The organism is Methylobacterium crusticola (assembly GCF_003574465.1).
Taxonomy (GTDB): domain Bacteria; phylum Pseudomonadota; class Alphaproteobacteria; order Rhizobiales; family Beijerinckiaceae; genus Methylobacterium; species Methylobacterium crusticola.
In genome coordinates this window covers 19,904-74,549 of record NZ_KZ984610.1, presented here as the reverse complement: position 1 = coordinate 74,549, position 54,646 = coordinate 19,904, and the positions used below count along the sequence as shown (strand labels likewise).

Sequence of the window (54,646 nt, the reverse complement as noted above, 5' to 3'; positions counted from 1 at the left end):
CGACGTCATGGCGAGGAGCTTCGCCCCCGTCGCCTGGGCGATGCGGGCGGCGATCCGCCGGCCCTCCCCGCGCACCGCGCGGTCGCCGAGGTGGAGCAGCACCGGCTCGCCGCTGCGCAGGGCCGCGAGCGCGTGGGTGACGGCCTCGTCGCTCGCGCGGGCCCGCTCGGGCGGCGGCGGCACGGCCGCGATGCCGGTGCCCTCCTCCCAGGCGGTGTCGGCCGGCAGGATCAGCGTGGCGACCCCGCCCGGCGCCGTGCGGGCGGCCGTCACGGCGGCGGCCCCGTCCGCCGCCACCGCGGCGGCGCTGAGGCCCGTGCGCACCCAGGCCGAGACCGGCCCGGCCAGCCCCTCGATGTCGGAGGTCAGCGGCGCGTCGAAGACGCGGTGGTAGGTGGCGTGCTCGCCCACGATGTTGACCACCGGGGAGCGGGCCCGCCGAGCGTTGTGCAGGTTGGCGATGCCGTTGCCGAGCCCGGGGCCGAGATGCAGCAGGGTCGAGGCCGGCTTGTCGGCCATGCGGGCGTAGCCGTCCGCCGCGCCGGTGGCGGCGCCCTCGAACAGGCACAGCACGGCGCGCATCCCGTCCACGCGGTCGAGGGCCGCCACGAAGTGCATCTCGGACGTGCCCGGATTGGTGAAGCACACCTCGACGCCGCCCGCGACGAGCGTGCGCACCAGGCTCTCGGCACCGTTCATGGCCATGCGTGTCTCCGTCCCCTGAGCATCCTCCGCCGGCCTGGTCCGCGAGCCGGGCGCGACGAAAGATGCGAAATCGAGCCGATGGAAGCGGGACAGGGCGGCGCGGCCGCCCCGACCTCTTGAGGGTGCCGCGGGCGCGTCCGAGGACGCGCCCGCGCGCTGTCAGTACCATGGCGGCGTCCGAGGACGCGCCCGCGCGCTGTCGCAGAACGCCCGCGAAATACAAGGGCCCCGGGGGCCGAGCCCCCCGGGGGGCGGGCGCCGGCCGCCCGGGCCGCGCACCAGCCATACCGCATCGCGCCCGGCGGCGCGCGCGGCACCCGGGTGCCTCCGGCGCATGGCACCGCCGCGCCGCCCGCCGGCCCCTCGGGCTCCCGGCGCGAGGAAATCGCGCGAGCGGGCTGAACCGGGTCGTCGGTTGCACGTTCGATGCATCGCGCGGGCCGCCCCGTGGAGAACCCCGATGAAGCTCTTCCAATGCCAGTCCTGCGGCAACATCCTGTACTTCGAGAACCGCACCTGCCAGCGCTGCGGGCACCGGCTGGCCTACCTGCCCGAGACCGCCACCCTGTCGGCGCTCCAGCCCGCGGGCGGTGACGACTGGACGCCCCTCGCGGTGCGCGACCGGCCGAGCCGCTTCTGCGCGAATGCCGTGCACGATGCCTGCAACTGGCTCGTGCCGCCGGGCTCGGGCGACGCCTTCTGCCTCGCCTGCCGGCACAACGGCATCATCCCGGACGTGTCGAACCCGGCCTACCTGGCGGCCTGGCGCGAGATGGAGTTCGCCAAGCACCGGCTGTTCTACACCCTGCTGCGCTGGAACCTGCCGCGGAAGACCCGGGCCGAGGACCCCGAGCACGGCCTGATCTTCAACTTCCTGGCCGACCCGCCGGCGGAGGGCCCGAAGGTGATGACGGGGCACGACAACGGCGTCGTCACGATCGCCCTCGTGGAGGCCGACGACGCCGAGCGCGAGACGCGCCGCCGGGCCATGGGCGAGCCCTACCGCACCCTGCTCGGGCATTTCCGGCACGAGGTCGGGCACCATTACTGGGACATCCTGGTGCGCGACGCCGGCCGGCTCGACGCCTGCCGGGCGATGTTCGGTGACGACTCGCTGAACTACGAGGAGGCCCTGAAGCGGCACTACGCCGAGGGAACGCCGCCGAACTGGCAGGAGAGCTACGTCTCGGCCTACGCGACGACGCATCCCTGGGAGGACTTCGCCGAGACCTGGGCGCACTACCTGCACATCGTCGACACCCTCGAGATGGCGAGCGCCTTCGGCATGCAGGTCAACCCGCTCCTCGACGCGGGCGGCGAGCTCGCGGCCCGGATCGACTTCGACCCCTACGAGGCGGCGGACATCCAGCAGATCGTCAACGCCTGGCTGCCCTTCGTGTTCGCCCTGAACAGCGTCAACCGGGCCATGGGCCAGGGCGACCTCTACCCCTTCGTGCTGGCGCCGCCGGTCATCGCCAAGCTCGGCTTCATCCACGGCCTCGTCCACGGCACGATCTGAGGCGGGGCGCCGCCCCGGCCGTGGCGTCCGCGCCCGGGGCGGTCCATGATGCGGGCCAGGAACGAGCCCGCGACCTCGCCGAGGCGGGCCAGGGAGTGACGCCATGAAGCTCGCCAGCCTCAAGCACGGCCGCGACGGCCGCCTCGTCGTGGTCTCGCGCGACCTGACCCGCGCCACCGACGCCTTCATCGTCGTCCCCACCCTGCAGCAGGCCCTCGACGACTGGCCGCGCTACGCCCCCGCCCTCGCGCTCCTCGCCGAGCAGCTCGAGATCGGCTCCGTGCCGTCGTTCCGCTTCCACGAGCACGCCTGCGCGGCGCCCCTGCCGCGGGCCTACGCCCGGCTGCACGCGTCGGCCTGGCCGGGCCACCGGGCGCTGCTGCGGCAGGCCGAGGGCGCGGAGGCGCCGGCCACCTCCGACCCGGGACCCCTGCGCCACGCCGTCTCGGACGGGTTCCTGGGGCCGCGCGACCCGATCCCGGCGGCCGACCCGGCGGCCTCGCTCGACCTCGCGGCCGGCCTCGCGGCGATCACCCGCGACGTCGGGCAGGGCGCCGACGCCGCCGAGGCGGAGCGCGCCGTCTGCCTCGTGACCCTCGTGGCCGAGGTGATCCGCCGCGACCGCCTGCCCGCGGACGGCCTCGACCTCGCCGGCGCCCTGGCGCCGGGCCTGGCGGCGAGCTTCGCGCCGGTGGCGGTGACGCCGGACGAGCTCGCGCCCTCCTGGCGCGACGGGATGATGCAGCGCCCCCTCCTCGTCACGCGCAACGGCCAGAAGCTCGGCTGCCCCGAGGCCGGCTCGGATCTCGGCCACGGCCTCGTCGACCTCGTGGCGCGGGCCGCCCGCCACCACCCCCTCGGGGCCGGGACCCTGGTGAGCGCCGGGCCGGTCTCGAACCGGGGCATCGACGGCGGCCCCGGCCGCCCGGCCGCGGAGGGCGGCGTCGGCTACGCCTGCCTCGCCGAGGCTCGCGCCGCCGAGGTGCTGCGCACCGGCTGGGCCAAGACCCCCTACCTGACGGCGGGCGACCGGATCCGCATCGAGGCGAAGGACGCGGCCGGGCACTCGCTCTTCGGGGCGATCGAGCACGACGTCGCGGGCTGAGAGGCCGCTGCCCCGGCCGGGCCGGAGCCCCCGCCGGGTCGCGGATTCCGCGACGAAGCGGTTTCCGCTTCGTCGCAAACGGCTCTATCACCAGTGGCGATGCGGGCGCGCCGGCGCCGGGAGGGTTCAGCCGATGCCCGAGACCGAGACCCTCCCAGACCTCGCGGCCGAGGGGCCGGGCGCGGACCTGCGCCCGGCGATCCACCTCGACCACTGCGTCATCCACGTCTCCGACTGGGAGCGCTCCACCGCCTTCTACCGCGACGTGCTCGGGGCCGAGCCCGTCCCGGTCGGCCGGGGCTACGCGTACCGGTTCGGCGGCGTGCAGCTGAACTGCCACGGGCCCGGCCAGATCGGCGAGCCCCGCGCCGGCCTGCCGGTGATGCCGGGCGGCAGCGACCTCTGCTTCCGCTGGCCCGGCCCGATCGAGGAGGCGATGGCGCATCTCGAGCGCCACGGCGTGCCGGTCGAGCTCGGCCCCGTGACCCGCCAGGGCGCCGTGGGCGAGGGCGTCAGCGTGTATTTCCGGGATCCGGACGGGTCCCTGATGGAGTTCATCACCTACCCGACGCCCTGAAGGCCCGCCCGCGAGCCCTCGCGGCTTCCGGCCGGACGGTCGTCGCCCGGATCGACCGGCCGGGAAGCCGCGTCCGTCGCCGTTCGCGTTTACGCATCTCACATGACTCTGCGTCACCCTGGCGGCACGCAACGGGTGACGCGGACGATGACCAGGCTACGATTACGGGTGACCTTGCGGCGGCTCGCGGGGGCGGGGCGCGGGTGGCCGGCCCATGTGGGCGGCGGCGTCGGCGTGCTGTTTGCACTCACGGCGAGCGTGATCCTGGGGCTCATCGGCACGGCGGTCGATTTCGGGCGCTCGCGCAACGACCACAGCACGCTCAGCGCCGCCCTCGACGCGGCGGTCCTGGCCGCCGCGCAGGCCGTGAAGGCGGCCGACGCCCGGGGCGCGAGCGACGTCCAGGCGAGGCAGGCCGGCCTCGACGCCGGCACGAAGATGTTCAACGCCTTTCCGCTCTCCGCGGCCTCGCCCCGGCTCCAGCTCGAGGTGACGATCAACGGGCGCGCCGTCGGGGTCGTGGGCAGCTTCCAGGCCGCGACGAAGACCACGCTCCTCGGCCTCGCCAGCATCCCGCAGGTGCCGATCAGCGGGCGCGCGAGCGCGAGCCTCGATCTCTCCCCTTTCGTCGACATCTACCTCCTGATCGACGTCTCGGGCTCGATGGCGATCGGGGCGACGAAGGCCGACATCGACGCCTTGAACGCGAATCTCGGATGCGCCTTCGCGTGTCACGACGGCAGTCCCGTGAAGGGGACGAGCCTGGACAGCTACCAATGGGCGAAGGCCAACGGCATCACGCTCAGGTTGCAGGAGGTGAACAAGGGCATCACCGACTTCGTGACCTGGCTCCAAGCCCAGGCGGCGACCTCCAAGCGCGTGCGGGTCTCGATCTACGCCTTCAGCACGAACCTGACCCGGGTGCTGGAGATGACCAGCAACCTCGCGCAGGTGCGCACCAACCTGCCGCAGACGCCGAGCGCGTCGGGGGAGACCGACGGCGCGACGCTGTGGGGCCAGACCATGAACCAGTTCATCCCGCTGGTCGGCGCCGGCGGCGACGGCGTGACGGCGCCCAGGAAGCTGGTGATCATCGCGACCGACGGCGCGGCCGATCCGGGCCGGTCCTGGACGCGGCAATCCTGGATGCGCTGGTGGGTCGCGCCGTTCGACCCGTCCTACTGCGCCACCCTCAAGGCCGTGAACCCGACCACGAAGCAGGGGGTCTCGGTCGGCGTGCTCCACACGCCCTACCTGCCGCTGCCCTCGGACTGGGGCTACAACGCCACGCTCGGCCAGCCGAGCCAGATCGGCGGCCCGGGCACGCGGGCCGACGACATCCCGGGGCAGCTCACCGCCTGCGCCAGCGCCGGCCTCTACATCAACGCCTCGAAGAGCCGGTCCTTCGGCGAGGCGATGCAGAGGATCTTCACCACCTTCTCGCAGGTGCGACTGACCAACTGAAGGGCGGGGCGCCGTCCGTCAGAGGCTCGAGACGAGGTGGCCCCCGTCGACCGGGATGGTGGCCCCGGTCATCCAGCCGGAGGCGTCCCCGGCCAGGAGCAGGAAGGCCCCGTCGAGGTCCTCGGGCCGGCCGAGGCGCCGCATCGGGATGCGCTTGAGCATGGCGCGGCCGGGCTCGGTCTCGAAGAAGCCGCGGTTGATGTCGGTGCCGATGTAGCCGGGCGCGAGGGCGTTGACCCGGATGCCGTAGCGCGCCCATTCGAGGCCGAGCGCCTGCGTCATCTGCACCACGGCCGCCTTGGAGATCGTGTAGGGCCCGACGCCGCCGGCGACGCGCAGGCCGAGGATCGACGCGACGTTGACGATGACGCCGCCCCGGCCCGCGTCGCGCCAGGCGCGGGCGGCCTGCGTCGACATCGCCCAGACGCCGCGCAGGTTCGTGTAGATGACCCGGTCGAAGCGGTCGAGGGGAAGGTCGATGGCCGCGCCGCCCTCGGCGATGCCGGCGTTGTTCACGACGACGTCGGGCAGCGCGTCGAGGGCCGCGAAGGCGGCCTCGACGGACGCCGGGTCGGCGACGTCGAGGGCGACGGCCCGCGCCCGGGGCGAGCCCGCCGCGGAGAGGTCCGCCACGAGGCTGTCGAGCCGCTCCTTGCGCCGCGCCGCCACCGTCACGGCGGCGCCGCAGGCGGCGCAGAGCCGCGCGAAGTGCTCGCCGAGCCCGCCGGAGGCCCCGGTGACGAGAACGTGGCGGTGCTTCAGCCCGGCGCCGAGATCCATGGCGTTTCCCCTCATCTTGTCGAGCGACGTGTCGCCGGCCGCGCCCTCCGGCGCACCCGTTCCCGCTAGCGCGCCCGGGCGCGCTAGCGGGCCTGCACCTGGGCGAGCTGCTGGTTGGTGAGCTCCAGCCGGTGGGCCAGCTCGCGCATCACCGCGATGGCGATCTGCGGGAACTGGCTCAGCAGCTCGAGGAAGACCCGCCGGTCGATGCGCAGGGCCGTGGTCGGCACCACCGCCGTGACGGTGGCGGAGCGCGGCTGGTCGGCCAGGATGCCCATCTCGCCGACGAGCGCGTTGGCCCCGAGCACGGCGAGCCGGATCGGCCCCTGCGCGCCCTCCAGGGTGACGGCCGCCTGCCCCTCCAGGATCAGGTAGGCGGCGTCGGCGGCGTCGCCCCGGTCGAAGAACCTCTGGTCGGCCGAGAAGTGCACCCGCTCGCTCGTGAAGGCGAGCAGCTTCAGGCGGGCCGAGTCGACCTCGCGGAACATCGGGACTTGGCGCAGCGACTGCACCTCGGTCTCAAGCGTCATGCCTCACACCCCGATCGGCGGTCGCCGACGCGCCCTCCGCGTCCTCCTCGGCGGGTGCCGAGACTGCCGCAGCCGCGGGCGCGGCGCCAGCCCCCGGCGGCGTCTCTCCCGTCCCCATCCCGGGCCCGGGCTCGATCCGCGTGCCCGAGGCGCGCAGCACGTCGTCGAACCTGGGGGCGAGCCGGTCGTTCGGCAGCACCACCACGAGGCTGTTCTGCTGCCCGAACCGCTCCAGCAGCAGCGTCAGCACGGTGCGGGCCCGGTTCTCGCCGAGGGGCGTCAGCGCCCCGTCGAGCACGAGGAGGTCCGGGCGCCGCACCAGGGCCCGCACCAGGCTCACGGCCGCGCGCTGGCCGCCGGAGAGGAAGCGCCCGGCGGGCCCGACCTGGTGGTCGAGGCCGACCCGCATGATGGCCGGCACGAGGTGGAGCTCCTCCACGAGGGCGGTGCCGGTGGCCGTCACCGCCCCGACGGCGTCGGCCACCGACTGGTTGATGCGCCCGAACAGCAGGTTGTCGCGCAGCGGCGCGGCGGCGCAGACCTGATCGGGGTCGTAGAAGTCGACGCCCCCCTCCTCGGCCGCGTCGAGCGCCGCGTGCAGCTGGGCGCGCGCCGTGACGGCGCGCTCGCGGAAATCGTCGTCGATGAGGCCGAGGCGGTGGCGCGGCTCGATGTAGGCGAGGGGCAGGGCGATGAGCCGGGTCTCGTCGGCGCGGCCGTAGCGGCCGAGCCCGATCCAGCGCCGGCGCGCGCGGTTCAGCCACGAGCCGCTGTGGCGGGCGATGGAGGCCTCGGTGGCGGTGCGGCGGGCCAGGATGGCCTCGTATTCCGGCAGCTCGTCGGCCGCCAGGAAGGAGAACTGCTCGAACAGCGGGTGCCCGGGCGGCAGGCCGCGGAAGATCTCCAGCATGGTCTCGGCGATGCGCTCGCCCATGGTGACGAGGGCGGCCGTGAGGTCGGCCCGGTCGAGCACCAGGCGCACCACCGGGTGCTCGGCGAGGGCCCGCCCGGTCAGGGCCGGGATGGTCGGGACGCCGAACAGGAGGTTCTCGGCCACCGTGGCCTGCCGGTTGTAGCGCGCGGGATCGAACGGCTCGACGAGGTGCGCGCGGCCCTCCGCGGCGAGGCGCTCGCGCAGCTTGGCGCGGGCCTCGATCAGGCGCGCGGCGAGGTCGGGGTGGCGGTCGGGATCGACCCGGCCGAGCAGGCCGAAGCGGTAGACCTCGTCGCCCATGCCGATCTGGTCGAGCCAGTCGATCACCAGGGCGTCGAGCGCCTCGGCGTCGGCGACGCCAGCCCGGTCGTAGTCGATCCAGTCGGCGTGGAAGGGATCGACCGGGTTGCCGGTGCGGTGCGCCTCGGCGACGCGGCGGGCCTCCTCGGCGTCGCTGGTCGTGGCCTGGTCGTCGCGGCCGGCCGGCGGCCGGGTGAGGCCGTACAGGACGTTGTCGCGCAACGAGCCCGGGAACAGCACCGGCTCGAGGCTCGCGTAGGCGATGCGCCGGGTGAGCGCCGCGCTGCTCCACTCCGAGACGTCGTGGTCGTCGATCCGGACCCGCCCGCCCGACGGCCTGACCCGGCCCGCGAGGATGCGCACGAAGGCGCTCGCCGCCGGCCCGCCGTCGCTCACGACGGCGAGGCGCGCCGGCAGCACGACCTCGAGCGAGGTGCCTTCGAGGACCGGGCCGTGGGTCTCGCGCAGGGCGAGCGCCTCGACGGAGAGCGGCCCGCACAGGGGGGCGTCGAGGCCGGGCTCGTCGGGGCCGATGAGCCGCTCGGGCAGGAACTGCTGGAGCACCTGCTCGTACTTGACCTGCACGTCGAGGCGCTGCTGGTCCCAGTCGATCAGCTCCTTCAAGGGCGGCGGCAGGTCGCGGTAGGCGGCGATCACCGCCACGAGCTGGCCGATGCTGAGCTGCCCCTTCAGGGCGAAGTAGCCGCCGATGCAGTAGAACAGGAACGGCGTCATCTGGGCGAGCAGGTTGTTCAGGAACTTGACCATGAACTTGCGCCGGTAGATGCGCAGGCGCAGGTCGAAGAGCCCGAACAGGCGCTGGCCGATCTCGGCCCGCTCCCAGGTCTCGCCGCCGGTGGCGTGCACGGCCTCGATGCCGTCCACGACCTCGCCGACCCGCCCGGCGAGGCGCCGCGAGGCGAGCTGGCGCTGGCGCCCGAGCCGCAGGAGCTCGCGGCGCAGGCGCGGGATCACCACGAACTGCACTCCCACCACGCCCGCCGCCAGGAGGCCGAGCCAGACGTTCTGGATCAGGATGAACGTCATCGCGGTGGCGGCCTGCGTGCCCAGGAAGGCCGGCAGGATGAACGCGTCGCCGATGAAGCCGCCGACGGGCTCGACCTCGTCGCGGATGATGGTGGCGAGCTCCGACGCCTTCGTCTGCCGGATCGATTCCGGCGAGAAGCGCAGGATCAGCGAGAACAGCTGGAAGCGCAGGCGCCGCAGCATGCGCTCGCCGAGCGCCCCCTTGGCCACGTTGATCCAGTACTTGAAGGCGCCGTTGATCAGCACCAGGAGCAGGAACATCGACGACAGGCCGAACAGCAGCTCGAAGCGGTCGACGTCGAAGCCGTCGAACAGCGCGCGCTCGCCGCCGAACCAGTCGGGCATCTGCAGGCGCAGCACCAGGAACTTGGCGGTGGGGCGGCCGTGCTCGAAGGCGTGACCCTGGATCGCCTCGTTGACGATGCGGCGCGGCAGGTCGAGGGAGGCGAAGTAGAGCGGCAGGGACGCCAGCACGACGCTGCAGATCAGGATCTGGTCGCGCTTGGAGTGGCGCCAGATGTACCGGAACAGGCTGCGGTCGAGGCCGCCCGCGGCGTCGCCGGCCTCCGTGTCGTTGCTGGCGACACGGGCGAGCGCGCGGCGCCTGAGCCCGACCGGCACGCCACCGCTCCGCTCCGCCGATCCTGCCCCGTCCATCGCGCGATACCCTGTGTCCCGTCCGTCTCTGTAGTGCGGCGGGGCGGTCCTTGGGAACTCTCGCGCGGGCGGGCGGCGCGCGGGGACCGCCGCCGGCCTCGACGGGTCGGGATCAGTCCTTGCGCGTGGTCAGGCCGCCGCGCGGCGGCCCGCCGAATTGCGGGTTCGGCTGGGGCGAGTCGCCGGGCTCCTCGCTCGTGACGGGGTGGGGGCTGCCCTCCTCCGCCGGCATCGGCGGCAGAGCGTCGCAGTTCGGAGCCGGGGCGCCGCGGGGATCGGCCGCCGCCTCCGGTTTGACCATGTTTCGGTTCGTCATCGGTGCGGCTCCCGGCCAGGTTCGCGTCGTGGTCCGCCGTCCGCCGGAGCGCGAGGCCCGCGGAACCCGCTCCCCGAACTCGCTTCCCTCGGCGGCGTCGGGGGCCGAACGCCACCACGTTCGCGAAGGTTCCGGGACGGGAACATCCCGGGTCCCGCCGGCCTCAACTCGGGCCGACGTGGCGCTCCTCCAAATGAGCCGGGCGGATGCGTGGCAGGAACCATCATTTCCGCTGAAGGTTGTTCGGACTGAGAACAGCGGCCAAGGAGGCAAAGATGGCAACCGGGAATTCGACTTCGAAGCGCGGCTTCGCATCCATGGACCTGGAGCGGCAGCGCGAGATCGCCAGCAAGGGCGGCCGCAGCGTGCCGGCCGAGAAGCGCTCCTTCTCCCAGGACCGCGAGCTCGCCTCGTCGGCGGGCCGCAAGGGCGGTCAGGCCTCCGGCACGGGCCGCGCGAACGAGGAATGAGGCGTGCGGCAGGCGCCGCAGCCGTGCCCGGGCCGCCTCGGCCCGGGTCACGCGCTGCCCGGCGCGCCGGGGCGGTCGTCAGACGAGCCAGGTCCGCCGAGGCGGTCATCACGACGAAAAGGGCGCTCCGGGCGCCCTTTTCGTCGTGATGGGATCCCGGTCTCACCCCAGTCGGCCGGCACCACCCTGCCGCGCCCTCGGGGCGGGCCCCTCCCGGAGCCCCGGCAGCGACGCGACGCGAGGCCCGGTCGGAACCCCCTTGGCCACGCGCGCGGACACCCCGGGGGGCGGCCGTCAGGACCGCACCCCGGGGTGTCTACGTCATGTCGGCCGAAGCGGTCAGGAGACGAGCCGGCTCCGGGTCGCGATGAGGTTTCGTTTCGCCATGGCGGCGCAGATCACGTCGTCGGCCGGTCGCATCGCCACGAGCCCGGCGAGCAGGGTGGCGAGGCGCTCGCTCTCGGACGCGCTGTCCACCTCCCGGTGGACGCGGTCGGGCATCGGCGCAGGCGGGGTCGGAGTCTCGTGCTCGCGGTAGCCCAGCATGATCGTGGTCTCTCGTGGGGGGCGTGTCGGTCGGGGTGGCGGAACGGACGCTTTCTCAGAGCTCCGCGACCTGCCAGGTGGCGGGCGCGGCCAGGGGCCCGGCGTCGGCGAGGCACCGGCTCGGCAGCAGGCGGCGGGCCTCCTGCCCGGCCAGGCGGCTGACCGAGCCCTCGCAGCCCTCCGGCATCACGGTGCGCGACCCGACCTCGTTCGAGGGGGGCGTCGGCGGCGTGCGCTGCGCCACCGGCGTGCCCTCGCGCTCCCGCAGGGTGATGTGGGGCAGGGCGGTGTCCCGGGCGATCAGGGTGGTGTTGCGGATCGCGTCGGCCTGGTAGACGACGTCGCCCGCCGCGTTGCGCAGGGTGACCTTGGCGGCATTGAGGCCGGTGATCTCGACGGCGACCGGTGCCTGGGCCCGCCGGACCGCGGGTGCCAGGGCCAGGCGGTCGCCCTTCACCGCCTTCTGCTCCAGCCCGGCCGGACGCGCGATCGCCTCGACGGAGTGCTCAACCAGCGGCTGCCCGATCAGGGCAAGGAAAGCCGCCGGCACTGTGATCCCGAAGAACATGTGGGGGCGGAGCATACGCGTGGCCCTCGCGGCGAAGCTTGAACTCGCTGCGTCAACGCGCCTGGTCGGCAAGTAGTTCCGCGCCTTCGTTCCTGAACGGCACAGTTTAAGGCGACAAGGCGAGGGAAGGCGTTAACCGCCCGTTAAGCGCGCGCCGGGCGCCCGAGTGGTGCAGAGGCGCAACACGCAATCCGAAACTGATGCCGCGGAACCGTTCCGGCCTCGCGCGCGTTGATCCCGCAACCCGGCCACCTGGTCCTCCCCGCATTCCCCTTGTGCATTGGCCGGAAACTAAAAAACGGGCCGGATGCGAATCCGGCCCGTTCTTTTATGATCGGCGTGGATCGTGAGGCGGCCGTCGGGCCGGTGCCCTTCAGGCAGGCGCCTTGGCCTCGCGCCGGCGGGCGCTCTGCTGGAAGAACAGGGCCTGGCTGATCACCGCCGAGACGTTGGCGGGCTGGAAGGGCTTGGCGATCAGGAAGGCCGGCTCCGGCCGCTCGCCCGTGAGGAAGCGCTCCGGATAGGCGGTGATGAAGATCACCGGCACCTCGAAGGTCTTCAGGAGGTCGTTGACGGCGTCGAGGCCCGACGAGCCGTCGGCGAGCTGGATGTCGGCCAGGATCAGGCCGGGGCGCTTGGTCGAGGCGAGCTTGATGGCCTCGGTGCGGGTGCGGGCGACGCCGGTGACGTTGTGGCCGAGGCCCTCCACCAGCGCCTCGAGGTCCATGGCGATCAGGGGCTCGTCCTCGATGATCAGGATCTCGGTCGCCATGTCGGCGGCGAGCTCGCGGCCGGCCTCGTCCACGAGGTCGCGCACCTCCGAGACGTCGACGCCGAGGATCGTGGCGGCATCCTCCTCCGAGAACCCCTCGAGGCAGGAGAGCAGGAAGGCCTGCCGGGGCAGGGGCGTGATCTGCCCGAGGCGCACTTCGGCGGGGAGGTCGTGCTGGGTCTGCTCGGTCTGCCCGTTGACCGAGAGCGAGTTCCAGATCCGGGTGAAGACGCGAAACAGGTCGGCCTTGACGTTGGTGCTGCGGCCGAGGGTCTCGGGCTCGTTCACGAGCGTCTCGAGCGTCGCCGCCACGTAGGCGTCGCCGGCGACCTGGCTGCCCGTCAGGGCGCGCGCGTAGCGGCGCAGGTAGGGCAGGTGTTGCACGACGAGTTGTGCTGTCGACATTCAGGTCCCCTTGGTGGTGTCGTGTTGTCGTTATCGCGCGAGAGCCCCGGGCTTAACGTTCCGCGCCAGGGTTCGTTCCGGCGGGTGGAACCGACCCGGCCGAGGCGCGTTGTCGGCGCAAGCGCGCGACCCGGCACAACGGGCGCCATCGCATCGCCATGTCCGGAAGTCCAGGACGGGCGAAGGGGAATTGCATGATCGACTCCAAGGGGATGCCAGGACCACGAGCGCCCCAGGACCAGCCGCCCGCGAGCGAGCCCGACCAGCCGGCCCTCGACCGGAACGTGCAGGGCCGCATCGGCTCCCACTTACGCGCGATGTACGACGACCTGATGCAGCAGCCGATCCCGGACCGCTTCATCGATCTCCTGGCCAACCTCGAGCGCGCGGCCGATAAACCTTCCGAGACGTCCCCGAAAACCTCCTGATTCCCGCACTCAGATAAGAGTGATGCCGCCCCCCGCAAGAGGAGCGGCACCCACCTGTCGGCATACGTCCTCGCGGGAACGCCTGACCCCGTCCGGACGCGCCGGACGCCGCCCTAGAGGGTCGGCGAGCGTCCCCGCATCAGGCCGACGACCGCCGAGATGGCGAACAGGACGACGGCGACGAAGAAGATGAGCTTGGCGGCCTCGACCGCCGTGCCGGCGATCCCGCCGAATCCGAACAGCGCGGCCACCAGGGCCACGACGAGAAAAGTAACAGCCCAACCCAGCATGGCGTGACCCCTCGATGAGCGCGTCATCGGCCCTCGGCCGATCGTGAGCAGTCAACGTCAAGCCTGACCTGCGGTTCCGCTTTGTCGCAGGTGCGCAAACCGCTCCGGCACACCATCTCCTGGTCGGGGCCGGACGGCGGGCCTGGGGGCGAACCCCTTGGTCCCCGGGCGGAATCCCGAGGGCGGAACCCGAGTTTCGCACTGCACGTTGCTCCGGTGTCTGGATGGAGGCTTACGATGAACCGTTCCCTTGCCCTGCGTGCCGGTCTCGTCACGCTCGCGACGGTGGCGGGCGTTCTGGCGGCATCCGCCGCGTCTCCGGCAGCGGTGCTGGTCGGTGTGACGATCGTCGGGATCGCCGGCTGCCTCGGCCTCGCCGGCGCGCCGGCCTCGGCCCCCGTCCTCGTCCCGGTGCGGGCGCGCCGGCGGCCGGACCGCCCGTAGGCGCCGGGCCCGCCGCGGCCGAAAACCCGCCGCGGGCACGCGCGAAGTCTCGCCGCGGGCGGGCCGGGTCCGGCGTCCCACGGCGCGCTACCCCCTCCTCCCGGCACGGCGCCGGCTCGCCTCAGGGGCGGGCGCTCCCGGGGGCGGCCGCGTCGGGGTCGTCCCGCAGCAGGTGGTAGAGCAGGATCGCCCCGATCGTGGCGGTCCCGATCCCGCCGAGCCGGAACGACCCGAAGTTCAGCGTGAAGTCTCCGGCCCCGAGCACCAGGGCCGTGCCCACGGTCAGCTGGACCCGGGTGCGCGCGAAGTCGACCCGGTTGTCGACGAAGATCCGCCCGGCCGCCGCCGCGATCAGCCCGAACACCACCACGGACAAGCCGCCGATCACCGGTCCCGGGATGATCAGGATCGCGGCGCCGAACTTCGGCGACAACCCGAACAGGATCGCGATCACGCCGGCCGCGGCGAAGACCAGGGTCGAGTAGACCCGCGTCACCGCCATCACGCCCATGTTCTCGGCGTAGGTCGTCACGCCGGTCCCCCCGAAGGCGCCCGACAGCATGGTGGCGAGCCCGTCGCCGATGAAGGCCCGGCCGAGATAGGGGTCGAGGTTGCGCCCGGTCATCGCCCCGATGGCTTTGACGTGCCCGAGGTTCTCGGCCACGAGCACGACCGCGACCGGGGCGATGAGCCCGATCGCGCCGGGCTCGAAGACCGGCGACACGAAGCGGGGCCACCCGAACCAGGGCGCCTCGGCCACGCGCGCGAAGTCGACCGGCCGCGCGAGGCCGAGCCCATTCGCCAACGCGAGGTAGGCCAGGGTGGCGGCCAGGGCGCCGATGAGCAGGGGCACGCGGCGGGCCGCGCCGGGGAGCGCGGTCGCGGCGAGCCCTACCGCCAGGACGGTGAAGAGGCCGATGCCGGCGTCGAGGCCGGAGCCGGAGAGGCTCCGCACGGCGACGGGCGCGAGGTTGAGCGCGATGGCGCCCACGATGGCGCCGGTCACCGCGGGGGGCATCAGCCGGCCGATCCAGGCGTCGCCCGCCACCAGGACCGCGGCGCCCGCGAGCGCGTAGACCACCCCGGCCGCCACGATGCCGCCGAGCGCCACCGCGGGGTTCGGGTTCGGGCCGCTGCCGCCGTAGCCCGTGGCCGCGATCACGACCGCGATGAAGGCGAAGCTCGAGCCGAGGTAGCTCGGCACCCGGCCGCCGACCACCGCGAAGAACAGCAGGGTCGCGATGCCGGAGAAGAAGATCGCCAGGTTCGGATCGAACCCCATCAGCACCGGCGCGAGGGCGGTCGAGCCGAACATCGCCACGACGTGCTGGAGGCCGAGGACGAGCACCTGGCCGTAGGGCGGGCGCTCGTCGGGCAGGATCGTCGCGCCCCGGGCCAGGCGCCAGCGGGCGACGCCGCGCACCCCACGCTCTCTCGTCGCTGTCACGCAAGCGCCTCCCGTTCGTTCCGGAACGAGGAGCGCCATAGAACAGAACCCGGCCGCGCCGAAACCGGCGCGGCCGGGCGGGGGCGTCAGTCGCGGCCGTGGATGAGCCAGCCGAGGGCGTAGCCGACGGCGCCGGCGAGCAGCAGGGCGACGAGATGCTGGTCCCCGACCTGGCGCGCGAGCATGCTGTTGCCCTGGTCGTAGGTGCGCCGGCCGACGTCGCGGGCCTGGTCGACGTAGTCGGGGGCGGCGTCGGCGAGGTTGCGCACCGCGTCCTTGGCCTGCCCGTAGACGTTCTGGGCCACGCCCGCGGCCTGGTTCACGGCACCCCGCGCCTGCGTGCCGGCATCGCCGCCCACCTCGCCGAGGCCCTGCTGCACCTTGCCGCCGAGTTCCTTGCCGGCACCGATGATTCGATCCGCATCCATGTCACCATCCTCGTTCTCGCCCGGTCCGAGACCGGGATCACCGCAGGACAACGCTCGACCCGGCCGGATGGCCTCAGGCTCGCGGCACGGTCCCGCGCACGAGCCCGTGGAAGCGCCTCGGCGGGCAGGTCCGGCGGGTGCCGCAGCGGAGGCGGCGCGCAGGCCCGGTCTGCCGGCGCCCAAACCTGTGATCTCAGCGGTTCGCCGCAGTTGCACCGCGGGGCGGCGCTCGGTTAATTCGCGTTAACTCTCCGCGAGGCTCTCGTGACCGCATCGTCAACGCCCGTGCCGACCCTCGGTCGCGCCCGCTCCCTCGCCCGCACCCTGGTGCTCGGGATCCTGGTCGGGGTCGGGAGCGTGTGGGCCGGCACCACCTTCGTGCGCGCCGCCGACGATGCCGGCGTGTTCACGTTCCTGCTCGGCGACGCGGCCGAGCGGATCGGCCTCGGCGTGCGACGCAAGGATCCGGCCGCCCTGCGGGACGCCGCGCTGCCGGCCCGGCGGGTGCGGTGGACGAGCCGCCCCTCCCCGGCCGCCCCCGAGGCCCGGGCCGCCGAGGCGGCCCGGGCCCCCGGGCCGGGCCGGCCGTCCCAGGTGGCGCGGGCGAGGGCGGCGCGGGCGCGCCTCGCCTGGAACGCGGACCGGACAGTCTGCGTGCGGACCTGCGACGGCTACATGTTCCCCCTCGCCGAGCTCGGGCCTTCGACCGACCTGCCCCTGCACGAGGCAGCGTGCGCGGCGGCCTGCCCGGGCGCCGGGACGGCCCTGTTCACCGTGCGGGCCGGGCAGGAGCTCGACCAGGCGGTGAGCCTCTCCGGGGATCCCTACCGGCGCCTCGCCAACGCGTTCCTGTACCGCACCCGGCGGGTGGCGAGCTGCTCCTGCCGGCCGCACGGCGCCGTGGCGGCGCCGTCGCCGCCGGCCGGCAGCGACCCGACCCTCCGGGCCGGCGACGCGGTCGCCGCCCGGGCGGGCGCGCAGGTGTTCACCGGCCGCACCGCCGACGGGGAGGCGGCCTTCGTGGAGTTCCGCCGCGCCCGGATGCTCCCGGCCGGCACCCGCCGCGAGCTCGACCGCAGGCTCGACGTGAGCCGCATCGAGCGCGCCCGGGCGGTGTTCCGCAACAGCCTGCGCGTGCGCGAGGCGCGGATGGATCTCGGGCGCCTCCCGGCGGGCGCCGCGGGCGGCTTCACGACGCTCACGAGCGACTCGGGCTTCGCGCCCGTCCGCGTGGTGGTCCCCTCCCCGTTCCGCTGAGGCGGATCGAGGCTCGCCCCGCGGTGGGCCCCGTCCCCCTGTTGCGGTCCAGTGACAGCCCTGGCGTTCCGCTCCCATCCGTAGTCGTACCCCTTGCGATCGATGCCCGATCATGACGAGAGTGACACGCCTCCTCGCGGTTCGATCGTCATGTCGCCCCTCTCCGAAAATCGTTTGTTGCAGTACCGTGAAGTCGCGGCCGTCCTGTTGAGTTCAGGGGTGTTCTTCACTTTGCTGTTAATTTGGGCCTGGATCATTTCTTGATCGAGCAGGCTGAACAATAGGCCGCCGCAACTGATCGTTCCCGGGCCGTGACGATCGCGGGCCGGGCCGCGAACGTCCGCGTCGGGGCGGTCGGCCGCGGGCCGGTCAGTCCGCGACCGGGCCGCCCGCCGCCCGCACGCAGAGCGTCGCCACGCGCCCGAGGTCGCCCCGGTCGGCGTAGACGCTCGTGCTCGCCTGCTCGGTCCGGCCGGGGCTGACCATGCTGCGCATCGGCGCGGCGCTCGCGCCGAAGACGACGCGGCCCGCCCCGTCGAGCCCCACCACCTGGGCGTCGACCGAGACCGCCCGCGGGGTGCGGTTGCGGATGTCGTACGCGAACACGATCGCCCGCGCGCCCTGGACGACGAACGAGTCGGTCTCCTTGACGGAGAAGCCCTCGAGCGTGATGCCGTCGCCCTCGACCGAGAGGCCGTCGAGGAACCCGGGACCCTCGCAGCGCCAGGGCTGCCGGACCGGCCCTCCGGCCGAGGCGGCCGGGGCGGAGGCGGAGACCAGCAGGGTCGCGGCCGCGACCCGACGCAGGAACCGGTTCATGCAGGGCCTCCCGGATGGGGCGGGGCCGCCGGCCTCTCCCGGCGGACCTCTCGGTCGGGATCGCGGCGCGCGGAGAGGCCCGGCCGATCGAACGGGCGCGACCGCCCGGGGCGACCGGCGCCGCGAGGGCCGGGAGGCTGCCAGAGGCGTGCCGCCGCGTCCAGCGCTCAGGCGCAGGCCGGCGCCGGATGGTGCAGGACCGCGACCCGCAGGTCCGCGGCCCGCGCGATCGAGCCCGCCACGACCCGCTCGCCGGGCGTGACGAGGCCGGAGGCGCCGTCGCGGTTGATCCGCCCGAGCGCGGCGGCGAGCCGCCCCGGCGCGCGCGCGGCAAGGTCCGCGACGGTCGCGACCCCGGCCGCCTCGAGGAACTCGGCCATGACCCGGCTGATGCCGTGGACGCGGAACAGGTCGCAGCGGTGGGCGCAGCGCAGGACGAGCCCCGCGTCCATGCCGGTCGCCGCCGCGAGATCGCGCCGGGCGGCCGGATCGCGCGCGCGCGCCAGGAGCGCGTCCGTGGTCGCGATGCCGAGGTCGCGCAGGCGGTCGGCCATCACCGGGCCGATGCAGCCGGCGGTCTCGATCGGGTACGCCATGAGGGACCCCCGGGATCGGACGCGGGACCCAGCGGCGGGCCGCCGCTGGGCCGCGGGTCCGGACGGGGAAAGGGCGCCCGACCCTCCCGGACATCCTCCCGCGTAGCCGATCCGTGCGGAACGGTCCGGGTTGCCTTAGGAATGCTGTCTCACGAAGGGCGCGCCGCGGCGCCCGCCGTCCGGGGGCGGCTCCGACGCCGGCGCGGTCTCCCCTTCGCGGGGAAAATGCTCTAACCCGGGCCGGTCGATGCGGGAGACGATCCGGTGAGCGAATCCGACACGGCCGAGGCAGCCCCCGTCTTCGCCCGGGAGGCCCCTCCGAGCGGCCGGACCGAGGCGGTGACGCCCCTGATCCGGCGGCTCGTCTGCCCGAACGGGGGACCGTTCACCCAGAGCGGCACCTGCACCTACCTCGTCGGCCACGGCCGCGTCGCGGTGATCGATCCCGGGCCGGATCACGCCGCCCACCAGGCCGCGCTCCTCTCGGCCCTCGACGGCGAGACGGTGGCGGCGATCCTCGTCACCCACACCCACCGCGACCACTCGCCCGGGGCCCGGGCCCTCAGGGATGCGACCGGGGCGCCCATCGTCGGCTGCGGCCCCCATCGCCCGGCGCGCGCGGTGCGGGGCGACGAGCGCACGCTCCTCGACGCCGCCGGCGACGGCGACCACCGGCCCGACCGGGAGCTGCGGGAGGGCGACGCCGTGGAGGGGCCCGGCTGGACGCTCACGGCCCTCGCCACCCCGGGCCACACCATGAACCACCTCGCCTTCGCCCTCGCCGAGGAGGAGGCGCTGTTCTCGGGCGACCACGTCATGGCCTGGTCGACCAGCATCGTGGCGCCCCCGGACGGCGCCATGGGGCCCTACATGGCCTCCCTGGAGAAGCTGCGGGGGCGGCCCGAGGGGATCTACTGGCCCGGCCACGGCGGGCCGGTGCGCGAGCCCCAGCGCTTCGTGCGCGGCCTCGCGGCCCATCGCCGCGCCCGCGAGGCCGCGATCCTGGAGCGCGTCGCCCTCGGCGACCGCACCATCCTGGCAATCGTGGCGGCGATCTACCTCGGCCTCGACCCGGCCCTCCGGGGCGCCGCGGCGCTCTCGGTCTTCGCGCATCTCGAGGAGCTCGTCGCCGGCGGGCGCGTGGCGACGGACGGCGCCCCCGCCCTCGCGTCGGAGTACCGCCCGGCCTGACCGCCTACTTCACGGCGAGCGCGAGGTTGGCGAGCTCGTCGAGGAAGGCGCGGACGTGGTCGGCGTTCTGGCCGAAATCGCGGTCGCCGAGGCGCGAGGCGGAGCGGACGTCGATGCGGGTGCCGTCGGCCCGCGGGTGCAGGCGGATCGTCACGTCGTAGGGCAGGCCGAGGAGGCGCGAGCGCACCACCGCCTCGATGCGGCCGTTCCCGATCCGCCCGCCGGGCTTGTAGGACTCGATCACCTGCCACTTGCGGTTCTGGACCGCCTTCATGGCGAGCCCGAAGGCCTCGTCGGCCCCGAGGTCGAGGGTGAGCGGCGCGACCTGCGGGTAGGCCTCCCGCTGGAGCGCCCGCGTGGCCGGGCTCGGGTCCGGCGCCAGCCGGCCGCCGCGGGCCGCCCAGGCCGCCCGCGAGCGCGAGAAGGCGGGCGGGTTGTCGATGTCGGTGGCGACGTCGGTGAGGCGCGGCAGCATCAGGCCCCGGGCCGCCATGTAGCCCGGATAGGCGAGGACGCAGGCCGCGAGCATCAGGCCGCCCACCGCCGTGCCGAGGCCGCGGGCGCCCTCGCGCCAGACGCGCACGAAGGCGCCGAGCGCCAGGAGCACCGCCAGCAGCGCCACGCCCACCCCGGAGACGAGGGCCGCCAGGGCCGCGTCGGTCTCCGCCCGCGGGTCCCGGACGAGCAGGAGCGCGATCCCGACCACCGCGAGGGCGAACCAGGCGAGGCGCAGCGCCCAGGGGGCGGCGCGGGTGACGGGCTCCTGGACGATCAGGCGGCGCATGGCGGACGGCGTGTGGGCAAGCGGCGCATGATCCGACGCGGCGCGGCCGCGCCGGGATGGGCGGCGCGCGGCGCTGCCCCCGGTCTACCGCCCCGCGGCGCCCGGCGCTACCGGGACGTGGGCCGGCGCGCCGGGCCGCCGGCTCCCCGCGCCGGCCCTCGGGCGGCGCCGCATCCCCGCGCCGGCCCTCAGGCGGCGCCGGGGAGCCGGTAGTCCCGGAACTGGTCGCGCAGGGCCGTCTTCTGGATCTTGCCCGTGGCGGTGTGGGGGATCTCCCGCACCACCACGACGTCGTCGGGCATCCACCACTTGGCGATCCGCGGCGCCATGAAGGCCAGGATGTCGGCCTTGTCCGGGGCGCGGCCTTCCTTGGGCACCACGATCAGCAGCGGCCGCTCGTCCCATTTCGGGTGCGCGATGCCGATCACCGCCGCCTCCGCCACGTCGGGATGGCCGACCGCGAGGTTCTCGAGGTCGATGGAGGAGATCCACTCGCCGCCCGACTTGATCACGTCCTTGGAGCGGTCGGTGATCGCCATGTAGCCGTGCCGGTCGATGGTCGCGACGTCGCCGGTGTCGAAGAAGCCCCGGTCGTCGAGGATCGGCTCGTCGCTGCGGAAGTACGCCCTGGCCACCGAGAAGCCCGAGACCTTGAGGCGCCCGAAAGTGTGCCCGTCCCAGGGCAGGTCGCGGCCCTCGTCGTCGGTCAGGCGGAACTCGACGCCGAAGGGCGCGTAGCCCTGCTTCATCTTCAGGTCGAGGCGCGCCTCGCCCTCGAGCGCCGCGACCTCGGGCTTGAGGGAGCAGTAGGAGCCGATCGGGCTCATCTCGGTCATGCCCCAGGCGTGGTCGACGGTGACGCCGAAGTCGCGCTCGAAGCGCTCCGTCATCGCCCGCGGGCAGGCCGAGCCGCCGATCACCACCCGCTTGAGGTGGCTGAGGCGGCTGCCGGTGCCGTCGAGGTACTGGAGCAGGCCGAGCCAGACCGTCGGGACGGCGGCCGTCACGGTGACGCCGGTGCGCTCCAGGATGTCGTGGACCGAGGCGCCGTCGAGCTTGGGCCCCGGCAGCACCAGGGCGGCGCCGCTCATCGGGGCCGCGAAGACGAAGCCCCAGGCATTGGCGTGGAAGAGCGGCACCACCGGCATCGCCACGTCGCGGGGCGAGAGCGCGATGTAGGCCGGGTTGTTGACGGTCAGGGCCAGGAGCACGTTCGAGCGGTGCGAGTAGAGCACGCCCTTCGGCAGCCCGGTGGTGCCGGAGGTGTAGCACAGGCCCGCGGCGGTGTTCTCGTCGAACGCCGCCCAGGCGAAGTCGGCATCCGCCTCGGCGATCCAGTCCTCGTACGCGACCACGTTGCGCAGCGAGGTCTGCGGCATGTGGGCGGCGTCGGTGAGGATGACGTAGCGCTCGATGGAGGCGAGCCTGGGCGCCAGGCGCTCGACCAGCGGCACGAAGGTCAGGTCGAGGAGCAGGATCCGGTCCTCGGCGTGGTTGATGATGTAGGCGATCTGGTCGTCGAACAGCCGCGGGTTGACGGTGTGGTAGATCGCCCCGACGCCGGTGATGCCGTACCACGCCTCCAGGTGCCGCCAGGTGTTCCAGGCGAGCGTCGCTACCCGGTCGCCGAGCCCGATGCCGTCCTGCGTCAGGCGCTTGGCGAGCTGCAGGGCGCGGGTGCGGACCTCACCGTAATGCGTCTCGTGCATCGGCCCCTCGACCGAGCGCGAGATCACCGGGCGCGCGCCGTGCTGCGCGGCGGCGTAGTCGATGACGCGGTGGATCAGCAGGGGCCAGTCCTGCATCAGACCGAGCATGGCGTGTCGTCCTTCCCTCTGGGGCGCGTCGGCGCTCGTTCATGGCCCCGGTCGATCACCGCCGCCGCGGGCCCTGGCGGGCAGCTTAGTGCATTTTCCGCCGGGCGTGGACACGCGATGCGGTCCCGCCCGCGGAACGCCGGCGCGCCGGATGTGGCGCGAGAATGGTTCCGATGTAAACTATCGCCATGGTGGCCCCCCCGCACGACCCCGCTCCCGCCTCCCTCGGCCCCGGTCCCGACCCCATGCGGGTGTGGTTCCGCTTCATCCGCCTGCACCGGCGGGTCTCCGCGGCGGTGGCGGCGGAGCTGCGGGCGGTCGGGCTGTCGATCCCGCAATTCGACGTGCTCTCGACCCTCTCCGAGGAGCAGGGCATGACCCAGCAGGACCTCGCCGAGCGCCTCTACGTGACGAAGGGCAACGTCTCGGGGCTGATCGACCGGCTGGTCGAGGCCGGGCTGGTGGAGCGGCGCCCGATCCCCGGCGACCGGCGCTCGCACGCCCTGCACCTGACCGAGGCCGGCCTCTCCCTCGCGCAGGCCGGCATCGCGGCCCAGACCGGCTACGTCGCCCGCACGCTCGGGCACCTGCCGGCCCGGGACGTGGCGGAGCTCGAGCGCGTCGTCCTGGCCTGGCGGGCCGCGGCCCGGGCCGACGGGGCCGCGGCGGAGAGGATGCCCGCGGCGGCCCGGGAGCCCGCGGTGGCTCAGGAGCCCGCGGCGGCCTTCAGCACGCCATCACCTTCTCGAGGTCGATCGTGATCCCGGCGGGCGTCATGCGCTCGCGGGCCACCAGCCGGTCGCCCGGGCCGAAGATCCCGAGGGGCACGTCGCGGTCGGGCAGCACCACGGTGGCGTTCCGGTTGACGAAGACGAGGACGTGGCGCCGCTGGGGCAGCGAGGCCAGGGCCCAGCGCTTGAGCTGGCCGTAATAGGGCTCGCGCCGCCAGGCCGTGGCCTGGCCCGGATCGACCTGGACGTGCAGGAAGCGCGTCTCGGGGTCGAGGCTCAGCACCATCTTGGCCTTGTCGGGCTTCCACTCGGGCCCGAGCCAGCCCTCGGTCATCCACAGGCAGTGGAAGGCGCGGCAATGCCCGGGCCGCGCGGCGTGGATGGCGCAGCCGCGCCCCGTCATCGCGTGGCGGCACCATTCGCCGGCGACGCTCTCGACGGCCGGCACGTCGTAGACCTTGCAGCAGAGCGTGCAGGCGCCGCAGGCCCGTCCGGGCGCGGGCTGGGAGTGGTGGCGGGCGGGATCGAACATGCGCTTCGGTCTGATCTGGGTTGTGCGCGGGGACCGCAACGGGCGGGCCGGCTTGTGCGGTGGCATCGCGCCGCTAGTGTGGCGGCGCTGCCGGACGGCCCCTCTCGCGACGCGAGGCCTCGACGGGCCTCTCACGTTCTTCAGGAAAGCGAAAGCAACGATGCTCTCGAACCTCGCCACCCGCGACGTCGAAACCCTGATCCACCCCTACACCAACCTCGCGGCCTTCCGCGAGACCGGCCCGCTCGTGCTGGAGCGCGGCCACGGCGTCTGGGTCTACGACACAGACGGGCGGCCCTACCTCGAGGGCATGGCGGGCCTGTGGTGCACGGCCCTCGGCTACTCCAACGAGGAGCTGGTGGAGGCGGCCCGCGAGCAGATGGCGCGCCTTCCCTTCACCCACCTGTTCTCCGGCCGCAGCCACGATCCGGCGATCGAGCTCGCCGAGACCCTGAAGGAGCTCTGCCCGATCCCGGTCTCGAAGATCTTCTTCACCTCCTCGGGCTCGGAGGCGAACGACACCCAGGTCAAGCTGACCTGGTACCTCAACAACGCGCTCGGCCGGCCGAGGAAGAAGAAGATCATCGCCCGCCAGAAGGGCTACCACGGCGTCACGGTGGCGTCGGCCTCGCTCACCGGCCTCACCGCCAACCACGCCGACTGGGACCTGCCGCTGCCGGGCTTCCTGCACACCGCCTGCCCGCACCACTACCGGGGCGCCGAGGCCGGCGAGAGCGAGGAGGACTTCTCCCGGCGCCTCGCCGGGGAACTCGAGGCCCTGATCCTGCGCGAGGGCCCCGACACGGTGGCGGCCTTCATCGCCGAGCCGGTGATGGGTGCCGGCGGCGCCATCGTGCCGCCGAAGGGCTACTTCGCGGCGATCGAGGCGGTGCTCGCCCGCCACGACGTGCGCCTGATCGCCGACGAGGTGATCTGCGGCTTCGGCCGCCTCGGCACCTGGTTCGGCTCGGAGGCGCTCGGCATGCGCCCCCACAGCCTGTCCTTCGCCAAGGCGCTCACCTCGGCCTACATGCCCCTCGGCGGCGTCACGGTCGACGAGACGCTCTACCAGGCGATGCTGGACGAGAGCCGCAAGATCGGCACGTTCGGGCACGGCACCACCTATTCCGGGCACCCGGTCGCCAGTGCCGTCGCCCTGAAGACGATCGAGATCTACCGGCGCGACCGCATCATCGAGGGCGCGGCCGGGAAGGCGCCCCACTTCCAGCGCCGGCTCGAGGCGCTCGCCGACCACCCGCTCGTCGGCGAGTCCCGGGGCCTCGGGCTGATCGGCGGCCTCGAGATCGTGGCCGACAAGGCGAGCAAGCGCCAGTACGACCCGAAGGCCGGCGTCGCCGCCCGCTGCGTCGCCTTCGCGCAGCAGGAAGGCCTGATCGTGCGCTTCCTCGCCGGGGACCGGGTCGCGGTCTGCCCGCCCCTGGTGATCCAGCCCGACGAGATCGACACCCTGTTCGACCGCCTCGGCGTCGCGCTCGACCGCACCCACGCCTGGATCCGCCAGGAAGGGCTGACGGCGGCGTGATCCCGGCGCGCGCCGCGCCGGCGCCGGGCACGCATCCTGCTTTGCGGACCCGGTCTTGCACCGCGTCCCGGACCCGAAGAGGCACCTGCCGTCGGCGGACGGGCGCCCTTCAACCTTGCGTCACGCGAGGGAGACGAGGTTGCTGCATCCGGGAGCGCCCCCCCGATGAAGCGTTACCCCCGCGATCGCGCCCCCTTGCTCGGGGTAACGGCCGCGCCGGCGACGGCCCGCGCCGGCCCGGGGCCTCGCGGCCGGCCCGCACGGCCCGGCCTGGGAGGACGCGGCGTTCATCGAGGCGGCGTGAGCCCCTGGCGCGGCGCGGGCCGCCTCCGCAGTGTCGCCGCAATCGCGGCGCCTCACACCGGGCCGCAGGGGAACTGTCCCCGCCCCGCGCGGGCCGCCGCCGGAGACCACGCAGGCGGCGGGAGGCGAGCACGCCCCCGGCCGCGGGAGCCCACCGATGCTGCTGATGCCGAGCCGCCGCCAGCTCCTGACGACGGCGGCGTTCCTCGGGCTCTCCACGAGCGCCTACGCGCTCGGGGTCGAGCCGGCCTGGCGCCTCGTCGTGACGCGCTACGCCCCGGCGCTGCCGCGCTGGCCGGCCGACCTGCGCCTGCGGATCGCGGTGCTGACGGATTTCCACGTCGGCGAGCCCTGGATGTCCCTCGGGCGCGTCGCCGACATCGTGGCGGTGACGAACGCCCTGCGGCCCGACCTGATCGTGCTCCTCGGCGACTACCCGGGCGTCGGCCGCGCGGTGTTGCGCCCGGTCGCCCTCCCGGATTTCGCCCGCGTGGCCGCGGGCCTCGCGGCGCCCCTCGGCGTGCACGCGATCCTCGGCAACCACGACTGGGAGGACGACCCGGTGGCGATGCGGGCCCGGCGCGGCCCGGTCGAGTCCCGGCGGGCGCTCGAGGCGCAGGGCATCGGCGTGATGGAGAACGCCGTCGTGCGGCTGAGCCACCGCGGCCGCCCGTTCTGGCTCGCGGGCCTCGCCGACCAGCAGGCCTTCTCCCGGCGCCGTCCCTGGCGGGGCCTCGACGACCTGCCCGGGACCCTCGCGCAGGTCACCGACGACGCCCCGGTGATCCTCCTGGCACACGAGCCCGACATCTTCACGACGGTGCCGGACCGGGTCGCCCTGACCCTGTCGGGCCACACCCATGGCGGCCAGGTCCGCGTCCTCGGCTACTCCCCGGTCGTGCCCTCCGCGTACGGCCAGCGCTTCGCCTACGGGCACGTCGTGGAGGACGGCCGCCACCTGATCGTCTCGGCCGGCCTCGGCACCAGCCAGGTCCCGATCCGCCTCGGCGTGCCGCCCGAGATCGTCCTGGTCACCCTGGGGACGGACCCGGCGGCCGGCGCGCAGGGCTGACGCCCCCGCCCGCCGGCCGCGCGCGTCACAGCGGGATGTTGTCGTGCTTCTTCCAGGGCTGCTCGGTCGCCTTGGTGCGCAGCATGGCGAGCGCCCGGGCGATGCGGCGGCGGGTCGAGTGCGGCATGATCACCTCGTCGATGTAGCCGCGCTCGGCGGCCACGAAGGGCGACATGAAGCGCTCCTCGTACTCGGCGGTGCGGGCCGCGATCTTGCCCGGGTCGCCGAGGTCCTGGCGGAAGATGATCTCCACCGCCCCCTTGGCGCCCATCACGGCGATCTGCGCCGTCGGCCAGGCGTAGTTCACGTCGCCGCCGACGTGCTTGGAGGCCATCACGTCGTAGGCGCCCCCGAAGGCCTTGCGGGTGATGATGGTGACGAGCGGCACCGTCGCCTGGCTGTAGGCGAACAGGAGCTTAGCGCCGTGCTTGATCAGGCCGCCGTATTCCTGCGCGGTGCCCGGCAGGAAGCCCGGCACGTCGACGAAGGTGACGATCGGGATCGAGAAGGCGTCGCAGAAGCGCACGAAGCGCGCCGCCTTGCGGGAGGCGTCGGAATCGAGCACCCCCGCCAGCACCATGGGCTGGTTGGCGACGAACCCGACCGTGCGGCCCTCGAGCCGGCCGAAGCCCGTGATGATGTTGCGGGCGTAGGCGCCCTGGATCTCGAAGAAGTCGCCCTCGTCCGCCACCCGGCGGATCAGCTCGCCCATGTCGTAGGGCTTGTTGGGATTGTCGGGGATCAGGGTGTCGAGGCTGCGGTCGGCCCGCCCCGGATCGTCGAAGCTCTCGATTTCCGGCACGCCCGCCTGGTTGTTGGCGGGCAGGAAGTCCATCAGCCGGCGGATCTGCAGCAGCGCCTCGACGTCGTTCTCGTAGGAGCCGTCGGCGATCGAGGACTTGCTGGTGTGGACCTTGGCGCCGCCGAGCTCCTCGGCCGTCACCACCTCGTTCGTCACCGTCTTCACCACGTCGGGCCCGGTCACGAACATGTAGCTCGTGTCGCGGACCATGAAGATGAAGTCGGTCATCGCCGGCGAGTAGACGTCGCCGCCCGCGCACGGGCCCATGATCACCGAGATCTGCGGGATCACCCCCGAGGCGGTGACGTTGCGCTTGAAGACCTCGCCGTAGCCGCCGAGCGCCGCCACGCCCTCCTGGATGCGGGCGCCGCCGGCGTCGAACAGCCCGATGATCGGCGCGCGCATCTTCAGGGCCATGTCCTGGACCTTGATGATCTTCTGCGCGTGCGCCTCGGAGAGCGAGCCGCCGAAGACCGTGAAGTCCTTGGAGAACACGAACACCGTGCGGCCGTTGATGGTGCCCCAGCCCGTGATGACGCCGTCGCCCGGGATCTTCTGGCGCTCCATCCCGAAATCGATCGAGCGGTGCTGCACGAACATGTCGAACTCCTCGAACGACCCCGAGTCGAGGAGGAGTTCGACGCGCTCCCGCGCCGTGAGCTTGCCGCGCCGGTGCTGGGCCGCCACCCGGCCCTCGCCGCCGCCGAGCCGGGCCTGCGCGCGCCGCTGGTCCAGCCGTTCGAGGATGTCCTTCATGCCTGTGGCCCGTCCCTGGAGGTGTCGCGCGCCCGCGCGGTGGGGCTTGGCGGTAGCCGCGCAGGCGGCCTTAGAGCATTTTCCGGCGAAGTGGACACCGGTTCGCCGCAGACAATGCGGCAGCCTCAAAAACCTGGAGCAGCGGCCGATGGCAGCGTGATCGGATGCTGCTCTAGAGCATGTGCCGACGGCGTGGCAACGGCCCCGTGGCCGGGAGAGCGAGTTCGGACCGCCGGGAGCCCGCCGGGGCGCGCACCGGCGCCGCGCCCCGGTCAGCGCACGGGGCGGCGCGGCCGCCGGCCCCCGGCGTCAGAACACGATCTGGCCGGGCTTCTCCTCGCGGGCGAGGCGCAGGAGGTTCTGGCCGTAATTGGTCTTGGCGAAGAGCTGCCCGCGGGCCGTCACCTGCTCGCGGGTGATGAAGCCCTGCACGTAGGCGATCTCCTCCAGGCAGGCGACCTGCATGCCCTGGCGGTGCTGGATCACCCGGACGAACTCGCCCGCCTCGAGCAGGTTGTCGTGGGTCCCGGTGTCGAGCCAGGCGTAGCCGCGCGACATGCACTCGACGTGAAGCTGGCCGCGGTCGAGGTAGGCCTGGTTGACGTCGGTGATCTCGAGCTCGCCGCGGGGCGACGGCGTCACCGCCGCGGCGATGTCGAGCACCTGGTTGTCGTAGAAGTAGAGGCCCGTCACCGCCCACGGCGATTCGGGGTTCACGGGCTTCTCGACCAGCTTGAGCGGGCGGCCCTGCTTGTCGAGGGTCACGACCCCGTAGCTCTCCGGGTGGTCGACGTGGTAGGCGAACACCGTCGCGCCGGTCTCCCGCTCCCGCGCGCGGCGCAGCAATTGCTGCATCCCGGCGCCGAAGAACAGGTTGTCGCCGAGCACGAGGGCGACCGGGTCGCTGCCGACGAACTCGCGGCCGATGACGAAGGCCTGCGCCAGGCCCTCGGGGCGCGGCTGGAGCGCGTAGGAGAACCGCACGCCGAACTGCTCGCCGGTTCCGAACAGGCGCTTGTAGTTGTCCAGGTGCTCCGGCGAGGAGATCACCAGGATGTCGCGGATGCCGGCCAGCATCAGCACCGAGACCGGATAGTAGATCATCGGCTTGTCGTAGACCGGCAGGAGCTGCTTGTTGATCGCCAGCGTCGCCGGGTGCAGCCGGGTGCCGGAGCCGCCAGCCAGGACGATGCCCTTCATGATAGTGTCTCCTCAGGCCTGCTTGGCCGGGCCGATCAATTGATCGAGGATGTCGTCGAGCGCCGCCGTCCAGGGACGCGGCACGATGCCGAAGGCTTGCGTCAGCGTCTCGGTCGAGAGCTCGGAATTGGCCGGCCGCCGGGCCGGCGTCGGGAAGGCCGAGGTCGGGATCGGCTCGACCGGCACCGAGCGGGCGCCGCGGGCCTGCGCGCCCGCCATGATCCCGCGGGCGAAGCCGCACCAGGTCGTCGCGCCGGCATTGACGCAGTGGTAGGTGCCGGCGGGCGCGCCCGGATCCTCGGCGAGGCGCAGGGCGATCGCCGCGAGCGCCGCCGCGAGGTCGCCCGCGGAGGTCGGGCAGCCGCGCTGGTCGTCCACCACCGTGAGCCGGTCGCGCTCGGCGGCGAGCCGCAGCATCGTCTTCACGAAGTTGGCCCGGTGCGGGCTCACCACCCAGGCGGTGCGCACCACGGCGTGCCGCGGGTTGGTGGTGCGCACCGCCAGTTCGCCCGCCGCCTTGCTGGCGCCGTAGACGCTCGTCGGGCGCACCGGGGCGTCGGTGGCGTAGGCCCCCTCCCCGCTGCCGTCGAAGACGTAGTCGGTCGAGACGTGGACGATCGGGATCCCGGCCCGGGCCGTCGCGGCCGCCAGGTAGGCGGGGGCGAGCGCGTTGAGGCGCCAAGCCGCGCCGACCTCGCCCTCGGCCTTGTCCACCGCCGTGTAGGCGGCGGTGTTGATCACCGCGCGCCAGGGGCGCTCCGCCACCGCGGCCGCCACCGCCGCCTCGTCGGTGACGTCGAGGGCCGCGCGCGCCGGCGCGTGGACCGCGACCCCGGGCCCCCAGGCACGGCGCGCCAGCTCGGTGCCGACCTGGCCGCCGCCGCCGAGGATCAGGATCTCGTGCGCCATTTGTCCCTCACTCGCCCGACAGGCCGAGGCGCTCGCCGGAGTAGCGGCCCTCGCGGATCGGCCGCCACCAGCCCTCGTTCTCCAGGTACCAGCGCACCGTGTCCTCGAGCGCCTGCTCGAAGGTCCGGCTCGGGCTGTAGCCCACCTCGGCCTCGGCCTTGCTCGGGTCGATGGCGTAGCGCCGGTCGTGGCCGGGGCGGTCCGTCACGAAGGCGATCAGGCGGTCGTGCGGGCCGGCATCGGGCCGCAGGCGGTCGAAGATCGCGCACAGCGTCCTGACCACGTCGAGGTTGTTGCGCACCGAGCGCCCGCCGAGCAGGTAGGTCTCGCCGATCCGGCCCTTCTCCAGCACCGCCACCAGGCCGCGGGCGTGGTCCTCGACGTGGATCCAGTCGCGCTCGTTCTGCCCGTCGCCGTAGACCGGCAGCGGCTTGCCCTCGAGGGCGTTGAGGATCATCAGCGGGATCAGCTTCTCGGGGAAGTGCCGCGGCCCGTAATTGTTCGAGCAGTTCGTCACCAGCACCGGCAGCCCGTAGGTCTCGTGCCAGGCCCGGGCCAGGTGGTCGGACGCCGCCTTCGAGGCGGAGTAGGGCGAGCGCGGATCGTAGCGGCTGTCCTCGGTGAAGAAGCCGCCCGGCGGCAGCGAGCCGTAGACCTCGTCGGTCGAGACGTGCAGGAACCGGAAGGCCGCGCGCTCGGGCCCGGCGAGGCTGGCGTAGAAGGCGCGGGCGGCCTCCAGCATCACCTGCGTGCCGACCACGTTGGTGCGGATGAACGCGCCCGGCCCCGTGATGGAGCGGTCGACGTGGCTCTCGGCGGCCAGGTGCATCACCGCCTGCGGCCGGAACTCCTCGAACAGGGCCGCGACGCGCTCGTGGTCGCAGATGTCGGCCTGGGCGAAGCGGTGCCGGTCGTTGCCCTTCAGGGGCATCAGCGAGATCGGGTTCGCCGCGTAGGTGAGCGCGTCGAGCGTGAGGACCTCGTGGCCGAGGTCCTGGACGAGGTGCAGGACCAGGGCCGAGCCGATGAAGCCGCAGCCGCCCGTGACGAGGATGCGCATGGCGAAGACGATCTCCTGGAGGTGGGTTCAGGGAGCGGCGCCGCTCCCCCGTATGGGCTCGATGTCGGCGCGGGACCGCGGCACGGAGCGCCCCGGTCCCGCCCGGGTGTCACGCCGGTCCGCCCGCCCCGGCCGATGCACGGGCAGGTTGCGGCCATCCCGGGCTCAGAACAAGGCCGGCAGCGCGGCGAAGCGCGGCGCGACCTTGTCCTTGTCCGACAGGACCGCGCGCTCGGCCGTCACCGGCCAGTCGATGCCGAGCTCCGGGTCGTTCCAGAGCAGGTTGCCGTCGTGCTCGCGGCTGTAGACGCCCCCGGCCACCTTGTAGGCGACCATGGTGTCGGGCTCGAGCGTGCAGAAGGCGTGGGCGAAGCCGATCGGGATGTAGAGCTGGTGGCCGTTCCCGGCGTCGAGCCGGGCCGCCACGTGCCGGCCGTAGGTCGGGGACTCCCGGCGCAGGTCGACGGCCACGTCCAGGATCGCCCCGGCGAGCACCCGCACCAGCTTCGCCTGGGCGAAGGGATGGCGCTGGAAGTGCAGGCCGCGCACAGTGCCGGTCTGGGCCGAGAAGGATTGGTTGTCCTGGATGAACGCGTCCTCGATGCCGCCCTCGGCCAGGAGGTCGGCGCGGTAGGTCTCGGAGAACCAGCCGCGATCGTCCCCGAAGCGCTTGGGCACGACCAGCTTCACGGCCGGGATCTCTTGGGTGATGACCTGCATTGCTCGACCGTTCCTTCCTGTCCACGGCGGGCCGGGTTCCGGCCGGCCCCGGCAACCGTCGGACCGCTCCTGCCGGCCGGTCGTGGCCTCACCGCGTCCGCACGGCCGCATCGCGGTGGAGCCCAGGCGTCGGCCACATGCCCTCTACTTCGTCACGTCTGGCCTGGCAACCGGAATTGGTGACATATTGGGCACACGACTCGCTGTAGTCTGCCGGGGATCGCCGCGTTGCCCCGCCCGATCCTGATCGACGTCGTGCACGACCGGATCCGGACGTTGCGTCATGCCCCCGCGAGCGCGGCCTGGATCGCCTCCAGGGCCGCCTCGGCCGCCGCCCCGTCGGGCCCGCCCGCCTGGGCCATGTCCCGGCGCCCGCCCCCGCCCTTGCCGCCGAGGCGCTCGGCGCCCGCCCGCACCAGCGCCACCGCGTCGAACCGCTCGGTCAGGTCCTGGGTGACGCCGACCACGAGGCCGGCCTTGCCGTCGGGCGCCACGCCCACGATGGCGACGATGCCGGAGCCGAGCCGAGTCTTGCCCTCGTCGGCGAGGCTCTTGAGGTCCCGCATCTCGACGCCTTGCACGGCGCGTGCCATCAGCTTCGTCCCGGCGACCTCGCGGACCGACGCGTCGGCGTCCTCGCCCCCGCCCCCCATGGCGAGCTTGCGCCGGGCGTCCGCGAGCTCCCGCTCCAGGCGGCGGCGGTCCTCGATCAGGGCGGCGAGGCGCCCGGGCGCCTCGGACGGCGGCACCTTGAGGAGGAGCGCCAGGGCGGCGAGCTGCCGGCTCTCGCCGGCGAGGTGGCGGCGCGCCGCGTCGCCGGTCATCGCCTCGATGCGGCGCACGCCCGCGCCGACGGCGCTGTCGCCCAGCACCGTGACGACGCCGATGTCGCCGGTGCGACCGACATGCGTGCCGCCGCAGAGCTCGACCGAGAAGGTGCGCGGGCGGCCGTCCGGCGCGGCGTCGGCACCCATCGAGACGACCCGCACCTCCTCGCCGTACTTCTCGCCGAACAGCGCCCGGGCACCCGACGCGATCGCGTCGTCGACCGCCATCAGCTTCGTCACCACGGGCCCGTTCTGAAGCAGCACCCGGTTGGCGATCGCCTCGACCCGGGCGACCTCGTCGTCGTTCATCGGCTTGGGATGGCTGAAGTCGAAGCGCAGCCGGTCGGGCGCCACGAGGGAGCCCTTCTGGGCGACGTGGTCGCCGAGCACCTGGCGCAGGGCCTCGTGCAGCAGGTGGGTGGCCGAGTGATTGGCCCGCACGGCCGCGCGGCGGGCGTGGTCAACCCTCAGCTCGATCGCCTGGCCGACGCAGAGGCGTCCCTCCTCGACCGTGACGTGGTGGACGACGACGTCGCCGAGCTTCTTCTCGGTCGCGGTGACGCGGGCGCGCAGGCCCGGCCCGGCAAGCGTCCCGGTGTCGCCGACCTGGCCGCCGGACTCGCCGTAGAACGGCGTCTGGGTCGCGACCAGGAGGCCGTCCTCCCCGGCCCCGAGCGCCTCGACCTCGGCGCCGCCGCGCACAAGCGCGGCGACCACGGCCTCCGCCGCCTCGGCCTCGTAGCCCAGGAACTCGGTCGCGCCGGTGCGCTCGCGCAGCCCGTACCACAGCGTCTCGGTGGCGGCCTCGCCGGAGCCCGACCAGGCGGCGCGGGCCGCGGCGCGCTGGCGCTCCATCGCGGCCCGGAAGGTCTCGGTGTCGACGCCGATGCCCCGGGCCTTCAGGGCGTCCTGGGTCAGGTCGAGGGGGAAGCCGTAGGTGTCGTAGAGCGTGAAGGCGGTCTCGCCCGAGAGGTTCTGGCCGGCCGCGAGGTCGCGGGTCTCCGCGTCGAGGATCGACAGGCCGCGCTCGAGCGTGCGGCGAAAGCGCGTCTCCTCGAGCCGCAGCGTCTCGCCGATCAGCGCCTCGGCCCGCACCAGCTCGGGGTAGGCCTGGCCCATCTCGCGCACCAGCGTGGGCACCAGGCGGTACATCATCGGGTCGCGCGAGCCCAGGAGCTGGGCGTGGCGCATGGCCCGGCGCATGATCCGGCGCAGCACGTAGCCGCGGCCCTCGTTGCCCGGCAGCACGCCGTCGGCGACGAGGAACGCGGAGGCGCGCAGGTGGTCGGCGATGACCCGGTAGGAGGCGGTCTCCCGGCCCTCGGGCGCCCGCCCGACGGCGTGCGCCACGGCGTCGATCAGGCTGCGGAACAGGTCGGTGTCGTAGTTGCTCTTGCAGCCCTGGAGGATCGCCGCCATGCGCTCGAGGCCCATGCCGGTGTCGATCGAGGGCCGCGGCAGGTCGACCCGGTTGCCCGGCTCGATCTGCTCGTACTGCATGAAGACGAGGTTCCAGAACTCGAGGAAGCGGTCGCCGTCCTCGTCCGGGCTGCCGGGCGGGCCGCCCTGGAGCTCGGGGCCCTGGTCGATGAAGATCTCCGAGCACGGACCGCAGGGGCCGGTATCGCCCATCTGCCAGAAATTGTCCGAGGTGCCGATGCGGATGATGCGCTCGTCGGGCATGCCCGCGATCTTGCGCCACAGGGACGCGGCGTCCTCGTCCTGCGCGTAGACGGTGACGAGGAGGCGCTCGGGCGAGAGGCCGAATTCCCGGGTGACGAGGTTCCAGGCGAGCTCGATGGCGTGCGGCTTGAAGTAGTCGCCGAACGAGAAATTGCCCAGCATCTCGAAGAAGGTGTGGTGCCGGGCCGTGTACCCGACGTTGTCGAGATCGTTGTGCTTGCCGCCCGCGCGCACGCATTTCTGGGCCGTGGTGGCGCGCTGGTAGGGGCGCTTCTCGACGCCGGTGAAGACGTTCTTGAACTGCACCATGCCGGCATTGGTGAACATCAGGGTCGGGTCGTTGCGCGGCACCAGCGGCGACGACGGCACGACCTCGTGTCCGTGCCTGGCGAAGTAGTCGAGGAACGTGGACCGGATCTCGTTGACGCCACTCATCGGGACAGACTCTGCGGAATGCGGGCCAGGGACGCGGCAGGAGGCGCGGGCGGCCCCGGATGCGTGAGGCTGTCTTTAGTCAGGCGCCTCCCCCGTGTCGAGGCGCGCGCCCGCCGCTATCTCGGGGACCGGTGGCCCGCCGCCCCCCGCATTCCCCGCACGGACCCCTGCCGATGCCCGTCGAAATCCGCCTCCTCGCCTTCTCGGTCCTCCTGGGATCCGCCCACATCGCGGCGGCCTCCGCGGCGGCCTCGCCTGGGCGGCCTCCAGCCGCGTATCGCCCGGCGCCCCGGCAGAGGGCGCGGCCGGGCGCCTGGAGCGCGCCTCGCGCAACGTCTTCGAGACGTTCCCGCTCTTCGCCGCCCTGGTGCTCGCCGCGGCGGCCATCGGCCGGCACAACACCGCGGTGACGACGGGCGCCCACCTCTACGTCTGGGCCCGCCTCGCCGACCTGCCGCTCTACGGCTTCGGCGTGCCGTGGCTGCGCACCCTGGTCTGGGGCGTGGCGATGGTCAGCATCGGCTTCGTGTTCGTCGGCCTGTTCACGCGGATCGGGCCGTTCGTGCGCTGAGCGCGACGGCCCCGGCGACGCGCCGGGGCCGTCGCGCCAAGGCCGCCCCGGTCGGGACGGCCGCGGTCCCCGGTCCGTCTCCGGAATCCCGGGTCCGCCGGGTTGCCGGCGACGGACCCTTCCTGCGAGTCGGCGGGAGGCGGCTTCAGGCCGCCCCCTCGTCGAGGTCGTCGGCGGTCGGCGTCGCGTTCTCCAGGATGCGGTCGGCGACGAGGCCCGAGTTCTGGCGGATCGAGGCCTCGATCCGGTTCGCGATGTCGGGGTTGTCCTTCAGGAACCCCTTCGAGTTCTCGCGGCCCTGGCCCAGGCGCTGGCTGTCGTACGAGAACCAGGCGCCCGACTTCTCGACGATGCCGGCCTTGACGCCGAGGTCGATCAACTCGCCGACCTTCGACACGCCCTCACCGAACATGATGTCGAACTCGACCTGCTTGAACGGCGGCGCCACCTTGTTCTTGACCACCTTGACCCGGACGCTGTTGCCGATCGGCTGGTCGCGATCCTTGAGGGTCGAGATCCGCCGGATGTCGAGGCGGACCGAGGCGTAGAACTTCAGCGCGTTGCCGCCCGTGGTGGTCTCGGGGCTGCCGTACATCACGCCGATCTTCATCCGGATCTGGTTGATGAAGATCACCATGCAGTTCGAGCGCGAGATCGAGCCCGTGAGCTTGCGCAGGGCCTGGCTCATCAGCCGGGCCTGGAGGCCGGGCTGCTGGTCGCCCATCTCGCCCTCGATCTCGGCCCGGGGCGTCAGCGCGGCCACCGAATCGACCACCAGCACGTCGATGGCGCCGGAGCGCACCAGGGTGTCGGTGATCTCGAGGGCCTGCTCGCCGGTGTCGGGCTGCGAGATCAGGAGGTCGTCGAGGTTGACGCCGAGCTTGCGGGCGTAGATCGGGTCGAGGGCGTGCTCGGCGTCCACGAAGGCGCAGACGCCGCCCTTCTTCTGCGCCTCCGCCACGGTGTGGAGGGCGAGCGTGGTCTTGCCCGACGATTCGGGGCCGTAGATCTCCACCACCCGGCCGCGCGGGAGGCCGCCGACCCCGAGGGCGATGTCGAGGCCGAGCGACCCCGTGGAGACGGTCTCGACCTCCTGCACCTTGTCGTTCTTGCCAAGCCGCATGATCGAGCCCTTGCCGAAGGCGCGCTCGATCTGGGCGAGGGCGGCATCGATCGCCTTCGACTTGTCTTTGTCCATGGTCGGGTTTTCCACCAGTCGCATCTGGGGCTGAGCCATCGTGGGCGGGTCCTTATGGCACGGGGGCGGTCGAAGTCTCAATGCGCGCGGCAGCTCTCATGTACTTGTTTTGTTCTCCTTTCGCAAGGGCGCCGGCGCCTTGTCCACCGGTCGCGGCCGCCCCCGGTGCCGGGGGCGGCCGCGACCGGGACCTACCCGGCCATGGTGGTCTTCACCGTCTCGACGAGCTGCTTGAGGCTGAAGGGCTTGGGCAGGAAGTTGAACTCCTCGCCCTCAGGCAGGTTCTTGCGGAAGGCGTCCTCGGCGTAGCCCGAGACGAAGATCACCCGCAGGTCGGGATGGGCCTTGCGCAGCTCGCGCAGGAGCGTCGGCCCGTCCATCTCGGGCATGACCACGTCGGACACGACGAGGTCCACCGGCACCTCGCGCCCGGCCATGATCTGGAGCGCCTCGAGGCCCGAGGCGGCCTCCAGCACGGTGTAGCCGCGGGCGGTGAGCGCCCGGGCGTTGACGGCCCGCACCGGGTCCTCGTCCTCCACGAGCAGGATCGTGCCGTGGCCGGTGAGGTCGCGGGCCGGCGGCTTCGCCGGGGGGGCGCCCTGCGGGACCGGGGGGCTCTGCCCCGCGGGGGGCGCCTCGGCCGGCTCGGCCTCCGGCACCGGCACGTGGCGCGGCAGGTAGATGGCGAACACCGTGCCCTGCCCCATCGTCGAGCGCACGTCGATGTAGCCGCCCGACTGCTTGACGATGCCGAACACCGTCGAGAGGCCGAGGCCCGTGCCCTTGTTGACCTCCTTGGTGGTGAAGAACGGCTCGAAGATCTTCTCCATCACCTCCGGCGTCATGCCGGTGCCGGTGTCGGTGACCTCCACCAGCACGCAGTCGGCGGCCGGCAGGCCCGGGAGCTGGAGGGCGCCGGCCGCCTCGGCCGCCACGTTGGCGGTGCGGATCAGCAGGCGGCCGCCGGTCGGCATGGCGTCGCGGGCGTTGACCGCGAGGTTCACGATCACCTGCTCGAACTGGTTGACGTCGGCCTTGACCGGCCAGAGGTCGCGGCCGTGCTTGAGGTCGAGCTCGACGCGCTCGCCGAGGAGGCGCTTGAGCAGGAGGGTCAGGTCCGAGAGCGCCTCGCCGAGGTGGATCACCTCCGGCCGCAGGGTCTGGCGGCGCGAGAAGGCGAGCAGCTGGCGCACCAGGCTCGCGGCCCGGTTGGCGTTCTGCTTGATCTGCATGATGTCCTGGAAGGCCGGGTCCGTCGGCCGGTGGCTCGCCAGCAGCAGGTCCGAGTAGCCGATGATCGCCTGGAGGACGTTGTTGAAATCGTGCGCGATGCCGCCGGCGAGCTGGCCCACCATCTCCATCTTCTGGGCCTGGTTGATCTGCTGCTGGAGCTGGTGCTGGTCGGTGGTGTCGAGGGCGTAGAGGATCACGGCCTCCGCGGCCCCCTCGGCGGCGGCGCCGACCGCCCGGCCCTCGGGGCTGAGCCAGATCCGGGCCGAGCGGTTGCCCGGGGCCGCCACGGCGATCTCGACCGGCGGCACGTCGCCGCGCCCCTCGGAGGCGAGGCGGAAGCCGGCCTCGAGGTTCGGGCGGTCGCGCTCGGCCACGAAGTCGCGCACCGGCGGGCCGACCTCGCTGCCGTCGCTCGTGCGCGGCAGGGTGCCGAACAGCCGGGCGAAGGAGGCGTTGGCGCGCATCACCCGGCCGTCGGGCGCGAGGGTCGCGACGGCGACCGGGCTCGTGTTGAAGAAGCGGTCGAAGCGCACCTCGGCGGCGCGGCGCGGGTCGTCGTTCTCCTCGCCGGCGGAGCGGTTGAGCACGAGGGTCCGGGAGGCGCCGGGCCGGCCGTCCTGCCCGTAGGCGACCCGGTGGTAGAGCCGGGCCGAGAGCGGGTGGCCGTTGCGCCGGCGCAGGTCGAGGTCGAAGCGGTCGGTGCGCACCTCGCCGGGCTGCCCCTTGCCGCCGACCAGCACCTCGCCGAGCTCGCCCGGCAGGATCTCGGCGAGGCGCAGGCCCCCGGAGCCGACCTGCGCGAGGTCGTGCCCGAGCCAGGAGGCGAGCGTCGCGTTCATGTAGACGACGGCCCCGCGGGGATCGATGGACAGGAAGCCCGCGGGCGCGTGGTCGAGGTAGTCGATGGCGTGCTGGAGCTCCTGGAAGACGTTCTCCTGGCGCTCGCGCTCGTGGGTGATGTCGCTGACGCTCCACAGCGCCACCGGGCGCCGGGCGAGGGGCAGCGGGCGGACAGCGATGCGGTACCAGGCGAAGTCGCGCTCGGCCGCGCCGCCGGGCGGGGGCGCCATGCGGATCTCCTCCGAGAGGCTGCGGCCCTCGCGGGCGGCCTGGGCCAGGCGGTAGACCGCCTCGGACACCTCGGGCGAGCCCATGAAGACGCGCTCGACCGGGCGCAGGTTGGAGAAGGTGTCGCTGCCCGCCACCGCGAGGTAGGCGGCGTTGGCGTAGATCGGCCGGTTGCCGTCCTCGACGGCGATCATCCCGTCGGGCGCGGCGTCGACCACCGCCTTGGTGACGTCGTTGCGGGTGCCCTGGCCGGTGAGCTGGATCGCCCCGATCGCGAGGGCGAAGAGGCAGAACACGCCCGCCATGGCGAGGAGCGCGAGCAGCCCGAGGATGATCGGCTGCGCCTGGTCGTTGGCGACGAAGCTCAGGCCCACCGCGGCGCCGACGAGGAGGCCCGCCAGCAGCAGCAGCAGGCTGACCCGCCCCGGGCGCTCCGAGCGGTCGAGGGCGGCCTCGGCCGCGGGATGGCTCAACTCAGGCATGACGCCTCGATACTCCTGCGGCACGGGGCCGGCGCCGCGCGACGGGCCGGCGGACGCGGGCCATCGCCGCGGCCGCCCCGCCGCGGGCGGACCGCGCGGGGCCTGTCCCCGGAATGCCTCGGAAAGATGGCGTTTCCGGGAGCCCGCGGCGGTGCCCGCGCGCGAAGGTCCGCGCCAGGCGGTCGAGCGCCTGCGCGCCGCGGGTCCCGACCGGTTATGCCCGAGCCCGCCGGGGCGGCAAGCCGGAGATTGCGGACGCCTCGGCTCATCGGCGCCGCCGCAGGTTCAGGACGTAGCCGATGACCTCGGCGACCGCCTTGTAGTGCTCGGCCGGGATCGGGGCGTCGATCTCCACGGCGGCGTGCAGGGCGCGGGCGAGGGGCGGGTTCTCGATCACCGGGACGCCGGCCCCGGCCGCCACCTCGCGCATGCGCAGGGCGAGCGCGTCGACCCCCTTGGCGACGCACACGGGCGCGGCCATGCCGGTCTCGTAGCGCAGGGCGACCGCGAAGTGGGTCGGGTTGGCGACCACCACGGTGGCGGTCGGCACCGCCGCCATCATGCGCTTCTTCACCCGGGCGGCGCGCAACTGCCTCATGCGCCCCTTGATCTCCGGGTTGCCCTCCTGCTCCTTCATCTCCTCCTTGAGCTCGTGCTTGGACATGCGCAGGCGCGCCCGCCAGCGGAAGCGCTGGTAGAGCGCGTCGCCCAGGGTGACGACGACGTAGGCCGCGAGCACCGCCCCCATCAGGCGCAGCGCCAGCGCGAGCGTGCCCTGGAGCACCCCCGCCGGCTCGAGGCGCGCGAAGGCGTCGAGGCGGTCGCGCTCGCGCCACAGCACCACCCCGGCCGCCGTGCCCACGAGGGCGATCTTGACGATGCCCTTGCCGAACTGGACCCAGGCCTCGAGGCCGAACAGGCGCTTGAGGCCCGCCTTCGGGGAGACCCGGCTCCACTGCGCGCCGAGGGTCTCGGTGGTCCAGACCAGGGGGTGCTGGAGCAGGCCGCCGGCGAGCCCCGCGGCCGCCACGGCGCCCACCGGCAGCGCGAGCGCGACGCCCGCCGCGATCAGCGCCCGGCGGCCGAGGGCCGCGTAGGCGGCGGGATCCTGGGGCACCTCGTGCAGGTGCATCAGGAAGGCGCGCAGGTCGAGCAGCATGCCGCGCGCGACGGAGCCCGCGCCGACGAGCAGCACGACTGTGAAGGCGCCGAGCATCAGCAGGGTGTTGACCTCCTGGCTCGTTGCGACGTCGCCGCGCTTGATCGCGTCGTCGAGCCGCTTCTGGCTCGGCTCCTCGGTGCGGTCCTCCTGCTCGGCGCCCTCGGCCATCGCTCAGGCCCGGCCCAGGACCGCGAGCCAGCGGCCGAGGTCGTCCACGAACACGCCCATCATCGCCCCGAGGGTGGCCAGGAACACCGCCATGCCGATCAGGATCGCGGCCGGGGTGGCGACGAAGAACACCTGCATCTGGGGCATCAGGCGCGAGAGCACGCCGAGGCCGAGGTTGAACAGGATGCCGAAGGCGATGAACGGCGCCGAGATCTGCACGGCGAGCGAGAACCCCCGCGCCACCGCCCGGACCGCGAAGGCGGCGGCGTCGCCGGTGGACGGCACGCCGACCGGCGGCATCAGGGCGTAGCTGTCGCGGATGCCGGCGATCGCCAGGTGGTGGAGGTCGGCGGCGAGCACCAGGGTGAGGCCGAGCAGGCTCAGGAAGCTGCCGAGCGTCGCCTGCTGGTTGCCGAGGGTCGGGTCCACCGTCATCGCGTAGGCGAGGCCGAGCTGCTGGGCCACGATGGTGCCGGCGGTCTGGAGGGCGGCGATGATCGCCCGCACGCTCAGGCCGAGGACCAGCCCGACCGCGATCTCGCCGATCAGGACGCCGATCAGGCCCGGCCCGGCCGTGGTCGGCAGGAGCGGCCGGGCCACCGGGAACAGCACCAGGGCGAGCAGGAGGGCGAAGCCGAGGCGCAGCCGCGGCGACACCATCTGCTCGCCGATGCCCGGCATGAGCATCACGAGCGTGCCGACCCGCGCGAAGGTGAGCAGGTAGGCCGCGGCGATGCCGGGGAGCAGCAGGTTCATGACGGCGGGAATCTTGGCGTCGGGATCATGGCTTCGGGGAGCACGGGCGCGTCAGCCGCCGGCCGCGATCCGGGCGGCGATGCGGGTCATGTAGCCGGCGAGCGCGTCGCCCATGAACGGCAGCATCAGCAGCAGGGCCGCGAACACCGCGACGATCTTGGGCACGTAGATCAGCGTCTGCTCCTGGATCTGGGTCAGGGCCTGGAGCAGCGACACCACGAGCCCGACCACCAGGGCCACCACCATCAGGGGGCCGGCCACCTTGAGGAAGGTCACGATGCCGTCGCGGGCGACGTCGAGGAGGGCGAGGCCGGTCATGGGCGTCAGATCTGCATCCGCATGATGTCCTCGTAGGCCGAGATCACCCGGTCGCGCACGGCCACGAGGGTCTGGAGCGCGGTCTCGCTCTCGGCCACCGCCGTGACCACGTCGACCACGTTGGCCTTGCCGGCCGCCACCGCCATCGCCTGCGCGTCGCTGCGCTTGCCGGCCTCCGCCACGCCGTCGAGGGCCGAGGTCAGGAGCTGGCCGAACCCGGATTCCGCCTTGCCGGCCGGGCGGGCCGGCGCGCCCCGGCCGATGTTCTGGATCGCCGCGTAGGCGCCGGCCGCGAAGGCGTTGGTGGGCATGGTCAGGCCTTCAGGATGTCGAGCGTGCGGGAGATCATGCGGCGCGCCGCCGTGACCATGTTGAGGTTGGCCTCGTAGGAGCGCTGGGCCTCGCGCATGTCGACGGTCTCGACCAGCATGTTGACGTTGGGCATCCGCACCTCGCCGTTCGCGTCGGCGGCGGGGTTGCCGGGCTCGTGCTTGGTGCGGAACGGCGCTTGGTCGCGGCGCACCCGGCCGAGATCGACCACCGTCGCGTCGAGCTCCCGGTCGAGGTGGTTCGAGAACGTCGGCACCTTGCGCCGGTAGGGCTCGGCGCCGGCGCTGGCGGGCGCCGAATCAGCGTTGGCCATGTTCTCCGAGATCACCCGCATCCGCCCCGACTGCGCCTTGAGGCCCGAGGCCGCGATGCCGATCGCCTTCACGAAATCCACGATGCCGCTCCCTTGGCGAACCCGCGCCCCGCGGCCCGCCCGTACCGCCCGCCGCTCGCCGCCCGCTACTTGCCGCCCGCTACTTGCCGCCCGCTACTTGCCGCCCGCTACTTGCCGCCCGCTACTTGCCGCCCGCTACTTGCCGACCGCGAGCCGCAGCATCTGCAGGCTCTTCTGGTAGAGCGAGGCGGCGAGCTGGTAGTCGGCCTGGTTGTCGCCGGCCTTCATCATCTCGTCCTCGAGGCTGACGGCGTTGCCGCTCGGCATCACCTCGAACCGCGTGCCCGTGCGCTCCGCCGACGGGCGGGCCGGGCCCGAGCCCGCGAGGTGCATCGCGCTCGTGCGCTCGACCCCGACCCCGCCGAGGCCCGCCGCCACACTGCCGTCGGCCATGAACCGCGGCGCCTTCAGGTCGCGGGACCGGAAGTTCGGCGTGTCGGCGTTGGCGACGTTCTCGGCCAGCACTTTCTGCCGGCTCTGCTGCCACTGCATGCGGTTGCGCAGCATCGTGACGAGGGGGAGATCGGTGACCGACACGGCAGGCCCTTCCGGGTTCGACGGGCAAAATCTGCCGGGTTCATGGTTAAGGCCGCGTTAAGGACCGGCGCGGTGCGGCGTCCCGTCCCGGGGCCGGGTTCCGGCGGGGATTTGCCCCGGCCGCCGGCGGCGCGGGCGCTCCCGGAGCGCTTCCCTCGGCCGCCGGGGGCCGTGCGGGCGCCCGCGCCCGTCGGGTCGAAATCCAATCAGCTTGCCCGCGTGTTGTCCCTTTGCGACCCTTCGTGGAAGCTGGGAGCGTCTGCCGGCCGGCTGCCTGGTAAGTCAGACACCTACGCCTGGAACGGGTGGCGTTTGCGACGGTCCGCCCTCGGATGCCGGATGGTCGGATCCGACGTTCTTCGATCGCGCGCCTGCGAGGATGGCGGCCGTTCCGTCCTACGCGCCCGCCGCATCCGATGTCCCGCGCGCGTTGCGCCGGATGACTTGCGGGGGCTGCCCGAACGCGCGGAGGAAGGCACGGCGCATCCGGTTGCGGTCCGCGAAGCCGGTCTGGTCGGCGACGGCGTCGATGGGATGCCGGCTGCGCTCCATCAGAACCCGCGCAGCCTCGACGCGCAGGTTCTCGACCGCTTTTGCCGGCGACTGCCCGGTCTCCGCATGGAACACGCGGCTGAACTGGCGCGGGCTGAGATGGGCTGCCTCCGCCAGCTCCTCGACTGACAGCGGACGGTGGAGGTTCCGCTTGGCATAAGTCAGCGCGGACTGGATGCGGTCCGACTTCGCATCGAGATCGAGCAGGGTCGAGAACTGCGACTGCCCGCCCGCCCGGCGGTGGTAGAGCACGAGCTTCTTGGCGACCGCCTGCGCCACCTCCTGGCCGAGATCCGCCTCGATCAGGGCGAGCGCCAGATCGATGCCCGCGCTCATACCCGCGGACGTCCAGAGCGGGCCTTCATTGATGAAGATGCGGTCCGCGTCGACCGAGCACTTCGGGAACTGCTCCTGCAGCTCCCGCGCGTGCATCCAGTGCGTCGTGACCCGCCGTCCGTCGAGCAGGCCGGCCTCGCCGAGGACGAAGGCTCCCGTGCAGATCCCGGCGAGGCGCCGGGCCTGAGCGGCCGCGCGCTGCACGAGAGCGACGAGGCCTGGCGTCGACGGGCGCACGAAGGTGCCGCCGCCGATGACGAGCGTATCGAAGGGCGTCTCACCGAACGCCTCCGTCTCCACGTTCATGCCGGCCGAGGTGCTGACCGGACCCCCATGCTCGGAGATGAAGTGGATGTCGTAGATCGCCTCCTCCGCCGCGAGATCTGCGACCTCGAAGGCCGGCACGGCCGCCAGCGCCATCATCGAGAAACCGGGATAGACGACGAAGCCGACGCGCTGCATACCCGCCTCCTTATGTCCTAAATAGACGCAACTATGACATTTGCGCCGCAGCCGGTCAACGATAGCTTCATCCCGTCGAAGGCCGGCAGCCGCCGGACGGACGGATGAGGAGAGCGGCCATGTCTGGTCGGAGTAGAAACAGCGCGGTGCGTGTCCTGGCTCTCGCCACATCATTGGCGGGAGCGACCGTCACCGGCGCAGCGGCATCGGCCCAGGATGCCATCACGCTCGAGACCATCGGCGCGGTGCGCATCGCTTCGCCCGAGGAAGCCCGCCAGAGGATGGCCGAGCAGGAAGGGATCCGTCCGCAGGCGCAGGAACAGCCACGTCGCGAGGTGCGGGACGCGTCCGTGCACTGAGGGGCTCAACTCCCGCGCCGCGCCCGATCGCAGACGCAGCGCGACGACCGAAATCGACGCTTATTCGACATTCTGGATGGATCCGAGCGGGCGTACGTCCTGGACGACCCCGCTGCGGTCCGACGCATGAAAGGACGGACATCATGAGCACTCAGTCCAACAAAGGCCTCGCTGTCGTGACCGGCGCCTCTGCCGGCATCGGCGCGATCTACGCCGACCGGCTCGCCAAGCGGGGGTACGACCTCCTGCTTGTCGCCCGCAACGAGGAGCGCCTGCGCGCCCTGGCCGACCGCTTGACCAGCGAGACGGGGCGCAAGGTCGAGCCGTTCAGGGCCGACCTGGGCCGCAAGGATGATCTCGCGCGCCTGGAGGCTCGCCTGCGTGAGGACGCGAGCATCACCCTGCTCGTCAACAACGCCGGCATCGGCTCCGTCGCCTCGATCCTGCAGGGCGACGTGGATGCGATGGACGCCATGATCCAGATCAACATCACCGCGCTGACCCGCCTGACCTACGCGATCGCGCCGGCCTTCGTGGCGCGTGGGTCCGGGACCATCGTCAACATCTCGTCCGTCGTCGGCATCGCGGTCGAGATGCTCAACGGCGTCTACAGCGCCTCGAAGTCCTACGTGCTGAGCTTCGGCCATTCGCTGCAGAAGGATCTGGCGGACAAGGGCGTGCGCGTCCAGACCGTGCTGCCCGGCGCGACGGCCACCGAGTTCTGGGACGTGGCCGGCTATGCGGCGCAGAAGACGTCATCGATCACCATGTCGGCGGCCGATCTGGTCGATGCCGCGCTGCGCGGTCTCGACCAGGGCGAGCTTGTCACCATCCCGGGCCTGCAGGACGTCGGCGACTGGACGCGCTGGGAGGAGGACCGCCGGGCGATCTCCGCCAAGTTCAACAATGCCAGGCCCTCGCCGCGTTACGGCCTTGAGGCGGCAAACGTGGCCTGAACTCGAGGACGATCCATGCCGTACCTTCAGCTCGACGTCGTCGGCCCGCATTCCGCGGCATCCAAGAAGCGCCTCGCGGCACTGATGAGCCACACCTACGCGGAGATGATGTCGGTCGACATCAGGCGCATCAGCGTCGCGATCCGTGAACTCGGCGAGGGCGGGGTGTGGCGGATACCGGACGCTGGCGGTGAGCCGGTGCCGGTATCCGTTATGATGCTGGACATCCGGAAGGGGCGGCCGGCCGAGTTGCGGATGGCGGTCGCCAAGGCGCTGTGCGGCCACTGCGTTGAGATCCTCGGTCTGCGCGAGGATCGCCTCAACGTGGAGTTCACGCAGCATTCCGGCGACGAGATGTATCATCCCGCACTCGGGGGCTACAGCCCCGAGTGGTCGCCGGACGAGCGCTGACGCGCACTGCTCACGACCCCTGGGCGTACTCGGCTGTGCGCTCTCAGCGTGGACCTCGAGCGGTCGTCACGGCATGCTCGGGTCGTGACGTGACGTCGCTCAACCGACCGTCCATTGCCCCCGTTGGTCTGCGGGATCGGCGCGGTCGGTGCGCCGGCATCACCGCCCAGGCTCGCGTCGTCGAGACCGAGGCTTGGTATCTGGAGGAGCATGACATGCCGTTTGCCCGTATTGATCTCGCCAGGGGCAAGTCCGCCGAGTACCGCCGCACGATCGGCGAGGTCGTCTACGACGCCATGCTCGACGCGCTGAACGTGCCGAAGGACGATCGCTTCCAGGTCATCAACGAGCACGAACCGGAGAACTTCTTCATCGACCCGAGCTACCTCGGCATCAGCCGGACAGGGGACTGCGTCGTCATCCAGCTCACGCTCAACGCCGGGCGAGGGGTCGAGCAGAAGCGGAGCTTCTTCAAGGCTGTCGCGGACGGCCTCCACGAGCGCCTGGGCCTACGCCGCGAGGACGTGTTCATCAGCCTCGTCGAGGTCGCCAAGGAGAACTGGTCCTTCGGCAACGGTGAGGCCCAGTACGCGACTTGATCGGCATCTGCGCGAGATCCAGGCGCTGAGACCCCGTTGAAGGTCAGCTTCCAGGCGGCCGCTCAATGACAGTTCCCCGCACCCAGCAGTCATCCGCACGGTCAAGCTGATCGAATTTGGACCCTAGCAGTAGGCGGCGGCGATGCCCAGGAAATCCTCGGCCTTCAGGCTCGCGCCGCCGACGAGGGCGCCGTCGACGTTCGGCACCGCCATCAGCTCGGCGGCGTTCTGGGGCTTCACCGAGCCTCCGTACAGGATGCGGATCCGGGCGCCCTCCTCCCCCAGGCGCGCCGCCAGCTCCCGGCGGATCAGCCCGTGCACCTCCGCGACGTCGGCAGCCGTCGGGGTGAGGCCGGTGCCGATGGCCCAGACCGGCTCGTAGGCGATGACGGTCGCGGCGGCCGTGGCCCCGTCGGGGAGCGAGCCGGCGAGCTGGCCGCGCACCACGTCGAGGGTGCGCCCGGCCTCGCGCTCGGCCCGGGTCTCGCCGACGCACAGGATGGCGATGAGGCCGGCCCGGTGGGCGGCGAGCGCCTTGGCGCGCACGTCGGCGTCGGTCTCGTGGTGGTCGGCGCGGCGCTCGGAATGGCCCACGATGGTGTGGGTGGCGCCGAGATCGGCCAGCATCTCGGCGCTGACGCAGCCCGTGTGGGCGCCGCTCGCGGCCGCGTGCACGTCCTGGCCGCCGACCCGGACGGCCGAGCCCGCCAGGGCCTGCGCGAAGGCGCCCACGAGGGTGGCGGGCGGGCAGACCAGCACGTCGATGCGTCCGGCGAGCGCCGGGTCGAGGCCGTCCCGGACCGCCTCGACCACGGCCTGCGACGCCCGGGTGCCGTTCATCTTCCAGTTCCCCGCCACCAGCGGACGCGGCCGATCGCTCGTCATGACTCTCCCCTCTCGTGAAGCGGTGCCGGCGGTATCAGGTCCGCCGGGCGGCCGCAAACCGCTGGCCTTGCCGCGGCGGCGCGGACCTTCCCGCGACGGCGCGGATGGGCTATCGCGGGCGGAGTCGACGGCGCGGTCCGCTCCCCCGGGGAGACCGCGCCCGCACGGGTTCGAGGGTCGCGATGCTCCAGGGGTTCCGCGCCGCCAGCCAGAGCTGGCTGGGCAAGATCGTGGTGACGGTGGTGTTCGGCCTGCTGATCGCGGGCCTGGCGATCTTCGGCATCGGCGACATCTTCCGCGGCGGCGGCAGCACGACGGTCGCCACCGTCGGCAGCACGCCGATCCCGGCCGAGAGCCTGCGCACCGCCTACCAGAACCAGATCCAGCGCCTCTCCCGGCAGAGCCGCCGGCCGGTCACGCCCGACCAGGCCCGGGCCATCGGCCTCGACCGGCAGGTGCTCTCCCAGCTCATCACCGAGGCCTCCCTCGACCAGAAGGCGCGCGAGCTCGGCCTGCGCATCCCGGACGCCGCGGTCATCCGGCTGATCCAGGAGGAGCCCGCCTTCAAGGGGCCGGGCGGCGCCTTCGACGTCGGCACCTTCCGGGACACGCTGCGGCAGGCCGGCCTGACCGAGCCGGGCTTCGTGCAGGAGCAGCGGGCGGTCGCGGCGCGGCTCCAGCTCGCCGACGCCATCACGGTCGACCTTCCGGTCTCCCTGGCGGCCCGCGAGGCGATCCACCGCTACACCACCGAGCGCCGCGCCGCCGGCTACCTCGTGCTGCCGGCGAGCGCCGCCGGCGAGATCCCGGCCCCGACCGACGCGGAAGTCGCCGCCTTCCACGCCGAGCGCAAGAGCGCCTTCCGGGCCCCCGAATCCCGGTCCGTGTCCCTCCTCGTCCTCGATCCCGCCGCCCTGGCGAAGCCCGACGCGGTCCCGGAGGCCGACGCCCGCGCCCGCTACGAGGCCGAGACGGCGCGCTTCGGCACGCCCGAGAAGCGCACCATCCAGCAGATCGTGTTCCCCAACGACGCCGACGCGGCGGCGGCCCTCGCCCGCATCCGCGGCGGCGACGCGGCGTTCGAGGCGGTCGCCGCCGAGCGCGGCCTCGACCCGAAGGCGGTCGAGCTCGGTACCTACACCAAGGCCGAGCTGTTCGACCCCGCCGTGGCGGAGGCCGCCTTCGCGCTCGCCCAGGACAGCGTGAGCGAGCCCGTGAAGGGCCGCTTCGGCACCGTGCTGCTGCGCGTCACCCGCATCGCCCCGGGCGCCGTCAAGCCGTTCGAGGAGGTCGCCGGCGAGGTCCGCACCGAGGTCGCCCGCGACCGGGCCCGCGACGCCCTGGAGAAGGTCCACGACGCCATCGAGGACCAGCGCGCCGGCGCCAAGCCCCTCGCCGACATCGCCCGCGACCAGGGCCTCGCCCTCCTGGAGGTGCCCGCCATCGACGCGCAGGGCCGCGATTCCCAGGGGAAGGCGGTCGAGGGCGTTCCCGACAAGGACGCGGTGCTGGCGGCCATCTTCCGCTCCGACATGGGGGCGGACAACGAGGCCCTGCGCACCCGCTCCGGCGGCTACGTCTGGTACGACGTGACGAAGGTCGATCCGGCGCACGACAAGCCCCTCGCGGCGGTGCGCGACGAGGTGGCGGCGCAGTGGAGGGCCGAGGAGGTCTCCCGCCGGCTCGCCGCCAAGGCCCGCGAGGCCGTGGAGCGCCTCGACAAGGGCGAGGCCGTCGAGGCGGTGGCCGCCGCGCTCGGGCAGGAGGCGCGCGGCGCCGACGACCTCGCCCGCGGCCGGGGCAAGGACGCCCTGTCCGCCGACGCCGTCGCGCGCGTCTTCGCGACCCCGGTCGGCAAGGCCGGGTCCGCGGCGGCGGGCGACGGCCGGGTGGTGTTCCGGGTCACCGCCGCGACGGTGCCGCCCTTCGCCGCCACGGCGCCGGGCGTGGCCTCGGTCGAGCAGCAGTACCGCACCGCCCTCGCCGACGACGTCCTCTCCGAGTACATCGCCGACGTCCAGAAGCAGGCCGGCGTCTCGGTCAACGAGACCGCCTTCCGGCGCGCCATCGGCGGCGAGTACTGAGCGCCGGACGGGGCGCGACGCGGCCGACGGCGCCCCCGCGCCGACATCCCCCCGTTCGCCCCGCCCGTCGAGACGAGAGAAGCCCATGCGTGTCACGCCCTCGCCCGACGATGCCGCCGCCGCCCACGCGGCCGGACGGCCGGTGCTCCTGCGCACCACCCTGGTGGCCGACCTCGAGACCCCGGTCGCGGCCTTCCTGAAGCTGAGGAGCGGCCGGGACGGGGCGGCCTTCCTGCTCGAATCCGTCGAGGGCGGCGAGGCCCGGGGCCGCTACTCGATGATCGGCCTCGATCCGGACCTGGTCTGGCGCTGCGCCGGCGGGCGGGCGGAGCGGGCCGCGTCCCCCGACCTCGCCGCCTTCGTGCCCGAGGACCGCCCGCCCCTGGAGAGCCTCCGGGCGCTCATCGCCGAGAGCGCGATCCCGGCCGAGCCGACCCTGCCCCCCATGGCGGCCGGGCTGTTCGGCTACCTCGGCTACGACATGGTCCGGGAGATGGAGCGGCTCGACCCGCCCCATCCCGACCCGATCGGGGTGCCGGACGCGATCCTGGTGCGCCCGACCGTCATGGTGGTGTTCGACGCGGTGCGCGACGAGATCGCCCTCGTGGCCCCCATCCGCCCGGCCGCTTGCGTGCCGGCCCGCGCCGCCTACGAGGCGGCCCTCGCGCGGCTCGAGCGCGTGGCCGGGGAGATCGAGGGTCCGCTGCCGGTCGAGGCCCGCACCAACCCGGCCGCGATCCCCGCCCCCGCGCCGGTCTCGAACGTCGCGGCCGACGCCTTTCGCGGGATGGTGGCGCGCGCCAAGGAGTACATCGCGGCCGGCGACATCTTCCAGGTGGTGCTGTCGCAGCGCTTCGAGGCGCCCTTCGCGCTGCCGGCCTTCGCGCTCTACCGCGCCCTGCGCCGCGTCAACCCGGCCCCGTTCCTGTGCTACCTCGATTTCGGGGATTTCCAGATCGTCTGCTCGTCGCCCGAGATCCTGGTGCGGGTGCGCGACGGCACCGTGACCATCCGGCCCATCGCCGGAACGCGCCGCCGGGGCGCGACGCCCGAGGAGGACAGGGCGCTCGCGGACGAGCTCCTGGCCGACCCCAAGGAGCGGGCCGAGCACCTGATGCTGCTCGACCTCGGCCGCAACGACGTCGGGCGCGTGGCCGAGATCGGCAGCGTCTCCGTCACGGGCTCGTTCTTCCTCGAGTATTACAGCCAGGTGATGCACATCGTGTCGAACGTCGAGGGCCGCCTCGCCGCCCGGCACGACGCCCTCTCGGCCCTCGCGGCCGGCTTCCCGGCCGGCACCGTCTCGGGCGCCCCGAAGGTGCGGGCGATGCAGATCATCGATCTCCTGGAGCGCGAGAAGCGCGGGCCCTACGGCGGCTGCATCGGCTATTTCGGCGCCGACGGGCAGATGGACACCTGCATCGTGCTGCGCACCGCCATCGTCAGGGACGGCCGCATGCACGTCCAGGCCGGGGCCGGCATCGTGCACGATTCCGACCCGGCCTCCGAGCAGCAGGAATGCGTCAACAAGGCGAAGGCGCTGTTCCGCGCCGCCGAGGAGGCGGTGCGCTTCGCCGCCCAGGGCAGGCGCGGGCAGTAGCCGGGGCCCCGCCCTCAGGCGCTGCCGATCGCCACCCCGGCCAGGAGCACGAGCGCGCCGCCGAGCCCCACCTGGAGGGAGGCCCGCCAGAACGGCGTCTCCATGTAGCGCGTGCGGATGGTCGCGATCGCGAGCAGTTCCAGGGCCACCACCAGGGCCGCGAGCGCGGTGGCGAGCGCGAAGGCATCGGGCCAGGCGGAAGGCACCAGGTAGGGCAGCGTGTGGCCGAGGCCCCCGAGCGCCGTCATCACCCCGCAGACGGCGCCCCGCAGCCAGGGCGAGCCCCGCCCGGTGATGCGGCCGTCGTCCGACAGGGCCTCGGTGAAGCCCATGCTGATGCCGGCCCCGATGGAGGCCGCGAGGCCGACCAGGAAGGTCTGCCAGGTGTCGCGGGTGGCGAAGGCCGCGGCGAACAGGGGCGCCAGGGTCGAGACCGAGCCGTCGATGAGCCCGGCGAGGCCGGGCTGCACGTAGCGCAGCACGAAGAGCCGGTGCCGCGCCTCCTCGGCCGCGGCGTCCCCGGCGACGGGCTCGGCGCCGAGGGCCTCGGCCCGGCGCCCGTGCTCGCGCTCGCTCTCGGCGAGGCGGGTGAAGAGCTGGCGCACCCCGAGGTCGCGGCTGAGGCCGGCGGCGCGCTCGTAGAAGCCGGCGGCCTCGGCCTCCATCGCCTCGGCCTCCCGGCGCATGCGGCCGACGTCGAGGCGCCGCCGGAGCGGCCGGCGCCGGGCGAAGCCCCGCACGTCCCGCCGCCGCAGGGCCGGCAGGTGCTCGCCGAAGCGCGCGCGGTAGGCCGCGCAGAGGTCGTCGCGGTGCCGGCGCTCCTCGGCGGCCAGGGCCGAGAAGGGCCCGGCCGCGGCGGGGCATTCGCCGCGCAGGCCGTCCGCGAAGCGCTCGTAGATCCGGGCATCCTCCTCCTCGGCGGCGATCGCCAGCGCCAGCACCTCGCGCTCGGTGAGATCGGACAGGGCCTTCATGGGCGACTCCGTTTGGAATTCTTCCAATCTATAATCTGGATCGATTCCAAACAAGCCCGCCGGCCGGAGGACGGGTGGCCTCGCCGGCCCGCGCCGCCGCCCCGCCTCCCGCCGCTCGGCTGTTGCATCGCCGGGCCGAACGGAGCAAGACGGCGCTCGGATCCGCGGGGCTGTCCCGTCGGCCGGGAGGGCGGCCCGGCGCGACGGGTCTCCGGTGCCCGGCCGCCGCACGGGCGGGCGGGAGACCGGCTCTGCTCCGGCCGGCCCCGCGCGGGACCCCATCGTCTAAGAGCCTCATGAGCGTCGTCAAACGCATCGGCCGCAGCCGGGCCGCCCAGGAAAGCCTCGGGTTCCTCGGAGCGGGCTACCTCAAGCTGGTGCGGCGCACCAACCGCTTCGTCCTCGATCCGCCGGACGCCTACGAGTGGCTGTCCCCGCTGCGCCCGTTCATCATCGCGATGTGGCACGGCCAGCACCTGATGGTGCCCTTCGTGCGCCGGCCGCAGGACCGGGCCGCCACCATGGTGTCGCGCTCCGCCGACGGCGGCGTGAACACGATCGTGCTCGAGCGCATGGGGGTGCGGGTGATGCGCGGCTCGGGCGCGCGGCGCACGGAGGACATCCGGGCCAAGGGCGGCGTGCCGGCCCTGCGGGGCTGCATCAAGGCCCTGGCGGACGGCGAGTCCGTCGCCTTCAGCGCCGACGTGCCGAAGGTGTCCCGGCGCTGCGGCGAGGGCATCGTGATGCTGGCGCGGATCTCGGGCCGGCCGGTGGTGCCGACCGCGGTCGCGACCAGCCGCTACCTGCAGTTCGATTCCTGGGACCGGGCGAGCGTCGGGCTGCCCTTCGGCCGCGGCGTGATGGCGTTCGGCGAGCCCATCAGCGTCCCCCGCGACCTCGACGCCGACGGGCTCGAGGCGGCGCGCCGGCGCATCGAGCGCGACCTCGACGCCGTCCACGCCCGGGCCTTCGCGCAGGTCGGCCGCCGCGACCCGGTCGAGGGCCGCGGCCCCGCATGAGGCCGCGCCCGCTCCCGCCGCTCCTGCGCGCCTACCATTACGGCCTGATCGCCCTCGAGCCCGCCCTCGCCGGCCTGCTGGCCTGGCGGCGCCGGCGCGGCAAGGAGGATCCGGCGCGGCTGCCCGAGCGCACCGGGCGGCCCGGGCGGCCGCGCCCGGCGGGGCCCCTCGTCTGGGCGCACGGCGCCAGCATCGGCGAGGCCGTGTCGCTCCTCGGGGTGGTGGAGCGGCTGACCCGGCGGGGCGTCACCGTGCTGGTCACCTCCGGCACCCGGACCTCGGCGGAGCTGCTGGCGCGGCGGCTGCCGGCGGGCGCGCTGCACCAGTTCGCCCCCCTCGACGCGCCCCGCTACCTCGCCCGCTTCCTCGACCATTGGCGGCCGGACTTCGCCCTGGTGGCCGAGTCGGAGATCTGGCCCAACACCATCATGGCCCTCGACCGGCGCGCGGTGCCGCTGATCCTCGTCAACGGGCGGATGTCGGAGCGCTCCGCCCGGGGCTGGTCGCGCACGCCCGGGGTGGCGCGCGCGCTCCTGTCGCGCTTCGCGGTCTGCCTCGTCCAGAGCGCCGAGGAGGCCGAGCGCTTCGCCCGCCTCGGCGCGCCCCGGGTCGAGGTAGGGGGCAACCTGAAGTTCGACGCCGCCGCGCCCCCGGCCGACCCGCGGCGCGTGGCCGAGCTCGCGGGGCTGATCGCGGACCGTCCGGTCTGGCTCGCGGCGAGCACCCATCCGGGGGAGGAGGCGGCCGCCCTGGCGGTCCAGCGCGCCCTCGCGCCCGCGTTCCCGCGGCTCCTGACCATCGTGGTGCCGCGCCATCCCGAGCGCGGCCCCGGCATCGCCGCGCAGGCCGCCGGGGCGGGCCTCGGCGCGGCCCTGCGGTCCGAGGGCGCGCTTCCGCACGCGGGGGTCGAGCTCTACGTCGCCGACACCGTGGGCGAGCTCGGCCTGTTCTACCGGGCCTGCCCGGTCGTGTTCGTCGGCGGCTCCCTCGTGCGGCACGGCGGCCAGAACCCGATCGAGGCCGCCCGCCTCGGCGCCGCGATCCTGCACGGCCCGCACGTGCGGAACTTCGCCCAGGTCTACGACGTGCTCGGCCGCTCGGGCGGCGCGCGGCAGGTCGGCGACGGCGAGGAGCTCTCCCGCGCGGTGGCCGGCCTCCTGGCGGACGCCGCCGCGGCGCGGCGCATGGCGGGCGCCGCGGCGGCCGCGGTCGAGGCCTGCGGGGGCGCCGTGGAGCGCACCATGGCGGCGCTCGAACCCTTCATCGGCCGGGCCGCCGCCGGCCGGCTCGCCCCGTGAGGCTGCGGGAGCCCGGCTTCTGGTGGCGCCCGCGGCCGAGCCTCGCGGCCCGCCTGCTCGCCCCCGTCGGCGCGGCCTACGGGGGCCTCGTCCTGCGCCGCATGGCCCGGCCGGGCGAGGCCGCG

General features: G+C 73.4%; 54 protein-coding genes (1 of these 54 only partly in view). 21 read left to right on the top strand and 33 right to left on the bottom strand.

The features are described 5' to 3' along the window. Nucleotides 1-705: the 5' portion of an acetolactate synthase large subunit gene (locus DT057_RS00370; protein WP_128560143.1), read on the bottom strand. 843 nt of this gene lie to the left of the window's left edge; only the first 705 of its 1,548 coding nucleotides appear in the window; its start codon is at nucleotides 703-705; the stop codon falls past the left edge of the window. 460 nt (nucleotides 706-1,165) lie between these two features. Here DT057_RS00370 and DT057_RS00365 point away from each other — a divergent pair, with 460 nt between their 5' ends. The 4 genes from DT057_RS00365 to DT057_RS00350 all read left to right on the top strand — a co-directional run bounded on the left by DT057_RS00365 (nucleotide 1,166) and on the right by DT057_RS00350 (nucleotide 5,370). Beyond that, nucleotides 1,166-2,224 carry a zinc-binding metallopeptidase family protein gene (locus tag DT057_RS00365; protein ID WP_128560142.1) on the top strand — a complete coding sequence of 353 codons (1,059 nt, stop codon included), beginning with the start codon at nucleotides 1,166-1,168 and terminating at the stop codon, nucleotides 2,222-2,224. A gap of 103 nt (nucleotides 2,225-2,327) precedes the next feature. Next, nucleotides 2,328-3,329 (top strand): fumarylacetoacetate hydrolase family protein, encoded by a 1,002-nt coding sequence (locus DT057_RS00360; RefSeq protein ID WP_128560141.1) that lies wholly within the window; start codon nucleotides 2,328-2,330, stop codon nucleotides 3,327-3,329. Between the two features lie 133 nt (nucleotides 3,330-3,462). Beyond that, a complete protein-coding gene (locus tag DT057_RS00355) occupies nucleotides 3,463-3,906 on the top strand; it encodes a VOC family protein (RefSeq protein ID WP_128560140.1) in 444 nt (147 codons plus the stop codon). Nucleotides 3,907-4,140: 234 nt separating this feature from the next. Beyond that, nucleotides 4,141-5,370, top strand: a complete 1,230-nt coding sequence (locus DT057_RS00350; RefSeq protein ID WP_162501279.1) for a pilus assembly protein TadG-related protein — start codon at nucleotides 4,141-4,143, stop codon at nucleotides 5,368-5,370. Between the two features lie 18 nt (nucleotides 5,371-5,388). On the opposite strand, the gene DT057_RS00345 is transcribed toward DT057_RS00350, so the two are convergent. The 4 genes from DT057_RS00345 to DT057_RS00330 form a co-directional block, all read right to left on the bottom strand. Next, complete coding sequence (locus DT057_RS00345; RefSeq protein WP_128560138.1) at nucleotides 5,389-6,150, bottom strand: SDR family NAD(P)-dependent oxidoreductase; 762 nt, start codon at nucleotides 6,148-6,150, stop codon at nucleotides 5,389-5,391. A gap of 83 nt (nucleotides 6,151-6,233) precedes the next feature. Then, entirely contained in the window at nucleotides 6,234-6,680 is a 447-nt protein-coding gene (locus tag DT057_RS00340; protein WP_128560137.1) for a Crp/Fnr family transcriptional regulator, read from the bottom strand. Next, complete coding sequence (locus DT057_RS00335) at nucleotides 6,670-9,582, bottom strand: ABC transporter transmembrane domain-containing protein (RefSeq protein ID WP_238313061.1); 2,913 nt, start codon at nucleotides 9,580-9,582, stop codon at nucleotides 6,670-6,672. Before DT057_RS00335 ends, DT057_RS00340 begins: the two co-directional genes overlap by 11 nt. 148 nt (nucleotides 9,583-9,730) lie before the next feature. Further along, the gene (locus tag DT057_RS00330; protein WP_128560135.1) at nucleotides 9,731-9,934 is read right to left on the bottom strand and encodes a hypothetical protein; all 204 of its coding nucleotides are present in this window, start codon (nucleotides 9,932-9,934) and stop codon (nucleotides 9,731-9,733) included. Nucleotides 9,935-10,209: 275 nt separating this feature from the next. Here DT057_RS00330 and DT057_RS00325 point away from each other — a divergent pair, with 275 nt between their 5' ends. Continuing rightward, nucleotides 10,210-10,404 carry a con-10 family general stress protein gene (locus tag DT057_RS00325; RefSeq protein ID WP_128560134.1) on the top strand — a complete coding sequence of 65 codons (195 nt, stop codon included), beginning with the start codon at nucleotides 10,210-10,212 and terminating at the stop codon, nucleotides 10,402-10,404. A gap of 339 nt (nucleotides 10,405-10,743) precedes the next feature. On the opposite strand, the gene DT057_RS00320 is transcribed toward DT057_RS00325, so the two are convergent. From DT057_RS00320 to DT057_RS00310, 3 genes are all read right to left on the bottom strand, one after another. Next, complete coding sequence (locus DT057_RS00320) at nucleotides 10,744-10,950, bottom strand: hypothetical protein (protein ID WP_128560133.1); 207 nt, start codon at nucleotides 10,948-10,950, stop codon at nucleotides 10,744-10,746. 55 nt (nucleotides 10,951-11,005) lie between these two features. After that, on the bottom strand, nucleotides 11,006-11,533 hold the full coding sequence (locus DT057_RS00315) for a hypothetical protein (protein ID WP_128560132.1): 528 nt from the start codon (nucleotides 11,531-11,533) through the stop codon (nucleotides 11,006-11,008). 358 nt (nucleotides 11,534-11,891) lie between these two features. Then, nucleotides 11,892-12,695, bottom strand: a complete 804-nt coding sequence (locus DT057_RS00310) for a response regulator (protein WP_128560131.1) — start codon at nucleotides 12,693-12,695, stop codon at nucleotides 11,892-11,894. 194 nt (nucleotides 12,696-12,889) lie between these two features. Here DT057_RS00310 and DT057_RS00305 point away from each other — a divergent pair, with 194 nt between their 5' ends. Next, nucleotides 12,890-13,123 carry a NepR family anti-sigma factor gene (locus DT057_RS00305; protein WP_128560130.1) on the top strand — a complete coding sequence of 78 codons (234 nt, stop codon included), beginning with the start codon at nucleotides 12,890-12,892 and terminating at the stop codon, nucleotides 13,121-13,123. 113 nt (nucleotides 13,124-13,236) lie between these two features. Here DT057_RS00305 and DT057_RS00300 read toward each other — a convergent pair whose 3' ends face one another. After that, the gene (locus tag DT057_RS00300; protein ID WP_048429091.1) at nucleotides 13,237-13,413 is read right to left on the bottom strand and encodes a DUF1328 domain-containing protein; all 177 of its coding nucleotides are present in this window, start codon (nucleotides 13,411-13,413) and stop codon (nucleotides 13,237-13,239) included. Nucleotides 13,414-13,650: 237 nt separating this feature from the next. On the opposite strand from DT057_RS00300, the gene DT057_RS00295 reads away from it, so the two are divergent. Further along, nucleotides 13,651-13,857, top strand: a complete 207-nt coding sequence (locus DT057_RS00295; protein ID WP_128560129.1) for a hypothetical protein — start codon at nucleotides 13,651-13,653, stop codon at nucleotides 13,855-13,857. A gap of 121 nt (nucleotides 13,858-13,978) precedes the next feature. On the opposite strand, the gene DT057_RS00290 is transcribed toward DT057_RS00295, so the two are convergent. Together DT057_RS00290 and DT057_RS00285 are read right to left on the bottom strand one after the other, a co-directional pair. Next, nucleotides 13,979-15,304: a solute carrier family 23 protein gene (locus DT057_RS00290; RefSeq protein WP_407068079.1), complete on the bottom strand. Its 1,326-nt coding sequence runs from the start codon at nucleotides 15,302-15,304 to the stop codon at nucleotides 13,979-13,981. An 86-nt stretch (nucleotides 15,305-15,390) separates the two neighbouring features. Beyond that, nucleotides 15,391-15,732, bottom strand: a complete 342-nt coding sequence (locus tag DT057_RS00285) for a CsbD family protein (RefSeq protein ID WP_128560127.1) — start codon at nucleotides 15,730-15,732, stop codon at nucleotides 15,391-15,393. 264 nt (nucleotides 15,733-15,996) lie between these two features. On the opposite strand from DT057_RS00285, the gene DT057_RS00280 reads away from it, so the two are divergent. Continuing rightward, on the top strand, nucleotides 15,997-16,989 hold the full coding sequence (locus DT057_RS00280) for a DUF2865 domain-containing protein (RefSeq protein ID WP_238313063.1): 993 nt from the start codon (nucleotides 15,997-15,999) through the stop codon (nucleotides 16,987-16,989). 369 nt (nucleotides 16,990-17,358) lie between these two features. Here DT057_RS00280 and DT057_RS00275 read toward each other — a convergent pair whose 3' ends face one another. Both DT057_RS00275 and DT057_RS00270 read right to left on the bottom strand, forming a co-directional pair. Continuing rightward, nucleotides 17,359-17,808 carry a hypothetical protein gene (locus DT057_RS00275; protein ID WP_128560126.1) on the bottom strand — a complete coding sequence of 150 codons (450 nt, stop codon included), beginning with the start codon at nucleotides 17,806-17,808 and terminating at the stop codon, nucleotides 17,359-17,361. Nucleotides 17,809-17,975: 167 nt separating this feature from the next. Then, nucleotides 17,976-18,404 carry a DUF4332 domain-containing protein gene (locus tag DT057_RS00270; RefSeq protein ID WP_128560125.1) on the bottom strand — a complete coding sequence of 143 codons (429 nt, stop codon included), beginning with the start codon at nucleotides 18,402-18,404 and terminating at the stop codon, nucleotides 17,976-17,978. A gap of 264 nt (nucleotides 18,405-18,668) precedes the next feature. Here DT057_RS00270 and DT057_RS00265 point away from each other — a divergent pair, with 264 nt between their 5' ends. After that, a complete protein-coding gene (locus DT057_RS00265; protein WP_128560124.1) occupies nucleotides 18,669-19,595 on the top strand; it encodes an MBL fold metallo-hydrolase in 927 nt (308 codons plus the stop codon). Nucleotides 19,596-19,599: 4 nt separating this feature from the next. Here DT057_RS00265 and DT057_RS00260 read toward each other — a convergent pair whose 3' ends face one another. Together DT057_RS00260 and DT057_RS00255 are read right to left on the bottom strand one after the other, a co-directional pair. Next, a complete protein-coding gene (locus DT057_RS00260; protein WP_128560123.1) occupies nucleotides 19,600-20,379 on the bottom strand; it encodes a DUF1499 domain-containing protein in 780 nt (259 codons plus the stop codon). Between the two features lie 188 nt (nucleotides 20,380-20,567). Then, nucleotides 20,568-22,196 carry a long-chain-fatty-acid--CoA ligase gene (locus tag DT057_RS00255; RefSeq protein ID WP_128560122.1) on the bottom strand — a complete coding sequence of 543 codons (1,629 nt, stop codon included), beginning with the start codon at nucleotides 22,194-22,196 and terminating at the stop codon, nucleotides 20,568-20,570. A 188-nt stretch (nucleotides 22,197-22,384) separates the two neighbouring features. On the opposite strand from DT057_RS00255, the gene DT057_RS00250 reads away from it, so the two are divergent. Then, entirely contained in the window at nucleotides 22,385-22,957 is a 573-nt protein-coding gene (locus DT057_RS00250) for a MarR family winged helix-turn-helix transcriptional regulator (RefSeq protein WP_128560121.1), read from the top strand. Here DT057_RS00250 and DT057_RS00245 read toward each other — a convergent pair. Further along, entirely contained in the window at nucleotides 22,923-23,459 is a 537-nt protein-coding gene (locus DT057_RS00245; RefSeq protein WP_128560120.1) for a hypothetical protein, read from the bottom strand. The genes DT057_RS00250 and DT057_RS00245 overlap by 35 nt on opposite strands. Nucleotides 23,460-23,619: 160 nt before the next feature. Between DT057_RS00245 and DT057_RS00240 the strand changes: the two genes are divergently transcribed. Further along, nucleotides 23,620-25,002, top strand: coding sequence for an aminotransferase (locus DT057_RS00240; RefSeq protein WP_128560119.1), 1,383 nt, complete (start codon nucleotides 23,620-23,622; stop codon nucleotides 25,000-25,002). A 460-nt stretch (nucleotides 25,003-25,462) separates the two neighbouring features. Further along, a complete protein-coding gene (locus DT057_RS00235; protein ID WP_128560118.1) occupies nucleotides 25,463-26,377 on the top strand; it encodes a metallophosphoesterase in 915 nt (304 codons plus the stop codon). Between the two features lie 25 nt (nucleotides 26,378-26,402). Here the strand turns inward: DT057_RS00235 and DT057_RS00230 are convergent, their stop codons facing one another. The 6 genes from DT057_RS00230 to alaS form a co-directional block, all read right to left on the bottom strand. Continuing rightward, nucleotides 26,403-27,935, bottom strand: a complete 1,533-nt coding sequence (locus DT057_RS00230; RefSeq protein WP_128560117.1) for an acyl-CoA carboxylase subunit beta — start codon at nucleotides 27,933-27,935, stop codon at nucleotides 26,403-26,405. Between the two features lie 309 nt (nucleotides 27,936-28,244). Next, the gene (gene rfbA / locus DT057_RS00225; protein ID WP_128560116.1) at nucleotides 28,245-29,135 is read right to left on the bottom strand and encodes a glucose-1-phosphate thymidylyltransferase RfbA; all 891 of its coding nucleotides are present in this window, start codon (nucleotides 29,133-29,135) and stop codon (nucleotides 28,245-28,247) included. A 12-nt stretch (nucleotides 29,136-29,147) separates the two neighbouring features. Next, complete coding sequence (gene rfbD / locus DT057_RS00220; protein ID WP_128560115.1) at nucleotides 29,148-30,044, bottom strand: dTDP-4-dehydrorhamnose reductase; 897 nt, start codon at nucleotides 30,042-30,044, stop codon at nucleotides 29,148-29,150. A 7-nt stretch (nucleotides 30,045-30,051) separates the two neighbouring features. Beyond that, nucleotides 30,052-31,104, bottom strand: a complete 1,053-nt coding sequence (gene rfbB / locus DT057_RS00215; RefSeq protein WP_128560114.1) for a dTDP-glucose 4,6-dehydratase — start codon at nucleotides 31,102-31,104, stop codon at nucleotides 30,052-30,054. A gap of 165 nt (nucleotides 31,105-31,269) precedes the next feature. Continuing rightward, the gene (rfbC, locus tag DT057_RS00210; protein WP_128560113.1) at nucleotides 31,270-31,824 is read right to left on the bottom strand and encodes a dTDP-4-dehydrorhamnose 3,5-epimerase; all 555 of its coding nucleotides are present in this window, start codon (nucleotides 31,822-31,824) and stop codon (nucleotides 31,270-31,272) included. A gap of 281 nt (nucleotides 31,825-32,105) precedes the next feature. Then, complete coding sequence (gene alaS / locus DT057_RS00205) at nucleotides 32,106-34,769, bottom strand: alanine--tRNA ligase (RefSeq protein WP_128560112.1); 2,664 nt, start codon at nucleotides 34,767-34,769, stop codon at nucleotides 32,106-32,108. Between the two features lie 94 nt (nucleotides 34,770-34,863). On the opposite strand from alaS, the gene DT057_RS00200 reads away from it, so the two are divergent. Next, nucleotides 34,864-35,340 (top strand): MAPEG family protein, encoded by a 477-nt coding sequence (locus DT057_RS00200; RefSeq protein ID WP_203236142.1) that lies wholly within the window; start codon nucleotides 34,864-34,866, stop codon nucleotides 35,338-35,340. Between the two features lie 145 nt (nucleotides 35,341-35,485). Here the strand turns inward: DT057_RS00200 and recA are convergent, their stop codons facing one another. The 9 genes from recA to DT057_RS00155 form a co-directional block, all read right to left on the bottom strand. Then, nucleotides 35,486-36,577 (bottom strand): recombinase RecA, encoded by a 1,092-nt coding sequence (gene recA, locus DT057_RS00195; protein WP_128560111.1) that lies wholly within the window; start codon nucleotides 36,575-36,577, stop codon nucleotides 35,486-35,488. A 152-nt stretch (nucleotides 36,578-36,729) separates the two neighbouring features. Next, nucleotides 36,730-39,321 carry a cell cycle histidine kinase CckA gene (gene cckA, locus DT057_RS00190; protein ID WP_128560110.1) on the bottom strand — a complete coding sequence of 864 codons (2,592 nt, stop codon included), beginning with the start codon at nucleotides 39,319-39,321 and terminating at the stop codon, nucleotides 36,730-36,732. A 265-nt stretch (nucleotides 39,322-39,586) separates the two neighbouring features. Further along, nucleotides 39,587-40,651, bottom strand: a complete 1,065-nt coding sequence (locus tag DT057_RS00185) for an EscU/YscU/HrcU family type III secretion system export apparatus switch protein (RefSeq protein ID WP_128560109.1) — start codon at nucleotides 40,649-40,651, stop codon at nucleotides 39,587-39,589. Between the two features lie 3 nt (nucleotides 40,652-40,654). Then, nucleotides 40,655-41,407, bottom strand: a complete 753-nt coding sequence (fliR, locus tag DT057_RS00180; protein ID WP_128560108.1) for a flagellar biosynthetic protein FliR — start codon at nucleotides 41,405-41,407, stop codon at nucleotides 40,655-40,657. 51 nt (nucleotides 41,408-41,458) lie between these two features. Then, the gene (gene fliQ, locus DT057_RS00175) at nucleotides 41,459-41,725 is read right to left on the bottom strand and encodes a flagellar biosynthesis protein FliQ (RefSeq protein WP_128560107.1); all 267 of its coding nucleotides are present in this window, start codon (nucleotides 41,723-41,725) and stop codon (nucleotides 41,459-41,461) included. 5 nt (nucleotides 41,726-41,730) lie between these two features. After that, nucleotides 41,731-42,036, bottom strand: a complete 306-nt coding sequence (gene fliE, locus DT057_RS00170) for a flagellar hook-basal body complex protein FliE (RefSeq protein ID WP_128560106.1) — start codon at nucleotides 42,034-42,036, stop codon at nucleotides 41,731-41,733. 2 nt (nucleotides 42,037-42,038) lie between these two features. Beyond that, nucleotides 42,039-42,449, bottom strand: a complete 411-nt coding sequence (flgC, locus tag DT057_RS00165) for a flagellar basal body rod protein FlgC (RefSeq protein WP_128560105.1) — start codon at nucleotides 42,447-42,449, stop codon at nucleotides 42,039-42,041. Between the two features lie 135 nt (nucleotides 42,450-42,584). Next, nucleotides 42,585-42,986 carry a flagellar basal body rod protein FlgB gene (flgB, locus tag DT057_RS00160; protein WP_128560104.1) on the bottom strand — a complete coding sequence of 134 codons (402 nt, stop codon included), beginning with the start codon at nucleotides 42,984-42,986 and terminating at the stop codon, nucleotides 42,585-42,587. A 396-nt stretch (nucleotides 42,987-43,382) separates the two neighbouring features. After that, nucleotides 43,383-44,336: a GlxA family transcriptional regulator gene (locus DT057_RS00155; RefSeq protein WP_128560103.1), complete on the bottom strand. Its 954-nt coding sequence runs from the start codon at nucleotides 44,334-44,336 to the stop codon at nucleotides 43,383-43,385. A gap of 119 nt (nucleotides 44,337-44,455) precedes the next feature. Between DT057_RS00155 and DT057_RS00150 the strand changes: the two genes are divergently transcribed. From DT057_RS00150 to DT057_RS00135, 4 genes are all read left to right on the top strand, one after another. Continuing rightward, nucleotides 44,456-44,695 carry a hypothetical protein gene (locus DT057_RS00150; RefSeq protein WP_128560102.1) on the top strand — a complete coding sequence of 80 codons (240 nt, stop codon included), beginning with the start codon at nucleotides 44,456-44,458 and terminating at the stop codon, nucleotides 44,693-44,695. A 143-nt stretch (nucleotides 44,696-44,838) separates the two neighbouring features. Then, nucleotides 44,839-45,651, top strand: coding sequence for an SDR family NAD(P)-dependent oxidoreductase (locus DT057_RS00145; RefSeq protein WP_128560101.1), 813 nt, complete (start codon nucleotides 44,839-44,841; stop codon nucleotides 45,649-45,651). Between the two features lie 15 nt (nucleotides 45,652-45,666). Further along, on the top strand, nucleotides 45,667-46,062 hold the full coding sequence (locus DT057_RS00140) for a tautomerase (protein WP_128560100.1): 396 nt from the start codon (nucleotides 45,667-45,669) through the stop codon (nucleotides 46,060-46,062). A gap of 215 nt (nucleotides 46,063-46,277) precedes the next feature. Continuing rightward, a complete protein-coding gene (locus DT057_RS00135; RefSeq protein WP_128560099.1) occupies nucleotides 46,278-46,661 on the top strand; it encodes a tautomerase family protein in 384 nt (127 codons plus the stop codon). A 123-nt stretch (nucleotides 46,662-46,784) separates the two neighbouring features. Here the strand turns inward: DT057_RS00135 and tpiA are convergent, their stop codons facing one another. Then, nucleotides 46,785-47,546, bottom strand: coding sequence for a triose-phosphate isomerase (tpiA, locus tag DT057_RS00130; RefSeq protein WP_128560098.1), 762 nt, complete (start codon nucleotides 47,544-47,546; stop codon nucleotides 46,785-46,787). Between the two features lie 182 nt (nucleotides 47,547-47,728). Between tpiA and DT057_RS00125 the strand changes: the two genes are divergently transcribed. Both DT057_RS00125 and trpE read left to right on the top strand, forming a co-directional pair. Next, nucleotides 47,729-49,630 carry a peptidylprolyl isomerase gene (locus DT057_RS00125; RefSeq protein WP_128560097.1) on the top strand — a complete coding sequence of 634 codons (1,902 nt, stop codon included), beginning with the start codon at nucleotides 47,729-47,731 and terminating at the stop codon, nucleotides 49,628-49,630. Nucleotides 49,631-49,715: 85 nt separating this feature from the next. Next, on the top strand, nucleotides 49,716-51,230 hold the full coding sequence (trpE, locus tag DT057_RS00120) for an anthranilate synthase component I (protein ID WP_128560096.1): 1,515 nt from the start codon (nucleotides 49,716-49,718) through the stop codon (nucleotides 51,228-51,230). A gap of 14 nt (nucleotides 51,231-51,244) precedes the next feature. On the opposite strand, the gene mbfA is transcribed toward trpE, so the two are convergent. Next, a complete protein-coding gene (gene mbfA, locus DT057_RS00115; protein WP_128560095.1) occupies nucleotides 51,245-52,204 on the bottom strand; it encodes an iron exporter MbfA in 960 nt (319 codons plus the stop codon). 296 nt (nucleotides 52,205-52,500) lie between these two features. Between mbfA and DT057_RS00110 the strand changes: the two genes are divergently transcribed. Together DT057_RS00110 and DT057_RS00105 are read left to right on the top strand one after the other, a co-directional pair. Further along, entirely contained in the window at nucleotides 52,501-53,223 is a 723-nt protein-coding gene (locus tag DT057_RS00110; protein ID WP_128560094.1) for a lysophospholipid acyltransferase family protein, read from the top strand. Beyond that, nucleotides 53,220-54,521, top strand: coding sequence for a 3-deoxy-D-manno-octulosonic acid transferase (locus DT057_RS00105; protein ID WP_128560093.1), 1,302 nt, complete (start codon nucleotides 53,220-53,222; stop codon nucleotides 54,519-54,521). Before DT057_RS00110 ends, DT057_RS00105 begins: the two co-directional genes overlap by 4 nt. Nucleotides 54,522-54,646: the final 125 nt, after the last annotated feature.

Coding starts and splice junctions, on each gene's coding strand:
- DT057_RS00365 (WP_128560142.1), top strand. CDS start 1,166: ATGAAGCTCTTCCAATGCCAGTCCTGCGGCAACATCCTGTACTTCGAG.
- DT057_RS00360 (WP_128560141.1), top strand. CDS start 2,328: ATGAAGCTCGCCAGCCTCAAGCACGGCCGCGACGGCCGCCTCGTCGTG.
- DT057_RS00355 (WP_128560140.1), top strand. CDS start 3,463: ATGCCCGAGACCGAGACCCTCCCAGACCTCGCGGCCGAGGGGCCGGGC.
- DT057_RS00345 (WP_128560138.1), bottom strand. CDS start 6,150: ATGGATCTCGGCGCCGGGCTGAAGCACCGCCACGTTCTCGTCACCGGG.
- DT057_RS00340 (WP_128560137.1), bottom strand. CDS start 6,680: ATGACGCTTGAGACCGAGGTGCAGTCGCTGCGCCAAGTCCCGATGTTC.
- DT057_RS00330 (WP_128560135.1), bottom strand. CDS start 9,934: ATGACGAACCGAAACATGGTCAAACCGGAGGCGGCGGCCGATCCCCGC.
- DT057_RS00325 (WP_128560134.1), top strand. CDS start 10,210: ATGGCAACCGGGAATTCGACTTCGAAGCGCGGCTTCGCATCCATGGAC.
- DT057_RS00320 (WP_128560133.1), bottom strand. CDS start 10,950: ATGCTGGGCTACCGCGAGCACGAGACTCCGACCCCGCCTGCGCCGATG.
- DT057_RS00315 (WP_128560132.1), bottom strand. CDS start 11,533: ATGCTCCGCCCCCACATGTTCTTCGGGATCACAGTGCCGGCGGCTTTC.
- DT057_RS00310 (WP_128560131.1), bottom strand. CDS start 12,695: ATGTCGACAGCACAACTCGTCGTGCAACACCTGCCCTACCTGCGCCGC.
- DT057_RS00305 (WP_128560130.1), top strand. CDS start 12,890: ATGATCGACTCCAAGGGGATGCCAGGACCACGAGCGCCCCAGGACCAG.
- DT057_RS00300 (WP_048429091.1), bottom strand. CDS start 13,413: ATGCTGGGTTGGGCTGTTACTTTTCTCGTCGTGGCCCTGGTGGCCGCG.
- DT057_RS00295 (WP_128560129.1), top strand. CDS start 13,651: ATGAACCGTTCCCTTGCCCTGCGTGCCGGTCTCGTCACGCTCGCGACG.
- DT057_RS00285 (WP_128560127.1), bottom strand. CDS start 15,732: ATGGATGCGGATCGAATCATCGGTGCCGGCAAGGAACTCGGCGGCAAG.
- DT057_RS00275 (WP_128560126.1), bottom strand. CDS start 17,808: ATGAACCGGTTCCTGCGTCGGGTCGCGGCCGCGACCCTGCTGGTCTCC.
- DT057_RS00270 (WP_128560125.1), bottom strand. CDS start 18,404: ATGGCGTACCCGATCGAGACCGCCGGCTGCATCGGCCCGGTGATGGCC.
- DT057_RS00260 (WP_128560123.1), bottom strand. CDS start 20,379: ATGCGCCGCCTGATCGTCCAGGAGCCCGTCACCCGCGCCGCCCCCTGG.
- DT057_RS00255 (WP_128560122.1), bottom strand. CDS start 22,196: ATGCTCGGTCTGATGCAGGACTGGCCCCTGCTGATCCACCGCGTCATC.
- DT057_RS00250 (WP_128560121.1), top strand. CDS start 22,385: ATGGTGGCCCCCCCGCACGACCCCGCTCCCGCCTCCCTCGGCCCCGGT.
- DT057_RS00245 (WP_128560120.1), bottom strand. CDS start 23,459: ATGTTCGATCCCGCCCGCCACCACTCCCAGCCCGCGCCCGGACGGGCC.
- DT057_RS00240 (WP_128560119.1), top strand. CDS start 23,620: ATGCTCTCGAACCTCGCCACCCGCGACGTCGAAACCCTGATCCACCCC.
- DT057_RS00235 (WP_128560118.1), top strand. CDS start 25,463: ATGCTGCTGATGCCGAGCCGCCGCCAGCTCCTGACGACGGCGGCGTTC.
- DT057_RS00230 (WP_128560117.1), bottom strand. CDS start 27,935: ATGAAGGACATCCTCGAACGGCTGGACCAGCGGCGCGCGCAGGCCCGG.
- rfbA (WP_128560116.1), bottom strand. CDS start 29,135: ATGAAGGGCATCGTCCTGGCTGGCGGCTCCGGCACCCGGCTGCACCCG.
- rfbD (WP_128560115.1), bottom strand. CDS start 30,044: ATGGCGCACGAGATCCTGATCCTCGGCGGCGGCGGCCAGGTCGGCACC.
- rfbB (WP_128560114.1), bottom strand. CDS start 31,104: ATGCGCATCCTCGTCACGGGCGGCTGCGGCTTCATCGGCTCGGCCCTG.
- rfbC (WP_128560113.1), bottom strand. CDS start 31,824: ATGCAGGTCATCACCCAAGAGATCCCGGCCGTGAAGCTGGTCGTGCCC.
- alaS (WP_128560112.1), bottom strand. CDS start 34,769: ATGAGTGGCGTCAACGAGATCCGGTCCACGTTCCTCGACTACTTCGCC.
- recA (WP_128560111.1), bottom strand. CDS start 36,577: ATGGCTCAGCCCCAGATGCGACTGGTGGAAAACCCGACCATGGACAAA.
- cckA (WP_128560110.1), bottom strand. CDS start 39,321: ATGCCTGAGTTGAGCCATCCCGCGGCCGAGGCCGCCCTCGACCGCTCG.
- DT057_RS00185 (WP_128560109.1), bottom strand. CDS start 40,651: ATGGCCGAGGGCGCCGAGCAGGAGGACCGCACCGAGGAGCCGAGCCAG.
- fliR (WP_128560108.1), bottom strand. CDS start 41,407: ATGAACCTGCTGCTCCCCGGCATCGCCGCGGCCTACCTGCTCACCTTC.
- fliQ (WP_128560107.1), bottom strand. CDS start 41,725: ATGACCGGCCTCGCCCTCCTCGACGTCGCCCGCGACGGCATCGTGACC.
- fliE (WP_128560106.1), bottom strand. CDS start 42,036: ATGCCCACCAACGCCTTCGCGGCCGGCGCCTACGCGGCGATCCAGAAC.
- DT057_RS00155 (WP_128560103.1), bottom strand. CDS start 44,336: ATGCAGCGCGTCGGCTTCGTCGTCTATCCCGGTTTCTCGATGATGGCG.
- DT057_RS00150 (WP_128560102.1), top strand. CDS start 44,456: ATGTCTGGTCGGAGTAGAAACAGCGCGGTGCGTGTCCTGGCTCTCGCC.
- DT057_RS00145 (WP_128560101.1), top strand. CDS start 44,839: ATGAGCACTCAGTCCAACAAAGGCCTCGCTGTCGTGACCGGCGCCTCT.
- DT057_RS00140 (WP_128560100.1), top strand. CDS start 45,667: ATGCCGTACCTTCAGCTCGACGTCGTCGGCCCGCATTCCGCGGCATCC.
- DT057_RS00135 (WP_128560099.1), top strand. CDS start 46,278: ATGCCGTTTGCCCGTATTGATCTCGCCAGGGGCAAGTCCGCCGAGTAC.
- tpiA (WP_128560098.1), bottom strand. CDS start 47,546: ATGACGAGCGATCGGCCGCGTCCGCTGGTGGCGGGGAACTGGAAGATG.
- DT057_RS00125 (WP_128560097.1), top strand. CDS start 47,729: ATGCTCCAGGGGTTCCGCGCCGCCAGCCAGAGCTGGCTGGGCAAGATC.
- trpE (WP_128560096.1), top strand. CDS start 49,716: ATGCGTGTCACGCCCTCGCCCGACGATGCCGCCGCCGCCCACGCGGCC.
- mbfA (WP_128560095.1), bottom strand. CDS start 52,204: ATGAAGGCCCTGTCCGATCTCACCGAGCGCGAGGTGCTGGCGCTGGCG.
- DT057_RS00110 (WP_128560094.1), top strand. CDS start 52,501: ATGAGCGTCGTCAAACGCATCGGCCGCAGCCGGGCCGCCCAGGAAAGC.
- DT057_RS00105 (WP_128560093.1), top strand. CDS start 53,220: ATGAGGCCGCGCCCGCTCCCGCCGCTCCTGCGCGCCTACCATTACGGC.